The 57,671-nt window shown below is 62.8% G+C and carries 41 protein-coding genes (1 of these 41 running past the window's edge); 35 read left to right on the top strand and 6 right to left on the bottom strand.

Translation table 11 applies throughout. The annotated features are described in order from the left end of the window. The 3 genes from ACQR13_RS26220 to ACQR13_RS26210 form a co-directional block, all read left to right on the top strand. Positions 1–352 carry the end of an NUDIX hydrolase gene (locus tag ACQR13_RS26220; protein WP_315717667.1) on the top strand. Its footprint begins 452 nt before the window's first position, so the window shows 352 of its 804 coding nt (coding positions 453–804); its start codon lies off the left edge, out of view; its stop codon occupies positions 350–352. A gap of 113 nt (positions 353–465) precedes the next feature. After that, positions 466–3,147 (top strand): PAS domain S-box protein, encoded by a 2,682-nt coding sequence (locus ACQR13_RS26215; RefSeq protein ID WP_316165437.1) that lies wholly within the window; start codon positions 466–468, stop codon positions 3,145–3,147. Positions 3,148–3,267: 120 nt separating this feature from the next. Further along, a complete protein-coding gene (locus ACQR13_RS26210) occupies positions 3,268–3,729 on the top strand; it encodes a hypothetical protein (protein ID WP_315752605.1) in 462 nt (153 codons plus the stop codon). 16 nt (positions 3,730–3,745) lie between these two features. On the opposite strand, the gene ACQR13_RS26205 is transcribed toward ACQR13_RS26210, so the two are convergent. Further along, entirely contained in the window at positions 3,746–4,129 is a 384-nt protein-coding gene (locus ACQR13_RS26205) for a VOC family protein (RefSeq protein WP_315827827.1), read from the bottom strand. 222 nt (positions 4,130–4,351) lie between these two features. On the opposite strand from ACQR13_RS26205, the gene ACQR13_RS26200 reads away from it, so the two are divergent. From ACQR13_RS26200 to ACQR13_RS26185, 4 genes are all read left to right on the top strand, one after another. Continuing rightward, positions 4,352–5,062, top strand: coding sequence for a hypothetical protein (locus ACQR13_RS26200; RefSeq protein WP_434863387.1), 711 nt, complete (start codon positions 4,352–4,354; stop codon positions 5,060–5,062). Between the two features lie 114 nt (positions 5,063–5,176). Continuing rightward, positions 5,177–5,641, top strand: a complete 465-nt coding sequence (locus tag ACQR13_RS26195) for a hypothetical protein (RefSeq protein WP_315752591.1) — start codon at positions 5,177–5,179, stop codon at positions 5,639–5,641. Between the two features lie 202 nt (positions 5,642–5,843). Beyond that, positions 5,844–6,257 carry a DUF3775 domain-containing protein gene (locus ACQR13_RS26190; RefSeq protein ID WP_315752592.1) on the top strand — a complete coding sequence of 138 codons (414 nt, stop codon included), beginning with the start codon at positions 5,844–5,846 and terminating at the stop codon, positions 6,255–6,257. 70 nt (positions 6,258–6,327) lie between these two features. Next, entirely contained in the window at positions 6,328–6,774 is a 447-nt protein-coding gene (locus ACQR13_RS26185; RefSeq protein WP_315827830.1) for a host attachment protein, read from the top strand. A 66-nt stretch (positions 6,775–6,840) separates the two neighbouring features. Here ACQR13_RS26185 and ACQR13_RS26180 read toward each other — a convergent pair whose 3' ends face one another. Continuing rightward, positions 6,841–7,035: a hypothetical protein gene (locus ACQR13_RS26180; protein ID WP_315827831.1), complete on the bottom strand. Its 195-nt coding sequence runs from the start codon at positions 7,033–7,035 to the stop codon at positions 6,841–6,843. Between the two features lie 158 nt (positions 7,036–7,193). After that, a complete protein-coding gene (locus ACQR13_RS26175; RefSeq protein ID WP_315752594.1) occupies positions 7,194–7,379 on the bottom strand; it encodes a hypothetical protein in 186 nt (61 codons plus the stop codon). Between the two features lie 456 nt (positions 7,380–7,835). On the opposite strand from ACQR13_RS26175, the gene ACQR13_RS26170 reads away from it, so the two are divergent. Further along, complete coding sequence (locus tag ACQR13_RS26170) at positions 7,836–8,075, top strand: hypothetical protein (protein WP_409999270.1); 240 nt, start codon at positions 7,836–7,838, stop codon at positions 8,073–8,075. Between the two features lie 75 nt (positions 8,076–8,150). Here ACQR13_RS26170 and ACQR13_RS26165 read toward each other — a convergent pair whose 3' ends face one another. Both ACQR13_RS26165 and ACQR13_RS26160 read right to left on the bottom strand, forming a co-directional pair. Next, positions 8,151–8,363 carry a hypothetical protein gene (locus ACQR13_RS26165; RefSeq protein ID WP_315717677.1) on the bottom strand — a complete coding sequence of 71 codons (213 nt, stop codon included), beginning with the start codon at positions 8,361–8,363 and terminating at the stop codon, positions 8,151–8,153. Positions 8,364–8,493: 130 nt separating this feature from the next. Further along, entirely contained in the window at positions 8,494–10,086 is a 1,593-nt protein-coding gene (locus ACQR13_RS26160) for an acyltransferase family protein (RefSeq protein ID WP_434863386.1), read from the bottom strand. A gap of 146 nt (positions 10,087–10,232) precedes the next feature. Between ACQR13_RS26160 and ACQR13_RS26155 the strand changes: the two genes are divergently transcribed. The 5 genes from ACQR13_RS26155 (at position 10,233) to ACQR13_RS26135 (ending at position 27,202) form a co-directional block, all read left to right on the top strand. Next, a complete protein-coding gene (locus ACQR13_RS26155) occupies positions 10,233–10,628 on the top strand; it encodes a hypothetical protein (RefSeq protein WP_315717679.1) in 396 nt (131 codons plus the stop codon). A gap of 222 nt (positions 10,629–10,850) precedes the next feature. Then, positions 10,851–11,603: a hypothetical protein gene (locus tag ACQR13_RS26150; protein WP_315717680.1), complete on the top strand. Its 753-nt coding sequence runs from the start codon at positions 10,851–10,853 to the stop codon at positions 11,601–11,603. A gap of 7 nt (positions 11,604–11,610) precedes the next feature. Further along, entirely contained in the window at positions 11,611–15,234 is a 3,624-nt protein-coding gene (locus tag ACQR13_RS26145; RefSeq protein ID WP_434863385.1) for a hypothetical protein, read from the top strand. Continuing rightward, positions 15,231–16,646 carry a hypothetical protein gene (locus ACQR13_RS26140; protein WP_316165040.1) on the top strand — a complete coding sequence of 472 codons (1,416 nt, stop codon included), beginning with the start codon at positions 15,231–15,233 and terminating at the stop codon, positions 16,644–16,646. The genes ACQR13_RS26145 and ACQR13_RS26140 overlap by 4 nt, the downstream gene beginning before the upstream one ends. A 14-nt stretch (positions 16,647–16,660) precedes the next feature. Next, the gene (locus ACQR13_RS26135) at positions 16,661–27,202 is read left to right on the top strand and encodes a LysM peptidoglycan-binding domain-containing protein (RefSeq protein WP_434863384.1); all 10,542 of its coding nucleotides are present in this window, start codon (positions 16,661–16,663) and stop codon (positions 27,200–27,202) included. Between the two features lie 431 nt (positions 27,203–27,633). Here the strand turns inward: ACQR13_RS26135 and ACQR13_RS26130 are convergent, their stop codons facing one another. Beyond that, on the bottom strand, positions 27,634–27,993 hold the full coding sequence (locus ACQR13_RS26130; RefSeq protein WP_315752599.1) for a hypothetical protein: 360 nt from the start codon (positions 27,991–27,993) through the stop codon (positions 27,634–27,636). 69 nt (positions 27,994–28,062) lie between these two features. Here ACQR13_RS26130 and ACQR13_RS26125 point away from each other — a divergent pair, with 69 nt between their 5' ends. The 22 genes from ACQR13_RS26125 to ACQR13_RS26020 all read left to right on the top strand — a co-directional run bounded on the left by ACQR13_RS26125 (position 28,063) and on the right by ACQR13_RS26020 (position 57,230). Beyond that, a complete protein-coding gene (locus ACQR13_RS26125; protein ID WP_315752600.1) occupies positions 28,063–28,446 on the top strand; it encodes a winged helix-turn-helix transcriptional regulator in 384 nt (127 codons plus the stop codon). Between the two features lie 1,539 nt (positions 28,447–29,985). Further along, positions 29,986–30,849, top strand: coding sequence for a hypothetical protein (locus tag ACQR13_RS26120; RefSeq protein WP_315754885.1), 864 nt, complete (start codon positions 29,986–29,988; stop codon positions 30,847–30,849). A 463-nt stretch (positions 30,850–31,312) separates the two neighbouring features. Continuing rightward, the gene (locus ACQR13_RS26115) at positions 31,313–34,048 is read left to right on the top strand and encodes an FG-GAP-like repeat-containing protein (RefSeq protein WP_315754887.1); all 2,736 of its coding nucleotides are present in this window, start codon (positions 31,313–31,315) and stop codon (positions 34,046–34,048) included. 133 nt (positions 34,049–34,181) lie between these two features. Further along, positions 34,182–37,823, top strand: a complete 3,642-nt coding sequence (locus tag ACQR13_RS26110; RefSeq protein ID WP_315754889.1) for an RHS repeat-associated core domain-containing protein — start codon at positions 34,182–34,184, stop codon at positions 37,821–37,823. Continuing rightward, positions 37,820–38,437 carry a T6SS immunity protein Tdi1 domain-containing protein gene (locus tag ACQR13_RS26105; protein WP_315754891.1) on the top strand — a complete coding sequence of 206 codons (618 nt, stop codon included), beginning with the start codon at positions 37,820–37,822 and terminating at the stop codon, positions 38,435–38,437. Before ACQR13_RS26110 ends, ACQR13_RS26105 begins: the two co-directional genes overlap by 4 nt. A gap of 377 nt (positions 38,438–38,814) precedes the next feature. Next, positions 38,815–41,061 carry a type II secretion system secretin GspD gene (gene gspD / locus ACQR13_RS26100; protein WP_315754893.1) on the top strand — a complete coding sequence of 749 codons (2,247 nt, stop codon included), beginning with the start codon at positions 38,815–38,817 and terminating at the stop codon, positions 41,059–41,061. Continuing rightward, on the top strand, positions 41,061–42,281 hold the full coding sequence (locus tag ACQR13_RS26095) for a type II secretion system F family protein (RefSeq protein ID WP_315754895.1): 1,221 nt from the start codon (positions 41,061–41,063) through the stop codon (positions 42,279–42,281). Before gspD ends, ACQR13_RS26095 begins: the two co-directional genes overlap by 1 nt. After that, a complete protein-coding gene (locus tag ACQR13_RS26090) occupies positions 42,278–42,748 on the top strand; it encodes a GspH/FimT family pseudopilin (protein WP_316194030.1) in 471 nt (156 codons plus the stop codon). The genes ACQR13_RS26095 and ACQR13_RS26090 overlap by 4 nt, the downstream gene beginning before the upstream one ends. Before the next feature lie 46 nt (positions 42,749–42,794). Next, positions 42,795–43,268 (top strand): type II secretion system major pseudopilin GspG, encoded by a 474-nt coding sequence (gspG, locus tag ACQR13_RS26085; protein WP_315754899.1) that lies wholly within the window; start codon positions 42,795–42,797, stop codon positions 43,266–43,268. Beyond that, a complete protein-coding gene (locus tag ACQR13_RS26080) occupies positions 43,265–43,696 on the top strand; it encodes a type IV pilus modification PilV family protein (RefSeq protein WP_315754902.1) in 432 nt (143 codons plus the stop codon). Before gspG ends, ACQR13_RS26080 begins: the two co-directional genes overlap by 4 nt. A gap of 9 nt (positions 43,697–43,705) precedes the next feature. Continuing rightward, positions 43,706–44,380, top strand: a complete 675-nt coding sequence (locus tag ACQR13_RS26075) for a prepilin-type N-terminal cleavage/methylation domain-containing protein (RefSeq protein ID WP_315754904.1) — start codon at positions 43,706–43,708, stop codon at positions 44,378–44,380. A gap of 46 nt (positions 44,381–44,426) precedes the next feature. Then, the gene (locus ACQR13_RS26070) at positions 44,427–45,230 is read left to right on the top strand and encodes a general secretion pathway protein GspK (RefSeq protein ID WP_315754906.1); all 804 of its coding nucleotides are present in this window, start codon (positions 44,427–44,429) and stop codon (positions 45,228–45,230) included. A gap of 10 nt (positions 45,231–45,240) precedes the next feature. Beyond that, entirely contained in the window at positions 45,241–47,016 is a 1,776-nt protein-coding gene (locus tag ACQR13_RS26065) for a GspE/PulE family protein (protein ID WP_315754907.1), read from the top strand. A gap of 35 nt (positions 47,017–47,051) precedes the next feature. Then, positions 47,052–48,176 carry a PilN domain-containing protein gene (locus ACQR13_RS26060; RefSeq protein WP_315754909.1) on the top strand — a complete coding sequence of 375 codons (1,125 nt, stop codon included), beginning with the start codon at positions 47,052–47,054 and terminating at the stop codon, positions 48,174–48,176. Then, a complete protein-coding gene (gspM, locus tag ACQR13_RS26055) occupies positions 48,173–48,742 on the top strand; it encodes a type II secretion system protein GspM (protein ID WP_315754911.1) in 570 nt (189 codons plus the stop codon). Before ACQR13_RS26060 ends, gspM begins: the two co-directional genes overlap by 4 nt. 38 nt (positions 48,743–48,780) lie before the next feature. Beyond that, positions 48,781–49,251, top strand: a complete 471-nt coding sequence (locus ACQR13_RS26050) for a hypothetical protein (protein ID WP_315754913.1) — start codon at positions 48,781–48,783, stop codon at positions 49,249–49,251. Positions 49,252–49,591: 340 nt separating this feature from the next. Further along, a complete protein-coding gene (locus ACQR13_RS26045) occupies positions 49,592–51,154 on the top strand; it encodes an MBOAT family O-acyltransferase (RefSeq protein WP_315754916.1) in 1,563 nt (520 codons plus the stop codon). A 54-nt stretch (positions 51,155–51,208) separates the two neighbouring features. Beyond that, positions 51,209–52,411, top strand: coding sequence for a hypothetical protein (locus ACQR13_RS26040; protein WP_315754918.1), 1,203 nt, complete (start codon positions 51,209–51,211; stop codon positions 52,409–52,411). 24 nt (positions 52,412–52,435) lie between these two features. Next, entirely contained in the window at positions 52,436–52,678 is a 243-nt protein-coding gene (locus tag ACQR13_RS26035; RefSeq protein WP_315754920.1) for an acyl carrier protein, read from the top strand. Between the two features lie 304 nt (positions 52,679–52,982). Beyond that, entirely contained in the window at positions 52,983–53,441 is a 459-nt protein-coding gene (locus ACQR13_RS26030) for a MaoC/PaaZ C-terminal domain-containing protein (RefSeq protein WP_315754922.1), read from the top strand. 110 nt (positions 53,442–53,551) lie between these two features. After that, the gene (locus tag ACQR13_RS26025) at positions 53,552–55,108 is read left to right on the top strand and encodes a radical SAM protein (protein ID WP_315754924.1); all 1,557 of its coding nucleotides are present in this window, start codon (positions 53,552–53,554) and stop codon (positions 55,106–55,108) included. 208 nt (positions 55,109–55,316) lie between these two features. Next, positions 55,317–57,230 carry an HAD-IIIC family phosphatase gene (locus tag ACQR13_RS26020; RefSeq protein WP_315754926.1) on the top strand — a complete coding sequence of 638 codons (1,914 nt, stop codon included), beginning with the start codon at positions 55,317–55,319 and terminating at the stop codon, positions 57,228–57,230. Positions 57,231–57,671 lie beyond the last annotated feature (441 nt).

Genomic DNA, 57,671 nt, shown 5'->3' with positions numbered 1-57,671 from the left:
CGAGGGCATGCCGAAACGCTTCGACACCTGGTTCTTTCTGGCGGCGGCGCCGCCGGACCAACTCGGCGCCCATGACGGCCGGGAATCGACCGACTCCGTCTGGGTCTCGCCGCGCGAGGCGCTGGCCGGCGGCGAGGACGGCCGGTTCAAGCTGCCGTTCCCGACCACGCGCAACCTGATCCGGCTCGGCAAGCAGCCCGCGGTGGCCGACGCCCTGGCGGCGGCGCGGGACATGGACATCGTCACCGTGATGCCGGTCATGACCAAGACCGCCGAGGGCGGTCGCCAGCTGCGCATTCCGCGCGAGGCGGGCTATGATGGGGAGGTGTTCGAGTTCGGTGCGGCCGGTTAACCGCACAGGCTATTTTTCGTCCGGCGGATGATGCGCGGACGAAAATTGTTCTCTATATGTTCATTTGGCCGCCCAGCGGCTCGTATATAGTGCGGTTCCGACCATCGGATCCCATGAGTAGATTACCGGACCTCGACACGGCCTGCAGCAGCCTCCGATCGATGACGATCGGGCGGATGATCTTTGGCAGCTTTTTGCTGCTGCTTGCCGTCATCACCGCGACCAGCATGGCGAGCGTGATCGCCATTCGGCATATCGATTCGACCTTTGCCGAGTTGCAGCGGCTGCAGGGCGTCGGCGATCTCGCCGAGGAGATCGACCAGCGCATGAACGAGCTGCGGCTCGCGGCGCGCGATTTCGTCACCGATCCCGGCTCGCGCTCCGACCGTGCCATGGAGGCGGCGACGGAGCTCAGCGCGCTCCTGAAGAAGACGCGCCTGCAGCTCGCACCGGAGCAGCAGGCGACCATCGACGGCGTTGCCCAGCGGCTCGCCAATTACCGCGAAGGCATCGACCGCATCAGCGCGCTGATCGCGCGGCGTGCCGAGCTGCTGTCGGGTTTGCCGACGGCGCGCGAGAGCTTCGAGGACGCCATCGCCGGCCTGACTGATCGCGCCACGGCGCGGGCCTTGTTCCAGGTGCAGAATCAGGTCGGCGCGGCGCTGCTGGCGCGCGACCCGGCCGGCGCCGAGCAGGCCGCCCGCAGCATGCGCGCAATGCCGATCGAGGACAGCGCGCTTCGTGCGGCCGCCGACCGCTATGCCGAGGCGATCATCGCCATTGCCGGCACCGAGGACGAGATCGCGCGCCTCGACAAGGAGGTGCTGGGCATCGAGGGGCGGCTGATCGGCCGGGTCACCGAGTTGCTGCGCGCCCTGAGCGCAAGCCAGGGCAAGGTGCTGTCGCGCGACTTCGCCCGCACCTTGGCGGAGACGAAATGGCAAAGCATCATCTTCGGCACGGCGGGCGTTCTGATCGGCATCTTCGCTGCGTCCTTCGTGGTCCGGCGCACCGTGCGGCCGCTGGCCTCGATCGCGCGCTCGATCAGGGCGCTGGCGGCGGGCGAAAAGGCGGCGTCGATCCCGCAGACCGACGTTCAGAACGAGATCGGCGACATCGCGCGGGCGGCGGAAGTCTTCCGGCAGACTTTGCAGGATGCCGACGCGGCGCGTGAGGCGGCGGTCCGCGCGCTGGCCGAGCAGCGGCTGGCCGAGGAGAGCTATCGCAAGCTGTTCGAAGCTTCGATCGACGGCATCTATGTGACCACACCGAGTGGTCTCGTGCTCAATGCCAATCCGGCGCTCGCGCGCATCATGGGCTACGAATCCGCGAGCGAGCTGATCCAGAGCGTGAACGACATCGCGGATACGATCTATGTCCATCCCCTGGCGCGCGAACGCTATCAGCGGCTGATGCGGCGCGACGGCATGGTGCGCGAGTTCGAATACCAGGTGCGGCGGCGCACCGGCGAGATCCGCTGGCTTTCCGACAGCGGCACGGTGGTGCGGGATGAGAACGGCGAGGTGGTTCGCTACGAAGGCGTGGTCCGCGACATCACGGATCAGAAGCGCGCCGAGGACGCGATCGCTGAAGGCCGGCGATTGCTGCAGCAGGTCATCGACACGGTGCCGGCGGTGATCAACGTCAAGGATCGCGAGCTGCGCTATGTCCTGATGAACCGCTACATGGCCGGCATCTTCAACGTCGAGCCCGAGGATGCGCTCGGCCGCACCACGGGCGAGCTGATGTCGCGCTACGGCGCGAACAAGACGGACTCGAACGACAAGCGCGTGCTGGCGACGAAGGCCGGCCTCGGGTTCTACGAGGAGGAATACCTCGATTCATGCAACGTCATGCGGCAATGGCTGGTCAACAAGCTGCCGCTTCTCGACGCCGACGGCGAGGTCGACAAGATCGTCACGGTGGCGCTCGACATCGGCGAGCGCAAGAAGAGCGAACTGGAGATGCGCAAGGCCAAGGAGGCCGCCGAGACGGCGCTCCGGAACCTGCGCGACACCCAGGCCTCGCTGATCGAAGCCGAGAAGCTCGCGGCGCTCGGGCGGATGGTCGCCGGCGTTGCCCACGAGGTCAACAACCCCGTCGGCATCAGCCTGACGGTCGCTTCCGCGCTCGAGCGCAAGACCGAGCGCTTCAGCGAGGCGGTCACGCGGGGTGAGCTGCGGCGGTCGAGCCTCAACGAGTTCATCGAGATGAGCCGCAGCGCCGCGGGGCAGCTCGTCGCCAACCTCAATCGCGCGGCCGAACTGATCCAGTCGTTCAAGCAGGTCGCAGCGGACCGCAACTACTCCGATCAGCGCACCTTCGATCTCGCCGATCTCACCGAGCAGGTGGTGATGAGCCTGCGCCCGGGTGTGCGCAGACAGAACCTGACGGTGAACGTGGATTGCCAGCCCGATCTGGTGATGAACAGCTACCCCGGGCCTTACGGGCAGGTCCTGACCAATCTGTTCCTCAATGCGGTCGCGCACGCGTTTCCGGACGGCAGGAGCGGTGTGATCGAAATCAGGGCGCGGGAGTCCGGCCGCGACAATGTCGAGATCGTCTTTTCCGACAATGGCTGCGGCATGTCGCTCGACGTCCGCCGCCGCGCCTTCGATCCTTTCTTCACGACGCGCCGCGACCAGGGCGGCACCGGCCTGGGCCTTCACATCGTCTACAGCATCGTGACCAGCCGGCTTGGCGGGCGGCTCGATCTGGACTCCGAGCCTGGCGCGGGCACGCGCATCCAGATCATTCTGCCGCGGGTCGCACCTCTCGAGCAGGCGGCCGAGTAGGGAGATCTGCGTAACCCCCCGGATTGACTCTCACGAAGCCGAGATCGAATCGAAATCTGGCCCGGTTGATGCATTTCCATCCCGCGCACCCTGGGGTGGTGCAGGAGCCAGATGGACCAGATGGAAATGAGCAAATGGATCGTGTCCCGCGGCCATGGGCCGCATCGCGCTGATCGTGCCGACATCAGCAACACGGGTTCGAGGCGGCAGGCGGTGGCGCGATGGAAGCCGCCTGTCCAAGTCAGCAGTGCGGCGCTGTTGATCGCACTCGCCGCGCCACCGTCACTGGCGCGTGATCGCGGCCAGTATGCGAACTCGTCGCCGGAGATCAAGGCATGGTTCGACGGTCTGCGCAGCGGCAAGGGCCCATGCTGCTCTGACGCCGACGGCAGCGCCGTCAGCGATGTCGACTGGGAGAGCAGGGGCGGTCACTACCGCGTCCGTATCGAGGGGGAATGGCTCGATGTTCCCGACGACGCGGTCATCACCGAGCCCAACCGTGTCGGCCGCACCATGGTATGGCCGATGCGCGGCTATCAGGGCCTCCAGATTCGCTGCTTCATGCCGGGCAGCATGACGTAGCCGTGCGGGGCGGCGGTCAGACGTATTTCTTGTCGCGCTCCAGGAGCTCGATGGAAATGCCCTGCGGCCCGCGGATGAAGCAGATGCGAACACCGGGGCGGATCGTGGTCGGCTCGGTCGTGAAGGTGACGCCCTTGGCCTTGAGCTCGGCGGCCGCGGCGTCGATGTCCTTCACGGTGAGGCCGAAATGATCGAGGCCCTGGTGCGGCGTCACCGGCGGCGCGTTGACGCCGTCGGCCGGCTCGACCTTGGCGATGAACACGCTGGCACCGCCGAGCCGGACGTCGATGCGGCCGGGATTGCGGATGATCTCGCCGCCGAGAATGTCGTGAAGCCAGCTCGCGGTGGCTTCCGGGTCCGGACTGCGGAGATGGATGTGGTCCCACGTGACATTCAACATCGTCGAGATCTTTCGAAAGAGTGAACCGCCCGCGGCGCGGCGGCGTTTCTTGAGGTGTCGCAAAGTGTGCGGATGTCTACCGCTCTGTCAGCGGCCGCGCCAGCCCGGCCGACCGACCGGTATCCGGGCCTGCCCTCCAATTGTCGGCTTTGCATGCAACCCTATCGATGTTTGCCGATTGAAGCTTCCAGATGCCCCCGCCGGGCAGCCGATGGTGCAGACATGAGCGCGGGTCTCTTTCGTTTGCTGGGACGCAAGCCCGATGCCGCGGCGTCGCTGGCCATGCGCCGAAGCGACGGAGCGTCCATCCCTTTGGGAGCCGCCGTGTCGGGGTTGGCGATCTTCGCGCTGGTCATGTTCAGCACAGTCGGGTGGCTGATCATGTCGGTCGAAGAGGAGGAGGTGGCCGACCCCAGCCTCACGCGGGTCGGATCGGCCCCCCCGAGCAGCGGCTACGAAGGAGACGAAGACGGGACTGAGACGTCGCGTCGGCTCTCGCCCGTGGTGCCCGGTCTGGCGGATGCATCCAATCCGCACCCCGATTCGTCCCCCGTGGTCGGCGCCGGCCGGAACGTCATGGACGCGAATGCCAGCCTGTCGCCGACGATGCCGCCTGCGTCATCCCCTGCGCTCGACCCGGCGGCTCTGTCCGGCCTGCGGATCAGTTCCCAGTCCTGGCGGCGCGGCGGTCTTGGATCGAAGGCGCTGGTGACCTTCACGCTACGGAATGCCAACAGTTTCGCAATCAAGGACATCGAAATCACCTGCGCCTTCAGCCGGCGGGACGGTGGTCACGTCACCGACCGCCGACGGATCGTGCCCGGCCAAGTCGGGTCGCGCAGCCGGAAGACCTTCGTGGCGGTCCATGTCGGATTCGTCAACGTTAACGTCAGCGCGGCCAAATGCGCGCTGGTTGCAGCGACGAAAATCTAATTATGTCGCGCTAGTCTCCCGCGGTCTTTGAACCCGAGCGTTCGACGCGGGAACATACTGTCATGATCCTCCGTTAGGTGGATGTCGGCGCAGGTGCCGACGGAGCGGTAAATTATGCCCATTCTGCGTTACTTTATGTTCGTCGGTGGAACTCTGCTGGCGCTGCTCGTCCTGGCGGATGCCGTGCTTCCCAGCGTGCCATTGCCTGCAAGCCTGTCGTCTGCGTCGGATCTTCCCCCGGTGCGCATTCAGTCCACGAGAAAGTGGCCGGAGCGGATCGTGATGGACACCTCGATCGCCACGCCAGCTCCGGTGAAGCTCGCGAAGGCGGAGCAGCCTGCAGCAGAAGTCGCCAAGAGCAGTCCCCGCGACGCCTTCGCGCAGATGAGCGCCGTCGAGGCCAACCCGCAGGTTGCGGCAGTGAAGGCCGCCGAGAAGCCTCGCGCGACGCGGATTGCCGACACAGGCAAGCCGGCTGCAGAGGTGAAGAAGCGAAGGACCGCAAGAGCTCATCCGGGCAGACCGATGATCCTGGTCGCGCAGCAGCCGCGTGTCGGCTCTTTCGATTGGACCTGGTAGTATCGATCGCCCGCAGCCCCTGGTCGATCCAAGCAGTCCCGCTGCAATCGCGCCACGGGGCGGTTGAACTCGCGCGGGCTGTTGCGCCGTTTTTCACGCCGCCACGCTGCCTTGATCTTGCGCAAAGTGCGCTCCTTCCGGAACGCCTAGCGTCTCTGCATGGGACCTGGGAGCGTTTGCCCGGGGACCCAGGAGACGCTGAATGACGACTACCACGCCCACCCTCTCAATCTCGCCGGAGAAGGTCGCCTTCGTCGTGACCAAGATCCACAAGCACGAAATGGAAGCGACCGAACCCGAATTGCTGGCAGATTTGGCAGATGACGACGCGGCGCCCGGTACCGCTGGGCGGGGCCTGAACACGGACAGGTCGGAGCTCGTCAGCTTCATCAGGGGCCTCAATGTCGACGAACAGATCGATCTGGTCACGCTGATGTGGCTGGGCCGGGGCGACGGCTCGCTGGACAATTGGGATGAGCTTCGTGCGCAGGCCGCTCAGGCGCACAACAATCGCACCGCGACGTACCTGATCGAAACTCCGATGCTCGGCGACTATCTGGAGGAGGCTCTCTCGGAGTTCGGCCTTTCCTTGGAAGATTTCGAAGAAGGCATATAGCTGGGGGCAGTTTCTCCCGATGGGCTCGCCAGCACATTCTTCGCTGCAATTCGGATGATGGAGTAATCTCATGGACAAGATGAAGGTCGGAACCGGTGATTGGATCGTCGTGTGCGACGGGCGCAAGGCGCTGATCCTCGAGAACGTCGGTGACAGCATGTTTCCGAACCTGCACACCAAAGAGGTCCGTGAGCAGGAGAACGACCGCACGAGCGCTCAGGGCACCGACGCTCCCGGCTCGGTGCAGCAGTCATTCGGCAATGCTCGGAGTTCAGTGGATCAGACGGATTGGCATGATCAGGCTGAGCGCGCCTTTCTCAAGCAGCTTGCTGATCGCCTGCATCATGCTGTCATTTCAGGCGAAACCAAAGCCGTCACGATGGTGGCGTCGCCGCGCGCGCTCGGGATCATCCGCGCCGACTATTCCGACGCGGTACGAAAGGCGCTGCATGGCGAGGTCCACAAGGATCTGGTCAAGCTTCCGGTCTACGAAATCGAAAAACAACTGCTCGCCTGAGTCGGGCTTTCTCATGCCAATGACTGTCCGGAGACCCTGTTCGCGGTCTCGGTGACCGCGACGGGATCAATGTGTGCTTTCATGCGACGGTGTCGATTCCGGCGCAGCAGGCACCAAGCTTGCGCCCAGGTGCGCAGCTCCTTTTTCGACGATCTCGTAGCCGCAATCATCCAGCCAAGCGATCAGGCGATCGGCCATGGCGTAATCCCAGGTCGGGTAGGAGCGTGCGATGACCTGGCGTGGTGTGAGCTTGCGAGACATTGGTGATCCTTCCCTGATCTCATGGTGCTCGATGAAACGTCGAGCGTTGGTCTTGTCATCTTGAACCCCAGAACGGGATGCGCAGTTCCTGCGCCGCCCGAGCGCTGCCACTTGAGGAGCGCCGATCGTTCACAGCGCCCCGGCGGAAGGGGCTCCATTCATCGAGCGCCGATCAGGTGTGGCCGCGCGTCATCGGTCACGAGAGCCGCGGTGCGCTCCGGCTTCTTCTCCACGATCTCGTAACCGCAATGATCGAGCCATGCGATCAACCGGTCCGCCATGGCATAGTCCCAACTGGGATAGGATCTGGCGATGACTTCGCGGACTGAAAGCTTTCGTGTCATGATGTCGATCTATCGCTCCCTGCATTCGCCACGGCCCGTCCGGCACGCATCCGGACGATCCAAGGCTGGCCGGCAGTTCGTGCCGCCGGCTCCTGATGTTGTTTGGCTCGTCACGTTTCTAAGCGCGCGCGCCCCAACGCCTTGATCAACTGGCGTGGAGAGGTGACTTTTTCGCTTCCGGCTCGCCCAGGCTGCGCAATCATCGCCCAACATGGTGAAAACCTTCTCGCTACATGGTTTCCCATTCCCGTGCACGGATATGGCGCAGTCGTGCGCGTAGTAGGGCTGGAGTGTGGTGGCGGCGCGGTGTTTCGTCACAGGCTGGCGGCGACGATCTCCGACGAAATCTCAGCCCGAGCAGGCGGGGACAGTCGGAGGAACGGTTTGGCACCTTCATGGTTTCCGCTGGGGCGCGGTCGCAGGGGCTCGTCGCCTCAGAGCCAATGGAGCGAAGCGATGAGGCTGATGTTTTGGGTTGTGCTGCTGACCGGCCTTGCGGCAGGGGCGGGCCGGTTGGTCGCCAATGAGTCCTGCGGCCCTGGGTGCCACGTCGCGCCGAATGGCGGCTGCGTCGTGAATGGTTGGGAGGTAGGAGCGCCGGTGTGGAACGAATGCCCTGCGGGCGCTCGGCCAAGGCCGCCGTGCGGAACCGCGTTCAAATGGAGCAAACAGGCGAAGGCCTGTGTCAGCAGGTGAACATACGATGGCTGATCATCGGCGCGGGGGCGTGGATCGGACTGCCGGCTGCCGCGAGCCTTGCCGTGCCTTGTATCAGGAGGCAGACGAAGCTGCTGCCGTTGGCGACACGGGCGAGACGTCCAAAGTGAACAGGCGCTGATCCCCAGCGGTCTCCGAATGCGCCAGCACCTGTTCGAGCAAGGCGATGACCGCGACCGCCCGCGCCCGTTCGTTGGTATCGTCGTAGCTCGTTGTCGCAAGGACGGTCCCGTTGGCTTCGCACATCGCCTTGATCTCAACAATCATCGTTGCATCCCTTGCCGTTCCGGAGGCCTGAGATTGGCGGCAATCATGTTAAATTCGTGCAAAATGGTCCGAATAAACCGCTGGTAGAAGGGCACCGCGAAGCAACGGGCCGGCCGATGACCCGGCGCGCTCAGACCGGGCTATGGATCACGTCGCGCGGTGCGCTGGTGCCGAAGGCTCTCCGTAACCATGTTCGCGAGGGCGCCTCGATGAGCATGTAGGTGACCCAGGCCATCGCCGTCGCAATCGCAACGAACAGACCGAGCCGCAGCGCGAGCTCAAGAGCGCCAGGAGCATCTGACTTTCCGATCATCGCAAGCCGAATGAGAAAGGGATGCAGCAGATAGATCGAATAGCTGCATTCGCCACCAATGATCAGGGCTCTGGACGACAGCCAAGCGGCATGACCGTACCGACTGGCTGCGACGAAGACGATCGAAAATCCTGAGATCTCGATGAGACGTACGGCAAGTTCGATCGCGAACGACCAGCCGGGCAGACGAGGCTGCAGAAACAGCAGCACAGGCGCACAGATGAGGCTCGCCAGCGAAAGCCAGAACAGGAGCCTCACGCAGCGTCGCTCCCGATCACCGACGCCGGCATCCGCGCGGTTCCTGTAGATCATGGCGGCAAGGCAGCCGGCCAGGAACTGAGCGATGTGAAGATAGGGAGAGTAGTAGGTCAGCCACTGCATCCCGTTTTGCGTAAGGCTCGGCGCGGCGGCCCGTAGCAACGCATCGCCGAAGGTGAAGGCGGCCGCGATCGTCAGCGCGAACGTCACGATGTTCGCCAGCGCGATCCAGATGATCGTGGGCAGCCGGACGACGGCTGCAAACAGCAGGCAGACGAATGGAAACAGCAGGTAGAAGAACAGCTCCACGCTGATGGACCAGAGGTGCTGCAGCGACGGCACGACTGCGACCAGCATGGTGCCGTTCTGCACGGGAAACCAGGCTTGCGTCATCGTGAGGATGAAGCCGAGCGACGGGGCCGAGAGACCTCGCGCGATCGCGACGTATGCGACGACTGCGAGCGTAATCACGGCGTACATGGGGTAGAGCCGGGCGAAGCGCGCGATGGCAAATTCGCGAAGAGCGCTTCCGAGCGGTTGCGACTGGAAGCGCGCGGCATAGTTGAGCCACAGGACGAATCCGCTCAGCACGAAGAACATTGTCATTCCGATGCTGCTGACTTGTGCGATGAGCTCGGGCAGCAGGCCTTGCGCCAACGACGGGGCGCCATGGCCGACGGCGACCGTTGCGGCCGCGACGAAGCGTAAGCCGGTCAGCGAGCCGATGAAGCGTTGCTCGTTCACTTTGAGGGATGGTCCTGATGCTTGGGAGGCGCTCCGGCTGTTGTAGAAACAGCAGGGCCTGGAGGCAACCCGACGCCGGCCGGAGACGGGATTGCCGCCCGCTCGAGCGACGATCTGGCGTTCAGGCCAGAGATGACTCTGCACCGTGATCGCTCCGACGTCCGCCGTGGCGGCGTTGCACTTGCTGTCAACGAACTGAAAAATAAAGAAAAAATAGCCTTGGCATCGGCGGCCAACGGTCGAGGCGTTTCCCGGCGCGGCACGCGATCGGCGAGAGGGCTGGGCAACAGGCCGACAGAGTTTGAAGAAATCCGGGTAGAGCAGCTCCTGCAGCGGATCGTGCCTGTTGCGAAAAGCCGCCGGGACTCCTCGATCCGCGGGAGGTGACGGCCAGGGCCATGGTCGCACCTGCGTGGGATGCGGAGCCCCCGTCCGGGCGGGGGCCGGGACCGGATTGCAAATGGACTCGCAAACCGGCGGCGGCTAGTTATTTGTCACCCTCCGGCTGGTCATTTTGCATGACGCTGAGCGCTTGAACGAGGACGGAAGCCGCCTTGCCCGCTGCGCCATCTCAGCTCACCGATCAAACCGTCAACACCCAGCTGACGACGAATTGCAATGCGCAGGTGGCTGCAACGTTCGACACGAATGACAGCACCTGGGTGACCTTCTTTTTCAACGGTACGATCCCGTGCTGGAGAGCGCTGGTGTCGATTGGCGAAGTAGAGGTCGAACTGACCGAGGACATTGCAATTGCAGGCATTGTCCTGCGCAAGGGGCTGACGGTGACCATGCACCCGATGGGTCGCTACTACACGGTCACGATGAGCGGGGAGATTGTCGATTCCGGAAAGGAGAGCAGCTTTACCGGATTCGTGCTCGGCTCGTTCATCCGGTCCGCAGCGATGAAGCGTGCGATGCAGATGCTTCGGAAACAAGTCAGCCGCTGAGCGGCGCCCGGCTTCGCCTGAAATGTAAACACCAGAATGTGACCGGGCGTTGGGGGAAGACTGTGATCTGGCCCGATTGACCACCGTCGCGAACCCTGTTACACGCCACAACCTCTGATAGATTTCAATCATTGGTAGCTTATTCGATTTTCCATTCGTTTCAGCCGTGCCGGCAGTTGCGTACTGCGGGTTTTGATCTGTGTTTTATAAAAGGAGATAGCCATGGCTCATCATGAAGGCGTTCGTTTTTCGGCTCCTGCTGTCGTTACCACTCCCACAAGCCCCAACACGGAGGTCGTCGCGACGCCGACGGGCGATCAAAACAACACGACGCAGCTCGTGTTCGAGTATCAGGGGCGCATTCCGGTCTGGACGCCGGTGGTCTCGCAGGCACAACCTCAGGTCGTTTTGGCGGCTGACATCACGATCGGCGCAACGACTTGGCGCAAGGGCATTACGATCCAGTATGCTGCGCTGGGATCGACCCAGTACACCGTGACCATCATCTCGGGCGAGATCGTGGACGATCGTGGGCTCTACTTGCTCCAGGGCGTGACGCTCGGCATCTTCCCGATCGGTTTGGATGTCAAGGCAGCGCCATCCGCGACCGCACGGACCGAGGAATATCCGCGCGCGGCCTTCACGGCGCTGCCGACGGTGAACACCCCGACCAGCCCGAACAGCAACGTGGTGACGACGCCGAGCGGCGACACCAACAACACGACCTACGTCTCATTCCAGTACCAGGGACGAATTCCGGTCTGGACGCCGATCGTCTCGCAGTCCCAGATCACTGCGGTCCTCGCCGCTGATATCACGATCGGCGCGACGACGTGGAAGGCGGGCATCACGGTGCAATATGCTGCGCTGGGCTCGGCGCAATATACGGTGACCATCATCAAGGGCGACATCATCGACGATCGCGCCCTCTATTCACTGGCGGGCACCTTGCTCGGCATTTTCCCGATCGGGTGATACGAGCATGGACGCGTCTGCGTCAGCGCAGTTCGAGCAGGTCGGCTCCTCTGCGATTTACGAGACCAGGGTTGCCGGCTCGGTTGGCTGGGCCGGCTACCTTCTCGGCACGGGCTCGTCTCTGCCACCGTTCATCAATTACGACGACTCGCTGAAGAAGTACGGTGGCAGTTATCTGTTTGCGACACAGCGGCCCGCCGATCTCGATCGGGATCCCGGCGGGTTCGCCGGGCGTGTCCGGGCCTATATCAGCAAGGCGACGCGCAATCGTGCTGTCGTCTGGCTCGCGTCGGCCAACCCGGTCGCGTTCGGCGACTTCGAGCGCTATGGCGTCTCCTTCATCAATCTGCCGCCGGTCTACCAGGTCTCGGGCAACCTGAACCTGTGGTTTGCCAGCAACGCCAAATTCTACATCCTCGACCAGAGCCGGATCGATATCGAGGGTGGGGCGCTGCGCCTGTCGGGCTCGGCGCTGAGTTCACCTCCGTTCATCGGCTTTTCGGGCAAGGGCGACAACCCGCTCGGCATTCGGCTTGCGCCGACCTCCAACAATCGCATCTACGCCTATGTGCCGTTCGGCGGCGCCAACACCGGTTGCGTAACCTTCGATGGGCTGCTCGATTCGAAGCAGGCGTTCGTCAGCCAGGGCTTGGAGCAGGGCATCCGCTACGTCATCAACAACAGCGCGACGACGTCGCTGCAAGCTGCGCAATATGCAGCCATGACGGTGGCGGCGTTGCCGTCGCAGCTTTCGATCGCAGGTGCCTTCGACCTCGGCGATCCGGCCAACCGCGTGATCGGCCGAGAGCAGCTCGAGCAGGGGTATCTGCGTTCGGGGTTCGCCATCAAGGGGGCGCCTGCGCTGACGAGCGAATTCCGCACGACCGGCGGGCGTGTCGTGCAACTGACGCCGCTCGGGGCTAGCAGCACGGATACGGCGCCGGCGCTCGGAGCAGGGGGCTTCGCCTTTGCGACCAGCGCCGCGAAGACGGCCGCGGTCGACACTGGCACGACCTATCTCAGCCTGGCCGGCCACTATGCGCTCGGCGCCGATGGCAGTTCGGCGGGGCAGCTTGCGAAGCTGATGGGTGGACTATTCGGATCGGAGGCGCTCAGCTTCAAGGCGTACGACGCCAGCCAGCCCGCAGCGCAGAACGATCGTCTCAACGCCGTTCCCTCGAAGCCCGGCTACGCGCCGGTGTTCCCATTCGAGACGGCGGATCTCAACCGTCCCGCGAGCGGTGCCGTTGCGCCGCGCCTGACCGACGACCACCAGACCTCCTGGGTGACCATCGTCGCCGGTAGCGGGACCGTCGACTATCTGGCCGAGCCCGAGGGCAGCGCGATCTACGGTGCGGCCGCGGCCGGCGCCGCGAATGCGGAGATACTCCAATCCGCGCCGCCGTTCATGCCGCTCGCCCAGGGCAGCGACAAGACGTTCCCGCTGGCGCCTTATGGAGCTGCTGCGAGTAGCGGCCTCGATGGCGCGACGCTCGTCCAGTTCGAGAGCCAGATCGTGGCCGCAACCCGCAAGTCGCTGATCTCGAGCTATGGCAGCAAGACGTGGTCGGCGCGCGTGCAGGCGGCGCGGGCTCACGCGTTGCGCGGCACGCTGCCGGACGGCCCGAGCACCGATGGGACGACGCCGCAGGGCTTCATCATCGAGCGAGATCCGACGACGGGGGCCTATCTGAAGGTCAGCATGGCGCAGTCGATCGACCGCGACGGCAACACCCTGCCATTCGCGCTATCCGCTCCCTCCCAGGCGATGCAGGACGCCTTGCAGACCAACCAGCTCTTTCTGGTCGCCGTCAATCCGGAGCCGTTCGGCACAGGCGCCCAGTTCGCCAACACCGTCAATATTGCGGGCTGGACCATGACCGCGGCGGTCGGCGCCGGCGCCTCGGCCACCGCCTACCGCAACGTGATGATCATGAAGTTCTGCTCTGGCTCGTTGCTGGAGCGGGTCACGAATGCCAATCGCTGGACGTCCGCGGAGCAGTTCTCTTTGTTGCCCGGCACACCGCCGGTGACCGCTGCGCTGTCCTACACCGGCCTGTCGCAATGGCTACAGGACTACATCGCGGACGCCATCGCACGCTCGAAGGGAGCGTCCGGCCCATTCTACGAGAATTTCGCGCGCATCGCCCAGGACCCGAACTGGACCGGCGTCATCGTGCTCGCGGCCGACCTCGGCCAGCGCGACATGCCGCCGGAGATTGCGGGGCTTGCCGCCGGCATCGACTTCACCCGCTTCAACGCCCATCATTTCGGCTTCACCGTCAGCCGCGTCACGGTCGACGGCCGGAGCGGTCGGATCACGATGCCCCAGGGCAATTCGAGCCTGTTCGGGCTGATCGACTACGAAGATCCGCGCTATGCGATGAACATCTCCAACGGCGTTGCGCCTGACGTGCCGGTGGCGGTGCAGATGAGCGGCGAGTTCGATTTCACCGTGCTGCAGCTGCAGTCGTTGTTCGAGAACGCCAGGCTGACGCGGTTCGACAGCCACGTCCAGCTCTCGGTCGCGGCGCTGTTCGGCGCGCCGGTGTCGCGGCTGTACTCGCGCGGCAAGCCGCAGCCCTTCACGGGAATCGTGCTCAAGGGCAGCTATGTCGATCAGGGCGGCCGCGGCGCCTATGTCTTCGAGCAGAACACGACCAACGTGCTGACCAGCCCGTCGAACGTGCTGCCGGCCGTGGCCTTCGACCGGGTGCAGTTCAACACGATTGGCATCCAGGACCAGGGCGCCACGGTGGCGAGCAACTTCCTCGTCTGGGGGCAGCTCGATTTCACGGCGCTTCAGAGCACCATCGGAGAGACGCTCGACCTGCTGTCGTTCGGCAGTCCGCCGGATACGCCCGAGGAAGCGCTCGGGGTCGGGCTCGCCTTCTCCGGCCTCGTCATCGGCATGACCTATCCGCAGGCGACGCCCGGAGCCAAAAGGTTTGGGGTCGCGACCGGCAACCTGGCCTGGAATCTCAACGGCTCGACGATGCGCGACACCAGCCTGTTCCGCGGCTTCGCGCTGCAACTGAAGAGCTTCGTCAACGCGACCGGTGATCAGAAGCCGTCCGATCTCGGCTTCCTGCCGGTGACGTCGCAGCTCAACCTCACCGAACTCGAGGGGCCCTGGTTCGGCGTCGTCTACGACATCACACTCGGCGGTCCGGGGGCGCTCGCCTCTGGCGTCGGCTTCCAGTCGCAGCTGCTCGCGGCATGGTCGCCGGTCACCACCGGATCGGATGCGCAGCATGCGGTCTTCATCGGCATGAGCCTGCCGGGCGCGGCGCCCGGCGCCAGCCTGTTCAGCATCCAGGGCGTCATCAAGGTTGCGGTCGGGGCGATCTCGATCCTGCGCCAGCCGGTGCCGACCGCATCGGGACGCAAGCTGTCGGATGACGGTCCGAAGTGGTTCTACTGCCTGCGGATCGACGATATCGCCATCAAGATATTCGGCATCGCCAAGCTGCCGCCGTCCGCCAACATCCAGTTCTTCCTGTTCGGCGATCCCGACAACACCGGCAGCCTCGGCTGGTACGCCGCCTATGTCGCCGACGACAATCCGGGCTGCGAGCAGTCGCTCGCATTCGCCGCACGCAAGCCCGAGCTTCAGGAGCCGTCATCATGACGCGGATCCTGTTCTGGAATATCGAGAAATTCTCGATCAACAAGATCTTTTCGGCCTCGATCAAGCGGCAACGCGGGCATGGCGGTCTCAACGACATGCAGAGCGCGATCCAGCGCCGCGCGGTGATCAATGCCGTGCTGGCGGCCGTGCAGCCGGACATCATCGTCATCATCGAGGTGAGCTCGGGCGACAATGCGCCCAACGCTCTGGCGAGCCAGACCGGCGGCATCAATGCGCTCGCCATGGTGCAGTTCGGGCTCAACAACCCCGCCACGATGGTGGCGGGCGGATGGAACGCCGTGCCGCCGCTCTACACCGGGGTCGGTGGGCGCTCAGAGACGGTTGGCATTCTCTATCGCCGCACCAACACCGCTGGCACCCTCAACCGCTACTTCACCGGGCCCAACATCTGGACCGGCGGGCATGGCGGCGTGTCGGTGCCGCCGGGCGGCGGCGTCGCCACGCCGTACAATGGCATGGTGGTGCCCCTCGGTGCCGTCAACGTCAATGGAATGCTGGTGCCTCCGGGCCTGGGCGGGGTGCGCCAGATCCCTGCGGGTGCCCAGCACAATGGCGGCCTCAACGAGGACGTCGTCGCGGCGCGGATCGCCTTCACGACCACGCTCGGCGCTCCTGTTGCCTTTGCCGGACTGCGCGAGCCGTTCATGGCGACGTTCACCGAGGCCGATAATCTCGGCGTCGTGCAGCGAGACCTCACCATCTTCGGCATCCATTCCCCGCCGAACAATCCGGCGGCGGCGAACTACATCACCACGCTGTCGACGATCAACGACGTCGTCGGCGCTCTGGGCGTAAACGAGACGCGGGTGATCGGCGGCGATTTCAACGTCAACCTGTTCGCCGTCAATGGTACCGCCTCGGGCCTCTATAATCCGCTCACCGGCGGTCCCGGTGCCTACACGCTGCTCGTCAGTCCGACGGCGGTGGGCGTTCCTGTCAATCTCGACCAGTACAAGGGTTATTTCTCCACCCATATCCGCGGCAAGGACAAGACGGCGGCGTCCAAGTTCCTCTGGTCCAACGGCGGCGGGCCGGGACAGAGCTTCTATCCCGGCTACGGCTATGTCGGCTCGAACTTCGTCGCCGCGCCGTTCTACTCGATCGACAACGTCCTGGTCTGGCCGCACAACGGCATGCACAACTATCAGACCACGATCATGAACACGGTGACCGGCACGCCGATGAACGGGGTCATGGCGCCGCCGGACAATCCTCCCCCCGGTGCGATCGCTTTGGCCAACCAGTTCACCGCGCCGCCGATGGGGTGGCCGGGCGCACCGACGGCGGCGAACTATCCGGGGATCGGCGGTGCCGGAAATCTGACCGGCTGGAGCAACTACGGACGCGTTCGCAACACCAGCGATCACTTCGGCATCTCTGCCGACATCTGAGGGAGCGCCGGCTGATGAGCGCTATCGACAATCTCCGCGCCGCTGTCGAAGCCGCCGCCGGCGACACCGCCTTCGCGCTCGATGCCGCCTTCCTGACGGCGGGCCTCGCCGATCCCGCCGTGAAGGTCCCCGCCGACTACGACGCCTGGCTGAGCCAGGCCTTCTTCCTCAAGGCCGCGGCCGACTTCAAGGTGACGGTGGCAAAATCCGATGTCGGGCCCGTCGAAGGGACGGCGTTCACGGTGCAGTCGGCGACGATCCCGTTCATCGGCGCCGCGACCCCGCTGGCCGCGAAGGCCACGCTTGTGTTCACCGTGGACGGCGACCAACTGATCGTGCAGGCCGAGGCGACGCCGTCGAACTGGACCTGGACCAGCAGCTTCGCCTTCATGGGCGGCTTCCCGTTCAATCAGTTCGGCACCCTGAAGAACGTCAGCTTCGTGTTCTCGACGGCGACCGGCACCTACCCGTATGGTGACTCCGCAGGGCGTGCCGTGAGCGGCGGCGCGGTGCAGAATTTCGTTGCCAAGGTCGCTCTGCCGGATGTCGCCAAGCCGTTCCTGCTGCTGTTTCCAGGCCTCACCGCGCCGACCGGCGATCTGCTGCTGAGCGGCGCGCTCAACATGGACATCTTCAACGGCGAGACCGTGCTGTTCCCGCCGGGGCAGCTGCGGGCCGCGATCCAGGACGGCACGTTCAAGCTCGCGTCGCAGTTCACGGTCAGGGATCCGAGCCTCGCTCTGACCATTCCCGCGCCCGATGGCGCCGATGAGGTCGACGGCGTGCTGGTGCTGGCCGATCCCGCCGATCCGGATGCCGGAGATCAGGCGCCGACGCTCGCGATCTCCTCGCAGTTCGACGTCGGCAGCACCGGCTCCTATCAGCTCGACGTCGAGATCACACCCGGCGCCGATGCCAACTATTCGGTGGCACTTGCCGTCGTCGAAGGCGGCGCGCCGCTGACGCCGGCCACGGTGATCGAGGTGATGGGCGGCAATGGCGGCTATCTCGCCGCGACTCCCGATGTGCTGCAGCAGTTCCTCGCCTTTGTCGGTCTCAACGGCTTCTCGATCGCCGGCACGCTCGGCCGCTCGCCGACGATCACGGCGGTCTCGATCGAGATCGGCAGCTCGAAGGATACGAGCTGGCAAATCCTGCCGCCGACCGGGGTGCTCGACTTCAAGATCACGAGCTTCGCGCTGCAATGGTCGATGGCCTATCCGTTCGACGGCACCAAGCGGCAACAGACCTACGACTTCACGACCGAATTCGTACTGGCGCCGAGCGTCTTCAAGGGGCCCGACGGCGAGGGCGACGGCGTGTTCACCGTCCAGTTCACCTCCGCGAAGCAGTTCTTCGCATCCTTCGCCGGGACCGCGAAGCTGAGCGACTTCCTGACGGCACTGTCCGGCGGTGCCGTCGTGCTCGACGTCGAGAATGTCGGCGATTTCGAACTTGGCGACATCGCGGTCGCGGTCGACTACGGCGCGCAGAGCTTTCAGTTCGACGCCGGCTTCAGCCTCACGCTCAATCTGCTCAAGATCAACAACCAGCCGATCCTTGCCGTGCGAGAGGGGACGGTCTCGATCGCGGCGCAGACTCCGACGCAGACGCCAGACGGGGGCAATGCGACGACGCTGCTGCGGGCGGCGCCGCTGCCGATGCTCCGGACCTCGCGAGGGGGCGCGCTGCAAACCGCCTCGCAGACGCAATGGAAGTCGAGCGTCGGAGGCTTCCTCGATGTCGGCCCGTTGCACACCAAGGTCAGCGTGACCTATGACGGGTTCGAAACGCCGAAGCGGTGGGACCTCGCCGCCTCGCTGGAGGAACCGCTCGAGGTCTCGGACCTGATCAACCAGTTCTTTTCGCCCGGCAGCGCCTACGGTTTCCCGAGCTTCCTGCCCGGCGACCTCATCATCTCCGAATTCGCGATCACCGCGACCATTCCGGCCGAGCAGGGCGAGCTGAAGACGAGCTACGACATCACCGTCGGCTTCAGCTGGACGTTCGCCTTCGGCGATCAGACCGTCGGCATCGATCCGGCGCGGCTCGGCGTCAGCTATGACGGCCAGAAGCCGGCCCAGCAGCAGTTCTCCGGCTTCGCGCAAGGCACCTGGATCTACTCGGCGATCAACCTCAAGCTCACGATGGGCTATGAGTTCAGGACGACGGAGGCGGGCTCCAACAACATTCTGTTCGTCGAGTGGGAGGGTTTTCGAGCGGATTGGGAGAGCGGCAAGGAGCTGGTCACGTTCAGCCTCAAGGGCTGGAGCATCGGCTCGCTGGTGCAGGCGCTGGTGCGTACGCTCGGCAATCCTTACTTCACGCTGGATTCGCCATGGGACCTGCTCAACCAGATCTCGCTCGATGCGCTGCGTGTCAACGTCTCGCTCAAGAGCGGCGAGAGCTTCTCGCAGCGCCTGTCGGCCAGCTACGAGCTGTCGAGCCCGATCAATCTCGGCTTCATCAGCATCACCGCGCTGACCTTCCGTCGCGGCACCGACGGCAAGGTGACGCTCGCCATCGAGGGCTCGAGCCCGCTCGTCGCCGATGATCCGGCATTCAAGAATCTGCTCGATCCCGCCAAGGGGCAGGACGTGCAGAACCTGCCGTCGGTGCCCGGCCGGGGCGAGGAATGGTTCAAGCTGTTCCTGCTGGTGCTTGGGCAGCGCATCGGCATCACCGGCCATTCCAGCTTCAACAGTACCAAGGAAGTGATCTGCGCACTGCAGTCTGTCCCCAGCACGACGGGCAAGATGAATCCGGTCGATCCCAATGCGGACGACGGCGGGACGCCCGGACTGCCCTATTACGACCAGTCCAACAACTGGCTCATTGCCGGGCATCTCGGCCTGATGAAGGTGGCCGGCGCCTGGTCGATCGATGCCATGCTGGTGTTCAATGACCCGAATCTCTACGGCCTGCGGCTGGCACTCGCCGGCGAGAAGATGGGCGGGCTCGCCAACCTCGTCGTCGACATCCTCTACAAGAAGATCACCGACGACATCGGCGTCTACCAGATCGACTTCACCTTCCCGGACATCATCCGCAACCTCAATTTCGGTGCGGTGTCGATCACGCTGCCGCAGCTCGGGATCAAGGTCTACACCAACGGCGATTTCTTCATCGACATCGGCTTCCCGTACAATCTCGATTTCCGCCGCTCCTTCTCGATCTCGGTGATCGTGTACGGCGTGCCGGTGCTGGGCGCGGGCGGCTTCTACATCGGCAAACTGTCTAACGCGACCTCGACCAAGATCCCGAAGACCAACCTCGGCACTTTCGATCCCGTCATCGAGTTCGGCATAGGGCTGCAGCTCGGCCTGGGCTACAATTTCGAGAAGGGGCCTCTGAAGGCGGGCTTTGCGCTCACCGTCTTCGGCATCGTCGAAGGCGTCGTGGCGCCGTGGCATCCATATGACCCCGCGCGCACGCTGGCATCGCGCGCCAGCAGCGGCGCGCTGCAGAGCGACTATTATTTCAAGCTGTCGGGAACGGTCGGCATCATCGGCCTGCTGTATGGCAGCGTCGACTTCGCGATCATTTCAGCCTCGGTCAATGTCAAGATCGTGCTGTCGATCCAGCTCACCTATGAGAGCTATCGCGAGATTCCGGTGGTCGCCAACGCGAGCGTGACGATCAGCCTCAAGGTCAAGATCAATCTCGGCCTGTTCTCGATCTCCATCAGCCTGTCGTTCTCGGCCCAGGTCTCTGCGACCTTCGTGATCGGACAGACCAGCACGGCGCCATGGGAGGTTCAGGGGGCACGCGCCGACGCGCTGCTGATGCAGCGGGCTCACGCGCGCGGACCGGACGCGGCCATGCGGCTGGCGCGCAGCTTGAAGCCGCGACCGAAGCGGCTCGGGCCCGCTAGCGCCCGCCGGATGGGCCTTGCCGCCGCAGATGGCAACAAGCCGAAGCTGTCGCTGATGGCGGGCGCGCAGTACACCGTGCTTGCTCCGGAGGCAGCCACAGACGCAGCCTCGAACCAGGGGGCATTCGTGCTCCTGCTCGCAATGGACGCGCCGGATGCCGCGGCGAGCGCGCCGTCCGCCACCAAGACGTCCTTCGACGTGCTGGCCGAGGTCTACTTCCCCTGGATCATCGACGCACTGGGAAACGAGAGCGGGGATGCGGCCGAGCTCGCCGAGACGCTGGCCATGTCGGTGACGCTCACCCAGCTCGAGGCCTATGTCGCGCGTCTCGCCGACACGGCCGATCCGTTCCTGTCGATCAAGGGCCTGCTGCAGTTCCTGGCCGACGGTTTCACGCTCGACATCTTCAATCCGGCGACGGCGCAATCGTCGGGGCTGAAGACCAAGCTCGATGCCGGTTCGGTGCTGTTTCCGGTGTTCGACGGATTGAAGCTGCAGGTCCCCGGCATGTCCGGTGGCGAGACCGCGCCGATTGCGTTCGAGACCTACACCACGGCCACGCCCGGCTACGCGACCGCGGTCAGCAAGATATTCGCGCAGGTCGCCGCGAACATCGAGGCCCAGAACAAGGAAACGCGCCGGCTTGCCGCGGAGACCGATACGAGCTCGGCGGAGTCGATGGCGGCCCTGGTTTTCGTCGATACCTTCACGCTGATCGCGCGCCAACTGCTCCAGGCCGCGGCCGACGCGCTGCAGAGCTATGCCTATCCGCTGACGCCGACGAGCAGCATCGGTGCCATTCTCGATGAGCTCAACGGGATCGCCGGCAATGCCTTGACGATTGCGGATATCGTACAGCCCAATGTCGACCATGCCTTGGGGGCCGGGCTGTCGCTGCATATCGACGGCCTCGAATATGTGGTGCAGAGCGGGGACACCCTGCAAGGCATCGCCGGCCGCTATTCCGATGCGGCGTTGCCGCCGCGCTGGATCACGACGCCGGACCGCCTGATCGTGGCCAACCGGGCCCGTCACATGCTGCAGGGCGGCGTCGTCCTGCTGCTCACCAACAGCCACGGCCAGGAGCAGATCTGTGTGACGCGGCAGGGCGACAGCTTCGACGACATCGCGCTGCAGCTCGGCGCGATCTCGATCGACGCGCTCGCTGCACAGAGCGTGCTCTACGGCGTCGCCGGCCTGCTGCAGCCGACCTTGCCGCTCGCGATCTGGCCGATCGCCTACAGGACCGCAGGGACCTCCGGCCCGTCATCCGATACCTTGTCGACGGTCGCGAGCCTGTTCCAGACCACTGCGGTTGCAGTGGCGGACGCCAATCGCGGCGTCGCCGGCCTGTTCTCGGTGCAGGCGGAGCGCGGCCTGCTCACGGTCGGCAGTCTTCAGGCCCTGTCGGTCGGCGCGTTGTGGTCGGCCATCGCGGCCACGGGCCAGGTCGGGCAGACCGCCGGCATGGTTTCGCGCTTCCTGGTCTATGGGTTGCGGCTGCCGGTCCGGGATGGACTGACCCTGTCGCCTGCGTTCCTCTATCCGAGGACGCAATCGGGCTACGGCGTCTATCAGCTCACCGGCCAGCAATTCCCGACGCCCAGTTCTGCGACGAGCTACAAGGTCGGCTTCGCACGCGAGACTCAGAGCCACGGCGTCCCGCTCGATTTCATCTTGCTGAACGACACCACCGACCTCAGCATGGACGTCGATCTGAGTCAGGCCTATGCCGCGCTGAACGTCGTCGTCAGCTGGGCCAGGGCGCCGGGCAATTTCGTCCCGAGCCCGACGTTTGCGGCGCTGCCGCTCGCCGAGCGTCAGCCGCGGCCGTTTACCGCCAGCGGCTACGCGCGCTGGTCGAGCGGATCCGTCGCGAGCCTGTTGGCTCTGACGAACCGCAGCGGCGTGGCCGCGGCGGCCGATGCCGGCGCGCAGGTGCAGCCGACGCTATGGAGCCTGCCGCCGGCGCAGACCAATCTGGTCGCCACGCGGGAGCAGTCGATCCGCGCGGTCATGCCGGATCTCCGCTCGACCTTCGCGCTGCTGCCGAAGTTCCAGCCGCAGACCGGGCGCAGCAATCCCGCGACCGGACGCACCGACTATGCGGACCTGGGGCGCTGGGCCTGGTGCACGCGGCTCGATATTGAGATCAAGCGTCTGCCGGACACAACGGCGCTGGCTGCTCAGGGCACCGGCGCAGGCGATCTGCCGAGCGGTCCGGCATCGGCGCCGTCGCTGCCGTTCGTCTATGAGCTCGTCGGACCCAGCTCGGAGGACGCGGTGCGGCTGCAGCGCATCCTGACCGCCATGGATGCGCTGGGCGAAGGCATCGCCTCCGCCGTCTTCCTGCTCTACAACCAGTCCGGACCCGGCGCGCCGATGCTGGTGACGCCTGCGGACGCCGACTTCCTCGCCTTTATCACCCAGACCAACCTGTCGACCGAGACCAATCCTGCGGCGGCGCTGCGCCTGATGCTGAGCGCCGAGGACGCTCCGCCGCGCGGCATTGCCAATTCGCCGGCGCAGTTCATCCGCCTGATGTGGGAGCTCAGCACGGTCCGCAGCGGCGGCTACTATCTCTACTACGAGAACGTCGAAAGCGAGGAAGGCCTGCCGGCGGCCGTCTTCGATTCCTCCGGCTCTGGCATCGTGACAATGGTCGTGACGTTCGCGGCGCAGGGCAGCGAGTCCTTCGGCACCACGCTTCCCGACTTCGTCAACGCCTTCGTGACGACCGACGCTGTCGATCCGCAGAGCGATCTGGTACAGACGGTGTCGCTCGCCTCGACCGCCCAGACGGCACCGGTTGCGGCGGGAGCATCGCTCGATGCGCTCGCGGCGATCTACGGCCCCGGGCCCGGGCGGATCGCCGAGGTCAACGCGACCAAGCCGCTCGCCGCGGGCGCGCTGGTGCCGATCGTGGGCGCGGTGCGCCAACTGACCGACGCGGATCTGGTTCGCGGCACCGGGGCGGCCATCGACGCGCAGGCCACGCTCGACAAGCTCGCCAGACTGTTCTCAGCCGGTGCAGTCCATCCGATCACCGGCCAGGACATCGCCACATTCAATCCACAAGTCGCTGTTGCGCTGGCCGCCGTGTTCTACATCCCGCCGCTGGCCTATCAGGTCAGTTCCTCGGCCGCGCCCGGGATGAGCTTTGCCAGCATGGCCTCCTATTACGGGTTGGATGTCGACCTGATCGCCCGTGGCGCCAGCGCAGCGCCCGGGCTGTTCCCGGTCAATGCCGTGCTCGATCTCGATCCGCAGCTGTTCTCCCTGCGCGACCAGTTGCCACCGCAGAACATCGGGTTCTCGTTGACGCGCGACAATCTCGGCCTGCCGCCGGACGATCCAGCGGCGCCGGACTTTGCCAAGAAGACGATGTATCAGCTCTACACCTCGCTGGCCGCGGGACTCGCGGGCAACGTCTTCTACAAGGCTACTCCGCTGGGCATGCCGTTCGGTCCCCAAGACCATGACGACGATGAGTCCAGCGCGTTCGAGAGCCATGCGCGCTCGGCGCGGACGCGCGGCGACCGCCTGGCGCAGGTCGCGATCGCCGATCTCGACTATCGCCAGTCCATCGGCATTGGGGCGCAGTTCGCGCTGGTCAACGCCGCGCCGGACCCGTCTGATCCGGATCTGCCGCCGAAGGCGGCCAATCCCTATCTCGGCGTCGGCACCATGGCGCAGGTCGCGCTGCAATGGCGCGATATCTTCGGCAACACCACGGTGACACCGTTCGAGGCGCCGCCGCAAGGGTACCGCGGCGCGCTCAACGGGGCTGCGGTGTCGATGCTGTACCGCGATGAGCTGATCGGGCTGGGGTCCTGGATCAATACCAATGCCAGCTACAGCTATGACGCGGCGGGCGGTGCCGCGTTCAAGCTCGCATTATCCCTCAACGCCGCCGCCTATGCCGGACCGGACGGAGCGGCGCGGGCCGCCGACGATCTCTCGCTCTACACCCGAATCTACTATCAGCTGCATCAGGATTATTCCGCCGATGTCGCCGTCCCCGTGCCGGGTGTCTCCGGTAACGCGGTGGCGATGCGGCTGTCGAATTCGCTGATGGCAAAGCCCGATGTGGATCTTGGCGATGCGCAGGCGGACATCATTCGCGGCTATGTGCGCGCGTGCGTGCTGTATCTGAAGCTCGTGACGCGCGGCCAGGCGCCCGCAGCCCCGGCTGTGACCTTGTCGCTTCCGGTCGACGTCAATGCGATCGCCGCCGGCAACATCCTCGAGCTCGATGTCACGCTCACACTCAGCCGCAATCCGCTGCTGGTCGACCCGGCGGTGGCGGCGTTGCAGGGCGGCACCGGCGTGGCCGCGGCGATCCTGCCGCGTGCCGACGGCGACGGCAATGTATCCTACACGGAGTTCAGCAAGATCGTCGAAACGGTCTTCGTCACCGCCGACTGGTATCTCAAGGTCGGGCAGGGCCTGTCCCGCGACGGTGAGGATGCGGCCGACGGCGCTCAGCAGCTCTGGGCCGTCCGCTTCGGCAAGGCGGCCGGGCAGGGCATCCATTTCAAGCTGGGCACGTCACCGAGCTATTTCGCGCCGAAGCCGATCGCCAAGGCGCTTGCCAGCGGCGATGCGACGATCACGCGCTATGACAGCGGCGACACCGACACGCTGCATCTCGACGGTGTCGATCTGAACCAGTGGTTCCAGAGCGCGCTGGATGCCATCGATCAGTTCCTGTCGGCCGACTACGCGCCGCACGCGTTCATCCTCGACCGGATCGACGGGGTGACCGATCCGCTCAAGGACGGTTCGCTGGGAAGCGTGCTGTCGACCAAGGAATCGCTGGCCGATACGATCAGCCTGAAGACGCTACCGGTGCTGTCGACCAGCGCGGGCGATCCTCCAACCGGATTCGCCGCCAGCGAGAAGCTGCGCCAGCAGCTGCTCAATCAGCTTGGCGCAGCCTATCGGGCCGGTGCGGCCGTCGTTTTCGGAGTGACCGAGGTGACCGGCGGAGGCGATAGCAACCCGGCCGGTCCGCCGAACCTCTACGGTCAGCCGGGCGGCAGCATCAAGGGCGCCGCGGACAATCAGAATTTCACGCTGACGCCGACGCGCGTCCCGCTCGGCGAAGTCTACGATCCCGCCAGCAAGACCTGGTACGATCCGCGGCTGGCCTTCGTGTTCGCCACCAAGAACGTCGTCGACCAGGCCTATGTGCCGCTCGAGCTCACGCTCTCGCTCACTCATCTCGAATTCGAGCGGCGTACCGTCCCCGGAATCGACGGCTATGTCGATTCGCGATGGCTCGCCTTCGTCAACGGGCCGTTCAGCTATCCGCTGGGGACGCAGGTCACCAACATTCCCGTGGTCAACCGCGATCTGCCGACGCCGCCGACGGTCTCCGCGCAGCAGGCGCGGCAGCTCACCGGCGAGGGCACGACCGATCCATCGAAGCTGAATGCCTGGGGTTATTCGTTCGACTACCTCTATCAGCAGGCGGCAGCCGACGCAGTGTCCTGCACGATGGAGTTCAACCGGCCGACCGAGCCGACGCTGCGCGGCTCGGCCAGGTTGAGCGGCGAGCCCGACCTGTTCACCGCGCTCGCTCAATTCGTCACCAACTATCCGGCGATCCTGCGCGACCTCAACCAGTATCTGGTCGGCATCGATGGCGCTGAGCCGGATCCGGCAAAACTGGCCGCCGCGCGCAAGGCGACCGCCGCCTTTGCGCTGGAGACCAGGCAGATCGCGGATGCCTATGTGCGGGAGACGGTTGGAGCCGCCAAGCTCGCGACGGCGCCCGCGCATGTGATCGTGAAGTTTCTGTCGACGCTCGACAGCACCAGCGACGGGCACGCGCGCACCAATCTCGTCAACATCACCATCGATGGAACGGCGGCGAGCTGGAATGCGGCGGCCAACACGATCTCGAACGGCACCACCACGCTTCCGGCGCCTGCGATCGCGATTGCACCCGAGCTCTATACGCCCCAGGCCGTGCCTCCGGCAGAGCTGCCCGTCGGCGTGCAGATCGCCTACGTCTATGCGCGTCAGGTCGACGGCAAGACGGTTTATCTTGGCGAAGAGGAGGCACGTGGGTTGCCGGCCCGAACCGTTTCGATCGCTCCGCTCGATGTGCTGCTATACCAGAGCGGCTGGGCGTCGGTGTTCGTGCAGCGCAATCTCGCGCTGTTCCCGCTGGCAGATCTCAAGACCACCAGCACCAACCCGGCGTTCCTGTTCCAGACGCCGGAGGTGCGGTTTGCGTCCACGGTGGTTCCGCAGCTGAACTACACGGCGTTCTCGCTCGACGCGATGTCGGGGGCGACCGGTGACCTCGATGCGCGCCTGACGACGTTCTTCGCGGGGCTCTATGCCGGCGGCAATGGCGGCACCAGCGACGAGGTCGCGATGCAGGGCATGTACAGCTATGAGATCGTGGCCGGCCAGCCGTCGATCCCGCGCGTACGGCTGCCGATCAACCTGCTGACGCCGACCCCGTCAGCGGTCGATCCGGGCGTGAAGCCGCCCTTCGTGGCCCCGTTCGCGCAGATGATCGATACGTGGCGGGCGACGACGAAGCCAACGACGTCGGGCCGGCCCCGCGTCGAGATCGAGCTGAAGGTCTTCGGTGGCGTCGGCGATGCGACGCAGCCGTTGATCCAGGTCGGCCGGCTCACTCACGAGGTCACGAGCGCCTGAAGGCCGCCGGTCCCGGCATCGAAACTGCGGCGGTCGTGGGAGATGCTCTCGACATGCCGCCCGCAGCGTCAGAACGTACTGGCTCAAGGGGCAGGAGGTGGGTTGGTTGATGGCTCTGGCGCGCCACGGTCAATGAAGATGGGCACTACTGTTTCGCCGTGGCGCTATGATATCGGAGCAGGCTGCGCAATCCCGCCGTATATTCGGTGACAGACTACGATCTCGCGCGACGCCTCATGGGTGGCTGGTTCGGTTCCCCTTTGATGGCGGCCCTTTCGATCGATGGCAAGATCGACGTGGAGCCCCGGGGCAATCGACGTCGAGCCATTTGAGATGCGCTGCCGTAGGCGGAAGATCGATGGCAGCCGCATGCATCTGAGGATCGACGTGCGCGCCTTGCAGTCGCGTGAATGGCGCAGCGCCAATGCGGCTCATGTGCTCGCTTGGCCTTCCCTGTCCTTCCGCAGAAGCATCGCGCTCAGGCCGATCGCGATCCAGATGGCGTTGAACATCGGAAAGCCGGACAAAGAGAGGGGCACGACGCCCGTCGCGGTGTAATAGGCGCCGACGCCAAGATCAATCGTCTGGATCAGCACCATCAGCGCGATCCAGGGCCGGTGCGCGTTAGGCGTGCGGCTGACCCACAAGAAGCCGACGCCGTACGCGATGAACCGAGCGGCCAGCATGCCGAGCGGATAGAGAAGATCGGCTGCCGGCGCGCTGTGTCCAATCAGCCGGAGAAATTCCGCCGGGACGAAGAGATAGGCCAGCCCGAGAACGATCTGGATCATGCCAACGATCCGTAAGAGAGCTGAAAACATGCTGCATATCCTGTCGACGATGATGTCGTGACAAGACCTATGAGGCGCACTATCTTTTGTGAAGTAGTTACCAAAAGTGAAGTCATGAAATCTGCAGATCTCATTGTCGCCGCACCAGACGATCCCTGTGGTCCGGAATGCCCGGTTCAGCGCACGGTCGAGATTCTGGATGGAAAGTGGACGATGCTCGTCCTGCGTGATCTGCTGTCGGGCAAGAAGCGCTACAGCGAATTGCAGCGAAGCCTCAAAGGGATTTCGCCGCGGCTGTTGACGCTGCGGTTGCGCACGCTCGAACACCAGGGCCTGCTGGTTCGCCGCGTGTTTCCCACCAATCCGCCGACGACCGAATACGAGCTGACCCCACGCGGCGAAAGCCTTCGCGACATTTTCGCCGCGATGGCGCAATTCGGCGCCGCTAGATGATCGCATCCTTCGTCGCGATGCCTGCAGGCATGAGCCGATGCCGTGGGGATTGCCACTTCGTGCGCCACAGTTGGATTACTCGCCGATCACAAGAGGCCCCTTAAGAAGCGGGCGGGATCGCGGCGACGCGCTGGTTCTGATAGCGTCGAAAAAGGTGGCCGCAGGCTATGACGTCGTGCTCTGGCGTAGACTGGCGCGGAGAGATTCGAATTGCAAAGCTAAGATCCTCATACATCGCCAATTTCTTTCATTTCTGAGGTACGAGGGACATATCGAGGGTGAAACCGGACGGTGTCTGCTCTCGCAACTATTTCCCGGTTCAAATCGCTTGCGCGACGATGTCAGCGCTGGTCGAGCCGCCGAGCTCGCACCTAAGCTGGGGTACCTCTGCTGCGGCGAGTTCGATGAGTCTTGCTGATCTCATGCTTTGCGCGGCAGAACGGCCATCTAGTGCAAATTCTAACCGGCGCAATTGGCTGCCACCGGCTTTTCCCGGCACCGGCTCACCCATTTGCGAGCGCGACGACAGGCTTTGGGCGACCGGCTGCAAGGAGCGGCCGCTGGACCAATCGAGAACAGACTGTTCCCGGAGGAGTTAGCTGCCAAAGGGGAGGGGTGGTATGCAAAGGCCCCCTCCTAAACGAGACAGCCCGTCACCAATCTAGAGCACTACGCCGATCCATGAGATCGCGATCACGTGCAGACCGAGCCAGGCCGTTCGGCCGCCGTCATAGTGTGTCGTGGCGCTCGGTGGTCCCGCCGTAACGATCGCTATGGAATAGCCGTTCGCCAGCGACGGGTTTCGATCCTACCTTTCGCCGTTGCCGATCGAAAGGATCGCGATAAACGACAGTGCGGCACCGGCGCCATTCGTCGGCAGGTCTTCGATCGCCTCGATCGAACAGACTGGCCTCGTGGCGAGCATATTGAGGCGACATGTTCGGCGGGATCTTTCTTGGGCAAGTTCACGCGGTGCCCGGCCGGCGGTGAGCACGGAGACTCCTCAAGCTCGACTTTCCGTCCGCGCCTAGACCGCCAAGCTGAACTCGCCCTTTTTCCGACGGCTCACATTGATGTTGCAATCGTCCGCGTAGCGCACGAAGCCGGTTAAGGTTCGTGCGGATCAAAATCGGCCCCAGTGCAACCGCGGCGCTATCATTCATTACTGCAATATGTGGGCGGTCTCTGCTCGCAAATGTGGAGTCAGATTTGGAGCGCATAATCAGGAGTTGTGCTATCCGCTTTGTCATCTTTATGTTGTGAATAGATTGCAATGTTCGTTGATCGCCAGATACGAATGACGTCTGTTTATGCTTCGGAATGTACAGAGACTGCGGGGACAGGAATGATCCGTATTTCGACTCAGGCTGGCCGGGGCAATGTCGCGCGCGGATCAATAAAAAGAGCTGGGAGGATCGACCCAGACGCTCTCTTTTGGCCTCATTTTCTACTTTAAGTAGTTGTTGTGCTTCTCTTGCATTTCATCTGCGGCCGGTGGCGCTCTCCCGAGCGGTAATCTCTATCAGGGGTAGAGTTCAGATGCGTCTTCTTGCTTGTCTTCTTGCGCTTTGGTTGCTTCCGGTTAGGGCAGATGCCCGCACCACGGCAACTTCATTTACCTGGTACGTGGCAACAAACGGCTCCGATACGGGGCGTACCGGCCAGGGAGGGTGCGGTAGTGGGACCGAATTTGCGACGCCGTATGGAGCGATCCGATACATCGCAGCTAATATTGACCTGGCAGGTAATCAACCGACGGTACAGTTGTGTAATGGTTACTACTCAATCGATAGCACGCAGAACTTCTTCGGTTCGCCGGTTGGAAGCTGGTTGTACATTCTGCAGGGCGATTGCTCCAACGTGCCTGCCACAGAAGTGAACGTAGTCTTGCGCTACACAGGGGCACCTGGTGGAACGTTGATTCAGTCTCGTGACCTCGGCATTGGCGTATTGCAGTGTCTCACCGTGGACACCATCAATCCAGGGACGGATACCGCTTTCTACGCCGCTCAGTTCAGTGTGCTCGATGTCAACAGTGTGCGTGTTGGCGCGTTCAGATACGTCTTTATGGCTGATGCCCTCGGCGCATACAACATCGCACAGTACGGAGCTGTCGGCGCGAGCAATCCGGGAATAACTCTCGGTGGGCAGATCGGCGAATTTGTTTTTACTAATTCCTTTAGCAAGTTTTCAGTGGGCACATTTATCGACATGAATGGCGTCTCGCCCTCCTTGCAGTTCATGGAGCTTCATGGCGGGTACGCAAACTTCACGGGTGGATTCCTCAATGTTCCGGGAGGCGGCCGCGGCGGCCTTTGCGACAGCTACGCGGTGCTCGTTATGAACGGCCTGACCCCGCCGGGCGGACTTCCCGCGGGTTCGGCGTCCTGTAGCATCAGGTAGTTGATCTGCCGTTGATCGAGGGCGGAGCTCCTGGCTCATCGACAAATGAAGCGGCGCGCTACCGGCTTATTGCGCGCGCTTTCCCTCCGTATGAAGAGTGCGGTTGATGCGGTACGCTTTCAATCCTTGCTCCTCACAAAAGTATCTGACCGGAACAGGAGTCGGGGCGCGCTGTCATTCTTGCATTGAGCGGAAGGCGTGATGGAAGAATCAATTTCAGAGTGCGCTTCGATAACTAATCGCTCTCCTGTTGTGGATAAGTTTTGAAGCATATTGATCGTCGGACGCAAATACCTTTTGCTGTGTCCAGTGCTTTACACATGCTGCGGGGGCAGGGATGTTGGCTATTTCGACTCGGGCCTGTCGAGGGGGCTTCGCACGGGGCGGCATAAGAGGGGCTGCAAGTGTCGGTCTTGCCGTTATTTTTTGTGCGTTGAATTCAACTTTAAGTAGTGCAGGTGGGATGTCGCTGCCTGGGAGCTTCTCGGTCAACCAGGGTGGCGCGGCAGCCTATTCGATTCCGATTGCCATTCCTCCTGGAACGGCTGGCGTCGTGCCCTCGCTCTCGCTTGATTATAGTAGCTCCGGGGCCAACGGCATCATGGGTATCGGTTGGTCTCTCGGTGGACTGCCTTCCGTTGGTCGTTGTCCACGGACAATGGTGCAGGACGGCGTCATCGGGACTGTGAATTTCGACGGCAATGATCGGTTCTGCCTCGATGGCCAGCGGCTTATTCTGGTGAGCGGGTCATATGGCGCTGATGGAGCCGAGTATCGCACCGAGATCGACGTCTACTCGAAAATTGTTTCTCACGGAACGGCTGGTAGCGGGCCTGCGTGGTTCGAGGTGCGCACCAAGGCGGGCCAAGTCATGGAGTTTGGTCACACGGCCGATTCTCAGATGTTGGTCGTCGGAAAAGCCATGGCGCGGGCTTGGGGAGTAAACAAGGTCAGCGACACCAAGGGTAACTATTTCTCGGTCACCTACGTAACCAATGCATCGACTGGCCAGTCCGTCCCAAGTTGGATTGTCTATACCGGCAATGCTTCCGCCGGTGTGGCGCCCTATAACTCTGTGGCGTTTGTGTATGCCCAGCGGCCGGATGTCATTCAGCACTATCATGCTGGTTCGCTGGTCCAGACGACCGATCGGCTAACAAACATCAAGACCTTTGCCGGGGCGACTCTGGTCGCTGATTATCGTCTTTCCTATCAGCAGAGTCCGACGAGCGGCGTCTCCGAGGTGACATCCATTGCCGCCTGTGGGGGTGACGGATCGTGCCTTCCGGCGTCGACGTTCCAGTGGGCCAGCGGAGGGGGAGACTCTTTTTCGGCGGCGGTGATGGCGGTTCCGAATGGTGCGAATTTTGGCTCGCCATCCTCGACCACCAGCGGTGCCGGCCGAGGCCATGTCTTGCAAGGCGCAATCGGGTTTACGCCGATCTATAGTGACTTCGATGGCGACGGAAGGACTGACTTCCTGATGCTGTATGGCCCGAATCTCTTCGCCTTCCTTAGCAAGGGGGACGGGACCTACACGTTCGTCAATTCGAGTGCGCCGAACGGCTGGAATTTCGGCAACGACCCGTTCTCTAGCTACGCCCTGATTTCTGGCGATTTCAACGGTGACGGCAAGTCCGAATTTGCGATGCTGAGCGGAGGCGTCGTGTACACATTTCTGAGCAATGGGGACGGAACGTTCCGGGGTGTGGCGACGCCGTGTCCTAACGGCTGGAACTTCGGTGCTCCGCCGCAGGCGACCTATACAACGATCGCCGGTGACTTCAATTCCGACGGTAGGTCAGATTTTCTGCTGATGAGCGGCCAGTTCATGTACGAGTTTCTCAGCAACGGAGATGGCACGTTCAGTGGCAACACGATCAACATCGGTCCCACCAATTTTGGAAATCGTCCCTCAGATAACTATACGCCGATCTCAGGTGACTTCAACGGAGATGGGAAAGCCGATTTCATCATGATGGGTGGCGCCTATCTGTACGAGTTTTTCGGCAATGGAGATGGCACGTTCGCGTACAGCGCGCTGCAGATCTCGAACGGCTGGAACTTCGGCAGTCCGCCTGACAACTCTTTCGTGCCCATCAGTGGCGACTTCAATGGTGATGGCAAGACCGACTGGGTGATGCTGCAGGGCACCTATCTCTACGAATTCCAGAGTAAAGGTGATGGGACATTTAACTACATCACGATCCCCATCCCGAGCTCGGTCGGCTGGAATTTTGGAACGCAACCGGCTGCTTTGTTCAGTCCTCTCTCCGGTGATTTCAATGCGGATGGAAAATCGGACTTTGCGTTCATAGGCGGCAACAGCTCGTTCATCTATCAATTCCTGAGCAACGGCGATGCCACGTTCAGCTACCATTTGCTTCCGATGCCGAACAGTTGGAACTTCGGCGCGCCGGTGACTGCCAGCTACTGGTTGTTTGGCGGTGACTTCAAGGGCGATGGCAAAGCAGGATTTACTCTGCTTGACGCGACGCATGTGTATTCGGTCATGGCCAACGGAGGAGCGGGCGACTATATCGTCGGTTTCACGACCGGTCTGGGCGTGACGACCGCGGTGACGTACAAGCCGATCACGAGCAGTGCGGTCTACACCAAGGACACCACCGCCACCTATCCTTACGTTGATCTGCAGTCTGCTTCATTTGTCGTCTCGCGTGTCGACGTGTCGAACGGGGTGGGCGGGACGTACAGCTCGACGTATGCGTATGCGGGAGCCAAGGCAGACATCACCGGGCGCGGGATGTTGGGTTTCCGCCAGATGACGGTCAATGATCTGCAGACCGGGATCTCGGACGTCACGACCTTCCGGCAAGACTTTCCCTATATCGGCATGGTCGCGTCGACGGTGCGGACGCTGGGCAGCCAGACGTTGGGGCAGTCGACCAACACCTACCAGTTCACCAACGCAGCCGGCACGACGACGATCAGTCCGTCGAGCGCGCCGTATCGGGTGTCGCTGGCCCAGAACGTTGCGAGCGGGTCGGACCTCGACGGTTCGGTGCTGCCGACGGTGACCACCGCGAACCAGTATGACGCCTACGGCAATGCGACGCGGGTCACCGTGTCCACACCTGACGGCTACAGCAAGACGACGGTCAACACCTACAGCAACGATCCGTCGCTCTGGTATCTCGGCCGTCTCACGAGAGCTTCCGTCACGAGCGTCGCGCCATAGCGGCACGGCATCACGAAGGTTCGTGGCGTGGGTTGGCCCACGCCACCGGGGAAATTGTGTCCTGCGTTGCGCCGGTCAGGGGCTGACCGGTCAGTCTCAGCAGCTTCATTCGGCGACTTGGGGGCTTGGCGCCATGACGATCTCGATCAGAACTGTGTTGCCGCAGGTCGCGGCGGTGATTGCTCTGGCGCTGGCGGGGCCAGCCTGGGCCTCGAGCAGCATCACGCGAACCTCGTCGTTCGCTTACGACGCCGCTTCGGGCCTTCTCACCCAAGAGGTGGTGGAGCCGGATACGCCGGCGCTGCGGCTGCAGACCGACTATGTCTATGATGCGTTCGGGCATAAGCAGTCAGTGACCGTGAGTGGCGCCGACATCGTCAGCCGCTCGAGCTCAAGCACCTATGACGCGCGGGGAGAGTTCGCGACCTCCAACAGCAACGCGCTGGGGCAGAGCGAGAGCTTCCAATATGACGCACGCTTCGGCCAGCCGACTAGCCACACCGGACCGAACGGGCTGACCACGACCTGGAGCTACGATTCGTTCGGCCGAAAGATCCAGGAGGTGCGGCCCGATGGCACGATCACGCGCTGGCTGTATCAGTTCTGCAGCGGCGTCAACGGCGGCGCAGCCACCTGCCTCTCGGGCGCGAGCTACCTGGTCCAGGAGACATCATATGCCGCCGACGGCACCACGGTAATCGCGCCTCCGGCGACGCTGTTCTATGATTCGCTCGAGCGCGAGATCGGGCGCCAGACCCAGGGCTTTGATGGCAGCGTCATCCAGGCGACGAAAACCTATGACGCGCTCGGGCGGGTGACGCAGACCAGCCGGCCATACTTCCTGAACGGCGGCACGCCGCGCTACACGACCTTCACTTACGATACGTTGGGACGTGCAGTAACGACCACGCAGCCGGACGGCAGCGTGTCGCAGATGGCCTATCACGGCCTGACCACGGTCGAGACTAACCCGCTGGGCCAGACGCGGACGACGACCAAGAACAGCCAGAGCCAGATCGTGTCCGTGACCGACGCGATGGGCAAGACGCTGACCGCCGCCTATGACGCGGTCGGCAACATGGTGCAGACCACCGATCCCGTCGGCAACGTCGTCACTGCGACCTACGACCTGCGCGGCCGCAAGATCGCCAGCGCCGATCCGGATCTCGGTAACTGGAGCTACAGCTACAACACGCTAGGGCAGCTGACGACGCAGACCGACGCCAAGGGGCAGGTCGTCAGCCTGAGCTACGACATTCTGGGCCGCATGGTGCAGCGGATCGAGCCGGACATGACCTCGGTGTGGGTCTACGACACCGCCGCCAACGGCATCGGTAAGCTGGCCTCGACCGGCATCACCTCAGGCTCCGGTAACGGCTTTGCCCGCAGCGTCAGCTATGACAGCCTCGGCCGCCCGTTGCAGGTCGCGACCACGGTCGATGGCGCGACCTATACGATGGGCGCGGTCTACGACGCCAACAGCCGGCTGACCAAGGTCAGCTATCCCTCCGGCTTCACCGCCCGCTACGGCTACAACAATCTCGGCTTCGCCAACCAGCTTCAGGACGACGCCTCCAGCCAGTCGTACTGGGCGGCCTATGCGATGGATGCCGAGGGGCACATCACCCAGCAGACCGCCGGCAACGGCCTCAGCACCATCAGAGGCTTCGACCCGCTCACGGGCCGCCTGACCAGCATCGCCACCGGCGTCAACAATGCCGTGCAAAACCAGAGTTTCGGCTATGACCGCCTCGGCAATCTGACTTCGCGCAGCGACGCCAACACAAGTGTCAGCGAGATCTTCGTCTATGACGCACTCAGCCGGCTGACGACCTCGACCACCAATGTCGACACGACACCGCTGGTCAAGACGTTCTCCTACAGCCCGATCGGCAACATCCTGTCGAAATCGGACGTTGGCACCTACACCTATCCCGCTGCCGGTCAGCCGCTGCCGCATGCCGTGACCGGCGTCTCCGGCACGATCAGCGCTACGTTCACCTATGACGCCAACGGCAACCAGACCTCCGGCCTCGGCCGCAGCATCGTCTACACCTCCTACAACAAGCCGGCGAGCATCACGCAGGGCAGTCGGACGATCTCCTTCGTCGACGACACCGACCACCAGCGCTTCAAGCAGGTGACCCCGGAGGGCACGACGCTCTATATCGCCGCGTTCGGCGTGGCGGCCGAGGTGCAGAACCCAGGCACGATCACGCAGAAGTGGACCGACTATCTCCTGGTCGGCAATGCCAGGGTCGGCATGCGGGTGGCGCAGACATCGGGCAGCGGCACCACCGTCACCACGCGCTACTTCCACACCGACCATCTCGGCTCGATCTCGGCGATCTCGGACCAGAACGGGCTTGTGGTCGAGCGTCTCAGCTACGACGCCTGGGGCAAGCGCCGCAATATCAATGGCACGGATGATACCACCGGCAGCATCACCAGCCAGACCACCCGCGGCTTCACCGACCATGAAGAGCTGTCTGTCGCCGGCCTCGTGCATATGAACGGCCGGGTCTACGACCCCTTGCTCGCGCGCTTTACCAGTCCTGACACGATCACGGAGAGTCCGTTCAGTACCCAGGGCTGGAATCGCTACTCATATGTCGGTAATGATCCGCTGACCTTCACCGATCCCTCCGGCCACTGTTTCCTCGGCTGCTTCTGGAATGCGATTGGTAAGGCCGTGAGCGGCGCCTGGAAGTCGGTCACGCACTTCTTCCAGACGAACGCCATCGCTAGGTCAATCCTGCAGATCGGCGCGACGATCCTGCTCAGTATTGCGCTTCCCGGACTTGGTTTTGCTGCAAATTCCTTGGCGCTCGCCGTCGCATCCGCCGCCGGCGGCGCGATGATCGCGACAGGGCTGTCCGGAGGCAACATTGGGCAAGTTCTCAAGTCAGGTCTCATAGCTGCGGTAACGGCGGCAGCTTTCTATGGGATTGGCGATATCACGCCGGGCGCCGCCAAGCCCATCGGAGCGGGCTTTAATCCGGTTCAATATGCCGAAAACGTCGTTGGACACGCACTCGTCGGTTGCGCTTCGTCCGCGGCTTCGGAAGGAGACTGCAAGTCCGGCGCGTTGTCGGGAGCAGTTGGATCGGCGCTGTCGCCGCTCACAAACAGCGCATTCCCCCATCCGGATCAAGATTTTGGACAGCTCGCGGGTGGAACTGCAGTCTCCGCGGTCGCTGGTGGTCTCGCCTCTGTTGCTGGCGGCGGAAAGTTCGCAAACGGCGCGGTAACAGCGGCGTTTGGATACATGTTCAATAACGGGATGCATATCACACCGGAGTCGCTGGCGCGCGCCGACGCGGCCGGGTGGAAAGCCATGTCGTTCATCGTACAGGCAGGCCTGTTTGTCTTCGGTGGAGAGATTGTCGAAGGGCTGACCTACGCCTATGACTTGCTAAACGCAGAGAGAGGCGTCAATCTAGCGCTCACTTACAAACCAGGTTGGACAGCTGCCCAAATGGCGCAGGCTGATGCGAAGGTAGCAATCCTCAATGAGGCCGAAACCGTTGTGACAGCAGTGAATCGGTCGAGTACATCAGCGGCTAGCCGATATTCCAGGGCCGGGGGTGATCTGGTCCCAGGTTCAGATATTGACCATATGGTCGATCTTCAATTGGGTGGATCTGACACGGTTTCCAATATGTGGCCGCTCAATTCGAGTGTAAACAGGAGCCTCGGGGCTCAAATCCAGCAGGCGATCAAAAATCTGCCTGTAGGCACGGCTATCAACAGGGTTACGATTGGTCCTAGATGATGTTCGAGACCTTCAAGAGACATTTTCGTCGGGACGCAGGCCCAACACCGACAGGTCCATCAGGTGATATGGGCTTGCCGTCTGAAACGGCAAAACTGTTTGTCGAATTTGGTGGAAGCTCCTTCAACGGCGGGCTGTATAGAGTGGTACAGGTCAGCAGCCTCGATACATGGGCCGACCGCGTTGGATATGCGTTTCCCGAATTCAAAGGGCGCATCACGTGCTTTGGGTATGATTGGCTCGGTAGGGCATTCGCGATTGATGAAAGGCGCCTTGAAGGTGGAAAGCCCGGCGTGGTCATGTTTGAGCCAGGCACAGGGCAAGCTCTGAAGATTCCCGCGAACATCGAAACCTTCCACGATGACGAGCTAGTCAATTTTGGTGAGGCTGCCCTTGCGCTTGAGTTTTTTCAACGCTGGCAGAAATTTGCTCGTACGAAATTAAAATACGATCAGTGTGCCGGATATAAGAAGCCGCTCTTCCTTGGGGGAGGGGATGATGTAGGTAATTTGCAGATTTCTGACATCGACGTATATTGGCATATATCTGGCCAGTTCATTCTGAAGGCTAAAGGGCTTCCCATCGGGACACCGATCCGCATCAGTCGTCCGTGAAGATTGATGACTTCGGGATAACGCGATCCGGCGAGGCAATCAGGGGAATCGCCGGGCTCTCGTGTATTACGGTGACAGTGCTGGACTGCACACTTAATCACTTGATTGGGTGCGTCGTGCCGCGACGCTCCTGGTTGATCGGACGAGCAGGCGAAGTCTGGTTGTAATCGCGTTTAGGGCATTGGAACGCATGGTTGTGATGTGATTTCGCTCCACGTCGGTGCATCAAAGCATGTGCATGACTCACTTGCGTGTCCTACTGGCAATATCTCTCGCTCTTGAAACCCTCTAGACTCCGCCTGTTAGTTGTTAATCAGCTTGGCTGCTTCGGGTTGAGGTGAACGGCAGTGCGGGGCGAGGGTTACAGGCGCGGGTGGATGGCGCTTCCGATGGTGCTGGCGCTGTCGGCGTGTCAGACCGTGGAGGAGGGCACGTCGTCGTTCGCCTGGAGCACGAGTGCTGCGGAGGCGGGATCGCAGGCGCAGGCGGCAATGCGGTCGCCCGGGGGTAGTGCTCGGGCCGGCCGGATCTCGGGCTCACCGCTGCTTGATGACAACAAGGGCGGTCCTGCCACGATGGTCGAAGGCACCGGGCGGTTCGTCGGGGAGCCGCCGACCGGGGCCGTGCCGCGCGGGACGGAGGATGTCGCTGACGGCGTCACCATCAATCTCGCCGGGGTGCCGGTGCTGCAGTCGGCGAAGATGGTGCTTGGGGATATTCTCGGGGTCAAGTACACGGTCGATCCTGGGATCGAGGGGCGGATCACGATCCAGACACCGAAGCCGGTGGCGCGGGCCGCGGTGATCGATCTGTTCCAGGCGGCGCTGCGGGCCAACAATGCGGCTGTCGTCAACAACCGCGGCATCTATCGCATCGTGGCGGCGGACCAGACGGCGGTGTCGTCGGCTTATCGCACCGATGACGTGGCTGACACCGGCGAGATGGTCGGCAATGGGCTGCAGGTGGTGCAGCTGAAATATGTCTCGGCCTCCGAGATCCGGCGCGTCGTCGAGCCGATCGCGCCGCGCGGCGGGGTGGTGCGGGTCGACGATGCGCGCAACCTGATTACGCTCTCGGGCAATCGCCAGGAGATCGCGGCGATGAAGGATGCGATCGCGCTGTTCGACGTCGACACCATGAAGGGCATGTCGTTCGCGCTGATCCCGGTCAAGACCTCGGCGCCCGACGCGATCGCCACCGAGCTGAAGAGCGTATTCGCCTCCGACCGCGACGGGCCGATGGCCGGCATGGTGCAGTTCGTGCCCAACAAGCGGCTGCGCTCGATCCTGGTGATCTCGCCGCAGGTTCAGTATCTGCGCCGAGCCGAGAGCTGGATCCGCAAGCTCGACGCGCAGGCGCAAGGGTCCGAGAAGCAGCTCTTCACCTACGCGGTGCAGAACCGGCGCGCGCAGGAGCTGGTCGAAGTGCTGCAGTCGATGTTCCCGACCGACACGCAGGCATCGTCCGCGCGGCGCACGGTAGCGCCGAACTATCAGGAGGCGACGGTGCAGTCGCAGCCGTCGTCGTCCAGCGGCGGCTTCTCCGGATCATCGTCATCGGGCTTCACCGGCGGCCTCGGCTCGTCCAGCGGCGGGATGGGGGGATTGCGGACCTCGGCGCCGGCCACGTCCGCGCCCAGCGTCACTCCGGCGGCGGCAGCGGCCGCGCCGTCGGGCCGTGATAGCGATGCCGATGGGCCGCGGTTGCGCATCGTCGCCGACGAGGCCAAGAACGCGATCCTGATCGAGGCGGCCTCGGCCGACTACAAGCGCGTGCTGCAGGTGATCGAACGGCTCGACCAGATGCCGAACCAGGTGCTGATCGAGGCGACCATCGCCGAGGTCACTTTGAACGACGATCTGCGCTTCGGTGTGCAATGGTACATGCAGAAGCACAGCTCGAAATTCACGCTGACGGAGGCGGCCTCCGGCGCGGTCAGCTCGGTGTTCCCCGGCTTCTCTTATGCGCTGACCGCGGCCAACATCGCCGCCACGATCGACACGCTGAACCAGATCACCAACGTCAACATCGTGTCCTCGCCGTCGCTGGCGGTGATGGACAACAAGGCGGCGGTGCTGCAGATCGGCGACCAGGTGCCGATCACGACGCAGTCGGCGACCGGCACGTTGACGCCCGGCGCGCCGATCGTCAATTCCGTGAGCTACAAGGACACCGGCGTGATCCTGTCGATCATCCCGCGCATCAATGAAAGTGGCCGCGTGCTGCTCGACATCGAGCAGGAGGTGTCGAGTGTGGCGCCGACCACGTCGTCGAACATCGATTCGCCGACCATCCGGCAGCGCAAGATCAGGACATCTGTGGTCGTGAACGACAACGACGCGCTGGTGCTGGGCGGGCTGATCCAGGAGGGCCGCACCAGCGGTCGGAGCCAGCTGCCGATCATCGGCGACATCCCGTTCATCGGCAATTTCGCCGGCAGCCGCGACAACGTCATCGGCAAGACCGAGCTGATCATCCTGATCCGGCCGCATGTGATGCGCAGCCTCGACGAGGCGCGCAGCGTGACCGAGGAGTACCGCCACTTCATGGCGATCGAGGGCCCGCATCGCCGTCCGCCGGCGCGGCGCCGCGTCGAGGACACCGGACGCAGGATCCTCGACTGATGCCGCGCTTCCGCTACCGCGCCTACGGCACCGACGGCTCCTTTGCGGAGGGCACGATCGACGCTGTGTCAGCCGCGGCCGCGGATGCCGCGCTATGGGCGCAGGGATTGTCGCCGTTCCAGATGACGGTTGCTGACAGCGGCGGCACGACATGGTGGAATCGCGAGATCACGCTCGGCGGTGGCTCCGACCGCGGCGATCTGCTGGCGTTCACCCGCGAATTCTCGACGCTGTGCGCGGCCGACATCCCGATGGACGATGCCTTGCGCATCGTGCAGACGCAGGCGTCCGCGCAACGGCTGCGCAGCCTGATCGAGGCGCTGCTCGCCGAAATCCTCAACGGCCGGCCGCTGTCGGAGGCAATGCAGGCGCAGCCGCGTGTGTTTCCCGCCGACTATGTCGCGGTCATCAGAGCCGGCGAGTCCGGCGGCCGGTTGGCGCAGGTGCTGACCGAACTCGCCGAGCTGCTGGAGCGGCGGGCGGAGATCCGTGCCCGCGTCCAGTCGGCGCTGATCTATCCGTCGATGCTGATCGTGCTGAGCCTCGTCACGCTGGCAATCATCATCGGCGGCGTGATCCCGTCGATGGCGCCGATCTTCACCCAGAGCGGCAAGCCGGTGCCGCTGACCATCCAGCTGATGCTGGCGCTCAACGAGCACTGGCTCGAGATCGTGGTCGGCGGCCTTGCGGCCGTTGTGCTCCTCGTCGCCGTCGTGGCATTCACCATGGCCGATGCCGGCCGCCGCCGGCGCCTCGACCGGCTCGTGCTGCGGCTGCCGCTGCTCGGCGGCTTCCTGCTGCAGCAGGACACGGCACGCTTTGCGCGCACCCTCGGCACGATGCTGATGGCCGGCGTGCCGCTAATATCCGCCACGAAATCGGCGAGCGACGTCGTCGGCAACCGCCATCTCCGCGCGGGCATGGACCAGGCGATCGAGAAGGTTCAGCAGGGCACGGCGCTGCACCGCGCGCTGCGCACCGAGGTCGTGCTGCCTGCGGTCGCGCTGCAGATGATCGCGGTCGGCGAGGAGGCGGGCAAGCTCGACCGCATGCTGCTGCGCGTCGCGCAGATGCTAGAGAAGCAGCTCCAGACGAATGTCGATCGCTTCATGGCGGCGTTGACGCCGGCAATGACGGTCGGCATCGCGCTCATTATCGGCGCGCTGATCACGCCCGTCATGACGGCCGTCCTCAGCATCAACGATCTGGCCGGCCGATGAGCGCGCTGACGAGCGAGTGGCAGGACGGAACGAGCGCGGGCTTCACGCTGGTCGAGATGCTGGCCGTGCTGGTCATCCTCGCGCTGGCTGCGGTCGCCGCGGTGCCGATGCTGTCGCGCGGTACCGGCACTGTGAGCCTCGACGCCGCGACCGGCGAACTTGCGTCAGCACTGCGCGCCACGCGCGCCGCAGCGATCGTGCAGAACCGGGTGATGACGCTCAGCGTGGATGTCGACCGCCGCACGTTCGGCTCCGAGGTGGTCTCGTCGCGCTCGTTTGCGCCGCAGATCCAGGCGAAGCTGACCTATGCGGCCGCCACGCAATCGGAGCCGGCGGTGGGCGGCTTCCGCTTCTTTCCGGACGGCTCGTCGACCGGCGGCGATCTCAGCCTGGAGCTTGGCGGACGCGAGGTGCGGCTCTGCGTCGGGTGGCTGACGGGGACGGTGCGCACGGCGGCCGCATGTTGAGGGGAGGGAGGCATTGATGCTGAAATGTCAGGCAATGAGTGACGTCATGAGGCGGCGTGTTGTGGCGTGGCGCGGTCTCCGCCAGGCCCGCTCGCGCAGGGGCGCCGAGAGCGAGGCGGGGTTCACCCTGGTCGAAATGCTGGTCGTCATCACGATCATTGGCCTCATCATGGGGTTGGTGGGACCGCGGGTGCTGAGCTATCTCTCCGACTCCAAGCTCAAGACGGCGCGGATCCAGATCCGCAGCCTGTCGTCGGCGCTCGATCTCTATCATCTCGACAATGGCCGCTATCCGACCTCGGCCGAAGGGCTCGGCGCGCTCGTGCAGAAGCCGGCCACCGCGGCCACCTGGAACGGGCCCTATCTCAGTGGCACCTTGGTTCCGAACGATCCGTGGGGGCGGCCCTATGTCTACAAATTCCCAGGGCAGCACGGTGCCTACGACATCGTCTCGCTCGGGCCCGACGGCCGCGAGGACGAGACCTCCGCCAATGCCAATGTGACGAGCTGGCAGCCATGACGTCCATCGGGACAGCGATGACATCAGCGGTTGACGACGGCGAGGCCGGCTTCACTCTGGTGGAGGTCATCGTAGCGCTCGCCATGCTGTCGCTCGGCCTGACCCTGGTGATGAGCCTATTCTCGACTGGGCTTTTGCGAACGGGAATGGCCGAACGTCTGGCAGGGGCTGTGTCGCTGGCGCAATCCATGTTGGCACAGGTCGGCCCCGTGATTCCGCTGCGCACCGAGGCGCTCGCCGGCACGAAGGCGAATGGCTATCAGTGGCGCCTCGAAATGCAGCCCTATCGTCCGGTGCAGGGCGGAGACGTGCGCACAGTCGAACTGTATCAGGTCTCCGTCCAGGTCGGCTGGCTGGAAGGGCAGGACCCGCGCTCTTTCGCGCTCTCGACGCTGCGTCTCGGACCCAGAGCCACCAAGTCCCCGTGAGCCATGCTGATGACGTCGTCGGAAGCCGCAGGACTGGATGATTGTGACGCAGGCTTCACCCTGGTCGAAGTCCTGGTCGCGCTCGCGCTGTTCAGCCTGCTCGCCGTTCTGCTGTTCGACAACGTCAAGTTCGGCCTGCAGGCTTGGCGCAGCGGCAGCGCTCGAGCGGAAGCGTTCCAGCGCGAACTTGCGGCCCAGGATGTTATGCGGCGGCTGATCGGGAATCTCTATCCGATGATGCTCGGAGAAGATGCCGCACAGCGCCGGATCGATTTCGACGGCCAGGCTGAGAGCCTCGAATTTCTCGGCGACGCGCCGGCTGTGGCCGGCGGCGCGGGCCACTTCCGGTTCAAGCTTTTCGCCGACCGCAAGCCGGACCGGGTCGATCTCGTCCTGCAATCACGCCCCGAACTGGCGTTGAAGCAGGACTCCGAGCGGACGCTGCTGGTCTCCAATATCGATCGGGTGGAGTTCAGCTATGCCGGACGAGGGACAGGGGCCGACAACGCGGGCTGGCGCACCAGCTGGCAGGAGCAGACCGACATCCCGGCTCTTATCCGTCTTCGGGTCCTCATGCGTCCCGGCGACGGACAAACCTGGCCTGAGCTCGTGATCGCGCCGCGCGTGCAGGCAGATGTGAGTTGCGTCTATGACGCGCTCACGATGCGCTGTCGCGGGCGGTAGCGGGGAGGATAGCGCCATGCCGGTCATATCCGTTCTCTGGGGACTCATGCTGCTGACGGCGGTGTCGCTGTCGCTATCATGGTCGAGCAGCGTGTCGTACAGTCTGGCTCATAACGGCATCGAGCAGGCCGGTCTGAATGCGCTCGTCGAAGCCGGCGTCAACGCGGCGATCGACGGGCTGCTCGATCCAAAGGCAGAGCGCCGCTGGCGCGCCGACGGCAGGCTTTACAAGCTCGATTTCAACGGGACGCTGATCGGCATCAGGGTTCAGGACGAACTGGGGAGGATCGACCTCAACCAGACCGACGAGGCCATGCTGAACAACCTACTGCAATCCGTAGGGCTGGACGCACAGGTCGCGAGTAGCCTGACCGACAAGATCGTCGATTGGCGGACGACGACCGCGCTGAAGCACCTGAACGGCGCCAAGGACCGGGACTATGCCTCGCGCAGCGCCGCTTATCATCCCCGCAACGGTCCGTTCCAGAGCGTCGATGAGCTGCTGTTGGTCATGGATATGACGCCCGCGATCTTTGCGCGGATTGCGCCTGCGCTCACGGTCTATTCGGGGCGGCAATTTGTCGATCCGCAGCTTGCGCCCCGCGAGGTGCTGCGCGCTTTGCCCAACATGAGCACAGAGAGCGCCGAGGCGACTGTGGCTGCGCGCGAGACCGCCGAAGCCAGATCCGTGCTGTTCGCAGATGATCCCGCGATCGTATTGCGCGGTCGCGCCTTCGCGATAAGGACCGAATTCTCTTACGCCTCGCGCACGGTCTCGGCCGATGTCGCGGTTCGCCTGACGGAGAACCCGCGGCAGCCGTATTGGGTGCTGAGCTGGAAAACGAAATGACGGATGTAGGATGATCGTGACGCTCCAGAGTGGTGCTTCGGCTGAATGTGCTCGCGCGCCGCGCGCTGTGCACCTGCACTCCGTGCATGAAATCGACAGGGCCGAGCTACTGCAACGGTTCGGCGCCTTTCTGCTAGCGGAAAACGTCGTTGACCGCATGAGCCTCGATCGTGCGGTTCGGGCGGCGCAGACGACCGGCGACCGGCTCGACACGGTGCTGACCAAGCTCGGTCTCGTGTCGGAGATGGGCTTGGTTGCAGCGCTCGCGAAGTTCCTGGCTCTTGGTCTGGTACGTCCAGACGAGGTTCCGATCGAGCCTGTCTTGCCAGAGCTGGTCGAAGCGGAGTTCGTGTGGCACAATCGGGTGCTGCCGCTCCAGAGCACAGACGGCCGGCTAATACTTGGCGTGACGGATCCGTTCAACCACGATCCTGTCAGGGCGCTCGCATTCCTGACGGGACTGTCTGTCGATATGCGCCTGTTTACGGCTGCTGATTTCGACCAGGTCTGCGGCGCGCTCTATCCGATCCGTTCGAGCCACGACGCTACGCATGTGGTCGTCGGTGTCGAGGCCAATGAAGCAGACGTTCAGCGGCTGCGTGACCTGGCGAGCGAGGCGCCGATCATCCGTTTGGTGAACCAGATCATTGCCAACGCCGTCGAGGCGCGCGCATCGGACATCCACATCGAGCCGAACGTCGACCAGGTGCTCGTCCGCTATCGGATCGACGGCGTGTTGCGCTCGGCGCAGGTTCTCTCAGCGGATCTTCGCGCGGCGATCACGTCGCGCGTAAAGATCATGTCGAAACTTGACATTGCGGAGCGCCGGCTACCTCAGGACGGACGCATCAAGATCGCGGTTCGCGGCATCGACATCGATTTCCGCGTCTCGACGATACCGACGGCCTTCGGCGAAAGCGTGGTGCTGCGCGTGCTGGACCGCAATCGCGTGAGCCTGGACTTTGCCGAGCTCGGATTCTCAGACGAGCATATCGCCACGCTCCATGCGCTCCTGCAACAACCCAACGGCATCATCCTGGTCACGGGGCCGACCGGCAGCGGCAAGACGACGACTTTGTATACCGCGCTGAAAGCGCTGAACAACAGCGAGCGTAAGATCTTCTCGGTGGAGGATCCGATCGAGTACCAGATGTCTGGTATCAACCAGGTGCAGGTCCAATCGGACATCGGACTGACGTTCCCGCACGCGCTGCGATCGATGCTCCGGCAGGATCCGGACATCATCATGATCGGCGAGATCCGCGATCTCGAAACGGCACGCATCGCCATTCAGGCCTCGCTGACGGGGCATCTCGTCCTTTCGACGCTGCATACCAACAACGCGGCATCCGCGATCACGCGCCTTATCGATATCGGCGTCGAGAACTATCTGCTGGCGTCGACGCTGAAGGGCGTGATCGCGCAACGTCTCGTGCGCAAGCTCTGCCGGTGCTGTTCTTGTGGTCATCCGCAAGTGAGCTATTGGGCCGAGAGCTTCGAACGGTCCGTTACGCAGGTTCGTGCGCTTGGTGAACCAGATATCCGCCAGCCGCAGGGCTGTGCGGATTGCGGCCAAGTCGGATTCTCCGGCCGTTCGACGATCGCAGAGATGCTGGTTGTCGATGACGAATGTCAAAGTCTGATCCTGGCCAAGGCCGCGGATACGGCGATCGAGCGCGCGGCCCGCGAGCGGGGGATGCAGAGCATGTACGAGATGGGCGTTCGAAAGGTCTGGCGCGGCGAAACCACGATCGACGACGTCCTGCGCGCGACCCGTATGGGATGAGGACAGCGAGTGCGGCAATGCTGGAGGGCAGGGACATGGGAACGCTGCTAACGACGGTCCGTGCGGCTGGTCCGCGCGAGCTGGCGCGGTTGGCTGTCAATTGGTGGTGCGGGGAATTCGTCAATCTGCTGCCGCAACGGATGGCGGCCTCGCTGACCTCCGGCGGCAGACCGAGGATCGTGGTCGACGGCTGCGCTTCGGGTGTCACGCTTCGGCTGATCGATCCGGGATCTGGGATCGACGTCTCGGAGACCTCGGATGAAGAAGGGGTGATGGCTGCGATGGAGGCCATCATGAAGCGTTACGGCTTTGACCGGCGCGACGTCGATCTCGGCTTGCGATTGCCTGAACAGGACGTCTTTCGCCGCGACCTCGTGCTCCCGGCCGAAGCCCGCGATTCGATCAATACCATCGTGCCGCAGGATCTGCTGCGCCGGACTCCCTTCAAGGTACAGGACATCTATTCCGACCATGTAGCGGGCGCATCTCCGGACGGCCGCATTGCCGTTCGGCAATGGGTCACCCGACGAGGGCGTGTCCAGCAGGCCGCCGATGAGCTCGGGCTTCCGCTCGAGCAGATCACGTTCGTCGTCTTCGGCGACGATGAAGGGGCACCTTCGATCCGCCTGGCCCACAAGGCTGACGTTCGCAATTCGTACCGGATCGCAATCGCGGCGCTCTGTTGCACGACCATTCTACTCGGGGCGGGCCTCGCGGGCATGACCTATGACCGGCAACAGACTGCGCTGGATCGGTTAGAGACCGATATCGCGATCGCGCGCCGGAACGCAGAGCGCGTCCGTTCGGTGGTCGATCAATTGCGGGAGCGGCAAACAGCGCTGGTGCGGCTTCGCCTGCAGCGGAGCGAGTCGCCGGGGCTGATCGACGTCTGGGACGAAACCACACGGCTTCTGCCAAAACACTCCTGGCTGACCGAGTTGCGGCTTATCGAGGGGGGCGGCTCCCGCAGCGCGACGGTCGCATTGACGGGGTTCTCCGCTGCCGCGCCTAGCCTCGTCAGCATTCTCGACAGGTCGAAATTCTTCATCAACGCCACGCTGACATCACCGGTCGCAATGGATCCAATCGAAGGCCGGGAGCGCTTTTCGCTTCAGGTCAAGATTCGGCTGCCTGACGCAATCAAGGAGGCGACACGATGAAGGTCTCTTTTAAGTTCGATGCTCAGCTCGCACGTCGCAGCCTGTTCGTCCTCGGAAATTTTGCCATGCTGAGCCTTGCGATTTGGGTGATCGTCGTGCCGATCGATAAGATGTTTGCCGAGCGCGAGGGCCGCATTGAGGATCAACGGCTTTTGCTGGGAAGGCTGAGGGCGATCGCGGCGCAGGCATCGGCTGTCGAGGCGCTCTCAGCCGAAACGGAGTTGCAGTTTCAGGGCGGGGAGTTTCTGACGGGCGCCAATGACAACGTGATCTCGGCCGATCTGCAGACGAAGTTGAAGACGATCTTGGGTAGTTCGGGTGCCCAGTCCCGCGCCATCCAATCCTTGCCCAGCCGGACGGTGGATCGGATCAGGTATAGTGGAGTGCGGGTCGATCTTTCGGGGGCGTTGCGATCGGTGATGCACGTGGTCCATGCCGTCGAGAGCGCGAAGCCCTACTTGTTCATATTCAGCGCGACGCTGAAGAGTGGACCCGCCCTGCGGCAGGGTGCGGCCGAAGAGCCGATGCTTCAGGCGCAGCTCGATGTCTATGGTGCGATCCAATGAGGCTACCGGCGAGATGGCGCGTAACTTCGCCGGTCGGAGTGCTGGCGGTTCTGGGCACGATCAATCTGGTGCTCGGAGCGAAATTGGCGATACTGGGATTGGGAGAAGAAACGGTGGGCTCGCAGCGCGTAGCATGGAACGCTGAGCTACCGCGCTCGATGGCGGGCTATGCGGAACGACCGCGCGCGGATGCCTACACAGAGATCGTCGCTCGCCCGGTCTTCTCCAAGTCGCGCGAGCCCTTCGTTCCGCCTCCACCCGCACCGCCTCTCCCTGTCGCTCCCCAGCAGGCAGTGACCGCGGACCCCGGCCTCATTGTTGGTGGTATTATGATAACGACTCGGGAGAGTAAGGCCTACCTGCTGAACAAGGCTGGTGGCGGAGTCGGCTCCTGGGTTGATGAAGAAGGGATGTTCCAGGGCTGGAAGGTGAAAACCATTGATGCGTCAGGTGTCCGGATCGAGCAGGTCGGCCGTGTGATCGAGCTACAGCTCTATCCGCGGAATTGAATAACGATCGAGGCCCCGAGATCGACGGCGGTTAGGTAGCCGCCTGCAGAACAGGATAGATTAGCCTGCTCAATCGGGCCGCCCGTTCTCTTGCGAAGCGATGGCGATCAAAAGGCCCAACTGCGGACATGTGCCCACTCACGCAAAGAGTGGAGGCGTCGGCAACTCGTGCCACGACATAAATCCATCGCAAAAAGCCAAACGGCAGCGACCACGACTATGGCCCCCGCAAGCGAGTTAAGTCCTCCCAAGGCCCACAATCGAATGGTTGTGTCTGACGTTCAAGACGGCTAGAGGATAAGTCACTGTAAAGTGCGCCTCAGGGGGGAATGAACGCACGATGCACAACTCGGACTATTTTGTCCTTTTTCTTGCAGCTCTCGCGGCGATTGCGATCGCACTCAGGCTAACAAGGAGCCTTGAGACACGCCGCGCGATCGTTGCGTTCGGATCAACGGTTATTTACTACGAACTGGACCCGCAAGGGCTGCCAGTCTGTCTCGGTCTCGTCGCTATCAATTGGGGACTGGGGCGGGCGTTCGTTCTGTCGCCAAATCATCGCAAGACGACAATCTTGGTCTTTGGACTGACGCTCAATCTTGGTCTGCTTGCCGCCTACAAATATCTCGGTACGCTCGTCGCCGGGTTGGGCCCGACCTATTCTGTCGAGCTTGGGCTCGGCTTCCCGATCGGACTTTCCTTCATCGTCTTCCGTCTGGTGTCGTATCTCATCGACGCCCACGGTGGCGGCAAGGTCGCGCACTCTCCGGTGGACTTACTGAGCTATGTCTTGTTCTTCCCTGCAATTCTTTGTGGTCCACTGATCCGCTATGACGCGATGACGAGCCAGGATCGGCTTGGCCGCACGACCAGCGTTGACTGGTCCGTCGGCTTGGCGCTGATCGGAGCCGGGATGTTCAAGAACCTCGTGATCTCGCCGGCGGTGGCGCTCGTGGCGGATAAGGTCATGATTCCGTGGCTCGCCAAGCAGCCGATCCCAACCGCCGCCGCCTGGGTCGGCATGATTGCCTATGGATTTCAGGTCTATTTCGACTTCTCGGGCTACAGTGATGCGGCCATCGGTGTCGCACGATTGCTCGGAGTGGAACTGCCGGCTAATTTCCACTCGCCCTTCAAGGCGCGCAGTATGGTGGATTTCTGGCAGCGCTGGCATGTTTCCTTGACTCGTTTCCTGACGATCTACGTCTACAACACAGTCACGCTCGACATGGCGCGCCGGATCGGCGCCAAGGCGAGCGCAGCCAGGCAGTTCGTCTGGCGCATTGCCTACCCCACCACGCTGGTGATGTTTCTGATGGGAATCTGGCATGGCAATCATCTGACATTCGCCATGTTTGGCTTGTATCATGGTGCCTTGCTGGTAGTGAATCACCTTTGGCGGAGCTTTGGCGGGTACTATCGCAAGGTGGCCCTTGCTACCAGTTGGTGGCCTATGGTGGCGTTGGGACTGACCTTCTTGTCGGTTGCAGCGGGGTGGGCGATCTTCCGCGCGAGCAATCCTGGTGGGGCGTTCGCAATGCTAGGTACGCTGCTGGGACGCTCCGAGTGGACCGGCGCCACGCTGCTGACCGGCGCGTGGCCAACCCGGCTGGCGGACCCTGTTCTCTCCACAGGTGGCACGATGCCACTCACGGTCGCCGACCTAGCGATTCTGCTCCTGCTCTTCTTGATCGTCTGGGGGCTGCCGAACAGCAACCAAATCCTGTCCCGTTTCAATCCAGTCCTCGAAGGCGGCGGCTACCCCAAGATCGCTCCTTCGGCTGATGCGCTCAAATTGTCTTTTTCTCCGGTCTGGGCAGTCTCGGTGTCCTGCCTACTCGTCTGGTCGGCCCTGGCGTATCTGAGCAATGATCGCGCCGCGCTGCTCTATTTCCATTTCTGACCCGAGTGAACATTGGCCATGTCCGTCCAACCGATGAGCTCAGCAGAATCAGCCATGCAATTGTCCGTTTCGCCCAACTCGGAAGAGCGGACGGCGGGGGTCCGGGGCCGTCGTTTCGTGGCTTGGGTGGTGGTGTGCGCGCTAATCCAGATCGCGCTGATGGAGTATCTGGGGTGGGCTACACTTGAGGGACGTCCACCCGCGGCCGCTGCTCGCCTGCAGCAGGGCAACATGCCCGTGGTGTTTTTTCCGACCGACGCGCGCAACTGGGCCTCCTTCAAGCTGCAGCGGATCGCCGACGAACAGCCTGAGATCATCGCTATCGGAAATTCGCGCTGCAGTCAGCTGCGGTCGGCGATGTTCATGCCTTACAAGTTCTATAACGCCTGTCTGACAGCCTGGACGGTATCGCAGTTGCGCGACTTCCTCAACAGGATCACCGAGGTCTCGTATCCCCGCGTGGTCATCTTCTCGATGGATTACTTCCAGCTCTCAAACTCCTACCAGAGGATGGAGGGTAAGCGGGCGGGGACGTTCCGCTACGGTGTCGAGGAACATATCGGAGGCATCGGCTCCTTGATTGGGCAGACGATTGATTCCAGCGGTCGCGGTTTAGAAGCAGCATGGGAGTGTCTTGCGGGCCGCTATCCGAAGCATCCGCGGGAGGATCTGACCATGGTTGGAGTCACGGCTGCACGAACCGGCGCCGGCTTTCGTTGGGATGGATCGTTGATCTATCAGCTAGCGCAATATGACGCCGCCAAGCAGGTCATGCTTGATTTCAGAAACGGCTTGGTTAATGCCATTCCTGGCGCTCCCAAAGCCGACGAGGAGCAACTCGCTCAATTGGCGGGAATGGCCGCGGATGCCGAGGCCAAGGGGATCCTGCTGGTCGGAATCCAGTTTCCAATCTTTGCGCCGACAGTCGATTTCCTGGATCACAACGAAGAATACCGACCCTACGCGGGCGCTTGGCGCGATTTCGAGAGCGAGACAATGAAAAGAAGATTCACCGAGATGGGAATCATCCACGTCGATCTGAGCCGTGCGGCCATGTCGAAGGATCCCGAAAATTTCGTCGACACGTCTCATCCATCAGAGGCCGGAATGGTTGCCGCCCTGATCGAGGCGAGCGGCAATGCCGCTTTCAATGCCGCGCTGCCGCGGCTGGATATCACCGGTCTGCGGGGTGACCTCAAGCGTGCCAGCGACTATGTCAATCACTATCATCTCTACAGATCGACTTTCGTGAAGTAATTGCCTTTAGGGCGGAGTGCAGAAATGACGGCTGAGATCTACGAGCGCTTGAACAAGGTTTTCATCGAGACCTTCGGCGATGAGACCATCAGGATCTTCCCCGAGATGACGGCCGACGACCTCGATGAGTGGGATTCCGTGACTCACATCTCGCTGGTGCTGGCGGTCGAGGAAGAGTTTGGCCAACGCCTCAACGCTTCGGAAATCGGCAATCTCGAGAATGTCGCGGCGATGGTGTCGTTGCTCGAGAGGAAGATGGCACGCTAGTTGCTGGCGCAAGTCTGTCTATCATTGGAAGAAGCCGGGATCGAACGGTTTGCGTTTCGAATTGCGGCCGGGCGGCTATGTCTTTTTGAGTGCATTGGCTGAACGCGATTGGGGGCGGGGGTTGTCATCGGCGGCTGTCTGGGTGTCGATGGCGCCACAGTCCGCGACCCCTGCGAGTAAGTGGCGTTCGTTTCTTCTCGACCGGCTGGTCGGAAGCAGGTAATTTGGCAAACGTTAGGGGTGTGCTCGGCCCCATTCTAAGCCGTGCCGAGCACTTTGATACTGCTGATGGACAGGACAGGGGATGGCTCAATTTGCCGGCGGCGCGAGCGCGGTTCTGTGCCTGAGACCGGAGGATATCTTCGTCGGCTTGACGGCGGAGATCGAACAGCTCGTCGAACGCCATCATGTCGACCAGTTTGCCGCGCTTACCGGCGACGTGTCCCCGATCCACATGGACGATGGTGTGGCCAGGGAGCGTGGTTTCGAAGCGCGTGTCGTCCACGGCATGCTGATCGCCGGTTTCGTCTCACGGCTGTTCGGGCTTCGGCTGCCGGGTCTCGACTGCATCCTGCAATCGATCAACCTTCGATGGATTGAGCCGCTCTATATCGGTGACACGATCCGTGTTCAGGCGACGGTTGCGCAATGGTCGAGCGCAGCCGAGGTTTTCGTTGCCAATGTTGATGTCATTCGCCAGCGTACTCAGATGAGCGTTGCCAAGGGCAAGGTCCAAGTTGGATTTACCAGGAGCCGACCATGACGGATTGGGATTTTATATTGATCTGCCAATCGAACGTCGTTGAGTACGACGCGTATTCGGCTCTGCCAATCGATCGGCTGGATCTGTTCCGGTCACTGGTCTACCCACGAATGGTTCGGCACGAGGGCAAGTTCGTTGGCCATCTTGATTTCATCAACGCGATCTCGGGACGCCCGAACTATTTCGAGTCCGACTATCCCGGCCGCCGGCAGTCGCTGAATATCTGGAACCTCCCATCCGCAAGCGGACTGCATGTTGCGAATTACCTACTGTCGTTCGGCATTCGTACCAAGATCATCAACAACATCGACAGCGACTGGGATCTGTTCGAGGAGGCCTATCGGAGCAGCGGCGGCAAGATCCCCGTCGGTATCTCATCGACCTTCTTTCTGACCTTCAAGGAGATCGGGCGCATCTGCAAACGCCTCAAGAAGCTCGATCCCGACATGGAGATCATCGTCGGTGGCGCATTCGCGAATTCCTACATCATCAACGGTTCGCCGGCCGATCTCGCGGAGCCGATGCGCAAGTACGGCATCAAGCACATGTTGCATGCCTTCAATTCGGAGTTCGACCTGAGGGATCTGCTCCTGGCCCGAGGCAAGGGCGGGGGATTTGACGAGGTCAAGAACCTCTGCACCTTAGAACGCGGCAGCTTTTCTGCCGGTCCGGTGCAATGGAACACGCCACTTCTCGACGACTGCCCGGCCTTGTGGGACCAGCTGGACGCGCCGTTCCTGAACCGCACCGTCCAGATCAGGACGGCGTCGGGATGCCCATTCTCCTGCGCCTTCTGCTCCTATCCGACGACGGCTGGTGGCTGGAAGACACTCGCGGGCGACAAGGTCAGGATGCATCTCGACGCGGTGAAGCGCATTGGCGGCATAGACCGGATCATCTTCATCGACGACACCTTCAACGTGCCGCCGCACCGTTTCAAGGCGCTGCTCAAGATATTCCAGGAGTATGATTTCGAGTGGTTTTCGTTCCTGCGTGTGCAGTATGTCGACGAAGAGATCGTACGCGCGATGAAGGACTCGGGATGCAAGGGGGTCTATCTCGGCGTTGAATCCGCCAATGACACCGTGCTCGAAAACATGAACAAGAAGGCGCGGCGCGCCGATTTCCGGCGTGGGATCGAGCTGTTGAACAAATACGATATCAACTCGCTATCCGCCTTCGTACTTGGCTTCCCCGGCGAGACCGATGAGACCATTCGTGACAACATGGACTTCATCGAGAATTGCGGCGTCCAGTTCTACTCGCTGAAGGAATTCTATTACATGGAGCACACCGATATTCACAACAGGCGAGAGGAGTTCGGGCTGACTGGAATGGGCGCCAATTGGAAGCACAACACGATGTCTTCTGAGGACGCCGGTCGCATCAAGCTCGAAATGTTCCAATCGATCAAGAACGCCTGCTTCGTCGATCCCGACACCAGCCTCTGGTACATGGCCTATCTGTACGATCAGGGCTACGACTTCCGCGAGATCAGGCAATTGCAGGAAGGCATCAACACCATCATGAAGAGGCAATTGGCAGGCGACTTTGGCGACAACTACGACGTCATCGCCTCGCTGAAGCGGCTTCATGAGAACCGGTCGCCGGGACGGGTACAGGTGATCAACCGCCCCGAACTCGTCAGCAGCGTCTTCGGGCCGTGAGGACCCGATCGGACGGTGCAGCGGCCTTGGTCGCGGATCCGTTGCGGGAGCGCCGGATCTAAGGGAGCGGCGCCAGATTTGGCGTTGGGATCAACCGGCTTACTGGTCCAATGAATTGCCAAGTTTCGGGGCTTGCCGCGGAAGCGCTACCGCGACATGGCGGCGAACTGGGACATGAGACCAGACGTTTGCGATGAGCGGATCTGAAATGAACAGCACGCGATCGAACGACCGTTTCGCCAGCTTCTGTGCGCAGGCGCGGCGTGGGGATATCCACGAGGCCTTTGCGACCTTGCGAAGCGCCATTGATCCAAATGACAGCTTTGTCACCTTGCGCAAATATCTCAAGGTGTTCGACACGATGGATCGCGACGCGCTCGGCCTGAAGCCGATCAGAATCGCGATTCTATCGAGCGCCACGGTCGACCATGTCTCGGAGATGGTCCGCCTGTGGCTGGCAAGCGAAGGCTTTGCCGCACAGTTCTACATCGCTCCGTTCGATACCATCGTTCCGACCATCCTTGACAAGGATGGCGAGCTGTACGCGTTTGAGCCCGAGATCGTCTGGATCTTCACGACCGGTCGCGATTTGCGGATCGACATGCCACCCGGTAGCGCCGTCGACCTCGTCGAGGACGCGGTGGCCGCTGAGGTAGACATGGTGGAGGGCCTCTGGGCGGAGGTGCGTAAGAATTGCCCGGCCCTTGTCATCCAGAACAACGCTGACACGCCCGCCATCGATATCTTCGGCAATTTCGAGGGATCGGTCGGGTGGAGCCGGCGCTCGGTCATTCGCAAGTTCAACAGCCGGCTCGCCGACCGCGCCTCAGGGGGCGTCGTCATTTTCGATTATGATCACCTGTCGGCACTCTACGGCCAGGCGCGTTGGTTCGAATATCGGCACTGGCATCACTCCAAGCAGCCGATGACGTTTGATGCTATGGGTCTGGTCGGCTTTACTTTTGCGCGGCTGGTTGCGGCGATCAAGGGCCAGGCCAAGAAATGCGTCGTACTAGACCTCGATAATACGTTGTGGGGTGGGGTGATCGGTGACGACGGGCTGGGGGGGATCAAACTTGGCAACGGCGCGACCGGCGAGGCGTTCAGCCAAATTCAGAACTACTTCAAGAGCCTCAAGCAGCGCGGTGTTATCCTCGCCGTCTGTAGCAAGAACGATGTCGCCAATGCCAGAGAGCCGTTCGAGCAGCATCCAGATATGCGCCTGAGACTCGACGACGTCGCGGAGTTCATGGCCAATTGGAGCAACAAGGCTGACAACATCCGCACAATCGCCGAGAACTTGAATATCGGCCTCGATTCGATGGTGTTCGTGGACGATAATCCGGTGGAGCGTGACTTGGTGCGCCAGTATCTGCCGATGGTCACCGTCCCCGAATTGTCGGACGACCCTGCGGAATATGTCGGGCTCGTGCATCGGCAACGCTATTTCGAGACGGTCGCCTATTCGCAGGAGGACGCGGTGCGCACCGACTATTATCGCGCCAACGCGCAACGTCGCGAACTTCAGGGATCGTTCACCGACCAGGCCCAATTCCAGAAGAGCCTGCTGATGGAGGCCGAAGTCGGTTGTGCCGACGGAATGTATCTCGCGCGCTCGACGCAATTGATCAACAAGAGCAACCAATTCCATCTGACCGGCACGCGCTACAGCGAAGCCGAGGTGAGGGCGTTTCAGGCCGACAGCAACTGGACCTGCCGTCATTTCACCCTGCGCGACCGTTTCGGCGACAACGGCCTGATCTCGGTGGTGCTGATGCGGCAAGACGGCCTTGCGCTCGTCATTGATACATGGGTCATGAGCTGCCGCGTGCTGGGCCGGGCGATGGAGGAGTTTATTGCCAACGAGATCGCACGCGTCGCCCTCGCGCGCGGCTGCGAGGTGATCCGCGGGCGTTACGTGCCGAGCAAGAAGAACAAGCTCGTGGCGCAACTCTACCAGCGACTCGGTTTCGAGAAGGTTGGCGATGTGGAGGGCGCGACTGATTGGGTTCGTTCGGCCGATCCGCCAATTTATCTTGAGACAACGATCAAGCGGGTCGCAGATGCGCACCCCGATAGTTGCTTGCAGGCATTGCATTTTGCGCAGAAGCTCGATCAATAGCGGGCTGTGAGGTCGAGACGCCTGAACGATCAATTGTATCCAGGGAAGCACAGGTCTCTGACTCTAGGCGACGAAAGCTCATTCGCGGCTAGCTAAGTGAGCCGCTCAGCGGCCGCTTAGAGCAGCAATTAAGGTGGCTGCTCGTCGCCGCGACAACTATCGCCGAAGGGCTCTGGGAGTTTCGCGGCGTGCTTCCTTTGCCCCGGCGTTACGTTGTCCGGCACGGTACCCTGCTCTTCATGAAGCGGGCTCGATTGAGCCGCGCTTGCCGCTCGGCGGAGCAAGATGCGCTCGACGAGGCTACGAAGAGCCTGGGCGAGCACGGCTCTGTCTTCCGAACGGTTGAACCGTCGGTCAGCTGGGCTGACCTTGCCCCTGGGGCTTAATCCAGTTTGAAGTTCGTTCTGGCCCAACGAGGACCAGAGCATGAAGCGCAGCCGC

Source organism: Bradyrhizobium sp. HKCCYLRH3059 (assembly GCF_051168035.1).
GTDB lineage: Bacteria > Pseudomonadota > Alphaproteobacteria > Rhizobiales > Xanthobacteraceae > Bradyrhizobium.
Note: the sequence above shows the minus strand (reverse complement) of the source record. Positions and strands in the feature narration are given on the sequence as shown.

What these genes read in the sequence shown, in the direction of transcription:
- gspM (WP_315754911.1), top strand. Translation starts at nt 48,173, where the DNA reads ATGAAGGTCTCTTTTAAGTTCGATGCTCAGCTCGCACGTCGCAGCCTG.
- ACQR13_RS26020 (WP_315754926.1), top strand. Translation starts at nt 55,317, where the DNA reads ATGAACAGCACGCGATCGAACGACCGTTTCGCCAGCTTCTGTGCGCAG.
- ACQR13_RS26165 (WP_315717677.1), bottom strand. Translation starts at nt 8,363, where the DNA reads ATGATTGTTGAGATCAAGGCGATGTGCGAAGCCAACGGGACCGTCCTT.
- ACQR13_RS26090 (WP_316194030.1), top strand. Translation starts at nt 42,278, where the DNA reads ATGAGCGCGCTGACGAGCGAGTGGCAGGACGGAACGAGCGCGGGCTTC.
- ACQR13_RS26110 (WP_315754889.1), top strand. Translation starts at nt 34,182, where the DNA reads ATGACGATCTCGATCAGAACTGTGTTGCCGCAGGTCGCGGCGGTGATT.
- ACQR13_RS26215 (WP_316165437.1), top strand. Translation starts at nt 466, where the DNA reads ATGAGTAGATTACCGGACCTCGACACGGCCTGCAGCAGCCTCCGATCG.
- ACQR13_RS26175 (WP_315752594.1), bottom strand. Translation starts at nt 7,379, where the DNA reads ATGACACGAAAGCTTTCAGTCCGCGAAGTCATCGCCAGATCCTATCCC.
- ACQR13_RS26195 (WP_315752591.1), top strand. Translation starts at nt 5,177, where the DNA reads ATGCCCATTCTGCGTTACTTTATGTTCGTCGGTGGAACTCTGCTGGCG.
- ACQR13_RS26120 (WP_315754885.1), top strand. Translation starts at nt 29,986, where the DNA reads ATGCGTCTTCTTGCTTGTCTTCTTGCGCTTTGGTTGCTTCCGGTTAGG.
- ACQR13_RS26075 (WP_315754904.1), top strand. Translation starts at nt 43,706, where the DNA reads ATGACGTCGTCGGAAGCCGCAGGACTGGATGATTGTGACGCAGGCTTC.
- ACQR13_RS26105 (WP_315754891.1), top strand. Translation starts at nt 37,820, where the DNA reads ATGATGTTCGAGACCTTCAAGAGACATTTTCGTCGGGACGCAGGCCCA.
- gspD (WP_315754893.1), top strand. Translation starts at nt 38,815, where the DNA reads ATGGCGCTTCCGATGGTGCTGGCGCTGTCGGCGTGTCAGACCGTGGAG.
- ACQR13_RS26185 (WP_315827830.1), top strand. Translation starts at nt 6,328, where the DNA reads ATGGACAAGATGAAGGTCGGAACCGGTGATTGGATCGTCGTGTGCGAC.
- ACQR13_RS26190 (WP_315752592.1), top strand. Translation starts at nt 5,844, where the DNA reads ATGACGACTACCACGCCCACCCTCTCAATCTCGCCGGAGAAGGTCGCC.
- ACQR13_RS26115 (WP_315754887.1), top strand. Translation starts at nt 31,313, where the DNA reads ATGTCGCTGCCTGGGAGCTTCTCGGTCAACCAGGGTGGCGCGGCAGCC.
- ACQR13_RS26030 (WP_315754922.1), top strand. Translation starts at nt 52,983, where the DNA reads ATGGCTCAATTTGCCGGCGGCGCGAGCGCGGTTCTGTGCCTGAGACCG.
- ACQR13_RS26150 (WP_315717680.1), top strand. Translation starts at nt 10,851, where the DNA reads ATGGCTCATCATGAAGGCGTTCGTTTTTCGGCTCCTGCTGTCGTTACC.
- ACQR13_RS26135 (WP_434863384.1), top strand. Translation starts at nt 16,661, where the DNA reads ATGAGCGCTATCGACAATCTCCGCGCCGCTGTCGAAGCCGCCGCCGGC.
- ACQR13_RS26200 (WP_434863387.1), top strand. Translation starts at nt 4,352, where the DNA reads ATGAGCGCGGGTCTCTTTCGTTTGCTGGGACGCAAGCCCGATGCCGCG.
- ACQR13_RS26065 (WP_315754907.1), top strand. Translation starts at nt 45,241, where the DNA reads ATGATCGTGACGCTCCAGAGTGGTGCTTCGGCTGAATGTGCTCGCGCG.
- ACQR13_RS26130 (WP_315752599.1), bottom strand. Translation starts at nt 27,993, where the DNA reads ATGATCCAGATCGTTCTCGGGCTGGCCTATCTCTTCGTCCCGGCGGAA.
- ACQR13_RS26205 (WP_315827827.1), bottom strand. Translation starts at nt 4,129, where the DNA reads ATGTTGAATGTCACGTGGGACCACATCCATCTCCGCAGTCCGGACCCG.
- ACQR13_RS26070 (WP_315754906.1), top strand. Translation starts at nt 44,427, where the DNA reads ATGCTGCTGACGGCGGTGTCGCTGTCGCTATCATGGTCGAGCAGCGTG.
- ACQR13_RS26095 (WP_315754895.1), top strand. Translation starts at nt 41,061, where the DNA reads ATGCCGCGCTTCCGCTACCGCGCCTACGGCACCGACGGCTCCTTTGCG.
- ACQR13_RS26035 (WP_315754920.1), top strand. Translation starts at nt 52,436, where the DNA reads ATGACGGCTGAGATCTACGAGCGCTTGAACAAGGTTTTCATCGAGACC.
- ACQR13_RS26045 (WP_315754916.1), top strand. Translation starts at nt 49,592, where the DNA reads ATGCACAACTCGGACTATTTTGTCCTTTTTCTTGCAGCTCTCGCGGCG.
- ACQR13_RS26060 (WP_315754909.1), top strand. Translation starts at nt 47,052, where the DNA reads ATGGGAACGCTGCTAACGACGGTCCGTGCGGCTGGTCCGCGCGAGCTG.
- ACQR13_RS26180 (WP_315827831.1), bottom strand. Translation starts at nt 7,035, where the DNA reads ATGTCTCGCAAGCTCACACCACGCCAGGTCATCGCACGCTCCTACCCG.
- ACQR13_RS26145 (WP_434863385.1), top strand. Translation starts at nt 11,611, where the DNA reads ATGGACGCGTCTGCGTCAGCGCAGTTCGAGCAGGTCGGCTCCTCTGCG.
- gspG (WP_315754899.1), top strand. Translation starts at nt 42,795, where the DNA reads ATGAGGCGGCGTGTTGTGGCGTGGCGCGGTCTCCGCCAGGCCCGCTCG.
- ACQR13_RS26025 (WP_315754924.1), top strand. Translation starts at nt 53,552, where the DNA reads ATGGTTCGGCACGAGGGCAAGTTCGTTGGCCATCTTGATTTCATCAAC.
- ACQR13_RS26170 (WP_409999270.1), top strand. Translation starts at nt 7,836, where the DNA reads ATGAGGCTGATGTTTTGGGTTGTGCTGCTGACCGGCCTTGCGGCAGGG.
- ACQR13_RS26080 (WP_315754902.1), top strand. Translation starts at nt 43,265, where the DNA reads ATGACGTCCATCGGGACAGCGATGACATCAGCGGTTGACGACGGCGAG.
- ACQR13_RS26140 (WP_316165040.1), top strand. Translation starts at nt 15,231, where the DNA reads ATGACGCGGATCCTGTTCTGGAATATCGAGAAATTCTCGATCAACAAG.
- ACQR13_RS26040 (WP_315754918.1), top strand. Translation starts at nt 51,209, where the DNA reads ATGCAATTGTCCGTTTCGCCCAACTCGGAAGAGCGGACGGCGGGGGTC.
- ACQR13_RS26125 (WP_315752600.1), top strand. Translation starts at nt 28,063, where the DNA reads ATGAGGCGCACTATCTTTTGTGAAGTAGTTACCAAAAGTGAAGTCATG.
- ACQR13_RS26210 (WP_315752605.1), top strand. Translation starts at nt 3,268, where the DNA reads ATGGAAATGAGCAAATGGATCGTGTCCCGCGGCCATGGGCCGCATCGC.